Source organism: Paeniglutamicibacter sp. ORCA_105, from assembly GCF_045798545.1.
Classification (GTDB): domain Bacteria; phylum Actinomycetota; class Actinomycetes; order Actinomycetales; family Micrococcaceae; genus Paeniglutamicibacter; species Paeniglutamicibacter sulfureus.
Genome location: NZ_JBIXLM010000004.1, coordinates 1 through 55,893 on the forward strand (window position 1 = coordinate 1; position 55,893 = coordinate 55,893).

The window sequence follows — 55,893 nt, forward strand, 5'->3', positions numbered from 1 at the left end:
CCCCCCCCCCCCACGGTGTTGAAACTATGTGAAGAATGCTACGGGTTAGGCATCGACGCGGCGCAGGCGGGACAGCGGTGCCAGCTCGCCCGGGAAGACCTTCTTGACGCCGTCGCCCATGGCCTGCTCCAGGATGCGGATGTCGCGGATCAGTGCCTCGAAGCCCTTCGGTTCCAGCGAGGAAGCCTGGTCGGATCCCCACATGGTGCGGTCAAGGGTGATGTGGCGCTCGACGGTGACGGCGCCCAGGGCGACGGCTGCCAGCGAGATCTGCAGGCCGCGCTCGTGGCCCGAGTAGCCGACCGGAACCTGGTAGCGCTCCTGCAGCGTGGTGATCATGCGCAGGTTGGCCTCTTCGGGAGGCAGCGGGTAGGTGGAGGTTGCGTGCATCATGACCAGCTTGTCGGTGCCCAGGGTCTCCACGGCCTTGTCGATCTGCTCGATGGTGGACATGCCGGTGGAGAGGATGATCGGCTTTCCGGTCTCGGCCAGGGCCTTGAGCAGCTCGATGTCGGTGACCGAGGCGGAGGCGACCTTGTGGGTCACCGCGCCCTGCTCTTCCATGAACTCCACCGAGGGAACGTCCCACGGGGAGGCGAAGGCGTGCAGGCCCTGTGCTGCGGCGTAGCGGATCAGTTCCTTGTACTGCGCTGCATCGAACTCGACGCGGTAGCGGTAGTCCAGGTAGGTCATGTCGCCCCACGGGGTGGAACGGATCTTGTCGCGCATGTCCATCGGGGTGGAGATGTCGGGGGTGCGCTTCTGGAACTTCACGGCGTTGGCGCCGGCCTTGGCGGAGACGTCGATGAGCTGCTTGGCGATCTCCATGTCACCGTTGTGGTTGATGCCGATCTCGCCGATGACATAAACCTGCTGGCCGGTGCCCAGGGTCTGCTCGCCGATGGCGACGGGTGCGGTTTCGGTGGTGGTGATAGTCATGGGGGACTTTCCTTTCGTTGATTACCGGACCGTTCGGGTTGGTTATGTGAAGGTCACGGCGAGAATTGGTGGAAAACTGTGGGGGGCCTAGCGAACCAGGGAGGGTTCAATTGGCCCGGATGCCGGGACGGCGGCCGTCACGGTGTTTTGGCTTGTGGTGCCGGCCAGGATGAGGTCGGCGGCTTCCCGCACCGCGCCGCGGCCGCCGGGCCGCGAAAGGCGGTGCCGGGCCGCGAGGTGTACGGAGTCTTGGGCGTCGGCCACCGTCAGTGGCCAGCCGACCTGGTTCATGGCGTCCAGGTCGTTCACGTCGTTGCCAAGGTAGGCGACGCGTTCCGGATCCAGGCCGCGGTCGGCGATCCATTGGTTCAGGACGGTGGCCTTGTCGCTCACGGCTTGGGCGACTTCCACGCCGAGCTTGGTGGCCCGGGCGGTGACTACGGGGTTGGTTTCCGTGGACAGGATCAGCAGGTGGATTCCTGCCTTCTTCAGCAGCGAGATACCCATTCCGTCGGAGCGGGAGACCCGTACCGATTCGCTTCCGTCCTGGCCGAGGTAGGCGGTGTCCGGGGTGTGCACGCCGTCGAAGTCGGTGACCAGCGCGTCAACGTCGATCCCGGCCACGGGCGTGTTGTGGGTCAGTCGCCATTGGGCCAAGGCCAGGTCGGCCTCGGTGTCGATGTCGATTCCGTGGTCCTCCGGCACCTGGGCCAGGGCCAGGGAGCCGAAGAAGCGATGTTCCGCCTCAAGGAATCCCGCGGTGTCCATGACATAGAACGCCCCGGTTTCGCGGAACCGCGGTTCGCGGTCCTGCCGTCGCGGACGCCGTGCGGCATCGTGTCCGCTGGCCTGGGCGGCCCCGGTTTCGTCGCAGCTCCAGTGGAACCCGTGGTCGGGAACCACGGCAAAGCTGACGTCCGCCGCCCCGCTGGCAACCGTGGTGATGGCCGCCTGCAGGTCTGCCGGGTCGATGACCGGCGAGGTGCATTGGATGAAAACGGTGATTTGGGGGAGAACGTCCAGCGTGCCCAGGGCGTGCAACAACACCGATTCGCTGCTTGCTGTGTCACCGGCGATCTCTGCCGGGCGGTCGATGACTGTTGCGCCGTTTGCCAACGCCTCCGCCTTGATGTCCGGGTGATCCGTGCTGACCACGACGTCGAGAACTGACGGCGTGGCAAACGCGGATTCAATGGCCCGGGCCAGCAAGGTTTGGCCGCCGATCCTGCGCAGGTTCTTTAGCGGGATTCCCTTTGATCCCCCGCGGGCCGGGATGATGACCAGGGTCTTCGCTTCGCTGTTCGTACTCACAACCAAAGACGCTATCGGCGCAAGTCAACGAGCCGGCCGCATTTAGGTTAACGGGAGGCGACAACTGGGAGACCATTGGGAAATGCCGATAATAACCCCTTGTCAGGATGCTTTTCTCATGGTTGAAATTAAGGATTGGGTATCGCCCGGGCAGCCGGGTCGCCCCAAAGGGAAGGTAAATGCAGGCCGGGCATGGGGGCAGGGTTTCGTCGTGCGGCGGGTGCTGGACCGGGACCGGAGTGCGAATCCGGTCGGTGACGGGGCCACCGTGGCCGGCACGGCGTATCCGGGGATGTGTACCGCGTCCGGCCCCAGGGCACGCGGGCTGCCGTCGGCCGGGTCTCTCGCGACGGGAACTGTTTTCCGTACCTATGATGGATGGACGGAACCATCCACCAAAGCAGGGAACAAAGTGAGCGAAAAACCGCCGGTAGATCCGCTGGCGTTGGAGAACCAGGTTTGTTTTGCGCTGTCCTTGGCGTCGCGCAGCGTGGTCGCGGCCTATCGGCCGGTACTTGAGCCGCTGGGGCTAACCCATCCCCAATACCTTGTCATGCTGACGCTCTGGGAGCATGAACCTCTGTCAATCAAGGGCCTTAGTGAACTGCTCCAATTGGACCCCGGAACGCTGTCGCCGCTGGTGAAGCGAATTGAAGCTCTCGGCTATGTGCGGCGCAGCCGCAGTGCGGCCGATGAGCGGACCCTGGAGATAGTGCTGACCGAAAAAGGCAGGGACGCCCGGGAGCTTGCCCTTGAGGTGCCCAAGGAGATGATGCGGCGACTGGATATGGACGGCGAAGAACTCGTTGCCCTCCACGCGACCATGAAGAAGGTCATTGCGGCCGCCTCCAAGGCGACCCACTAGGACCCTCCGAATTCATCGGAGGATGTCCCAGGGCAATTAGTTGGTGTACCAATCATTGGCTTACACTTGAACCGAGGCAGCCCACCGGACGATCCGCTCGCAATCGGGTTGTTGTCCCACAGAAAGTGACTGGAAACCCATGAGTGACAAGAAATTGCCCATCGTCGAGGACACCACGGGATTGAGCCTCACCTACCGCGTTCTGTGGCGCCTGCAGTTCCTGGGATTCACCGTCCTTGGCCCCGCGGACCAATTGCCGCACCGCGATCCGCGCGAACGGTTGAAGCGCGACCGTGCCCGCAAGGTGTTGCGCGCCCACGAAGCGGCCGGAACCCAGGCGCCCGATGAGGTAATTGCGGCAGCAAACCGCTGATCCAGTGGCGCCCGGCCCTTCCATCGTTGTGAAAAGGCAATGTCTCCCTAGGGGGCATGGCCTTTTGACGAAGAGATGGGTTGTACCCTCTGCAGGCGCGTGATGCATTGAGGGAAACTGCCGTGCGAACAAGCATGGCCAGGTGTATCCCCTGGTTTGGCGCAAGGACTTGTGGCTGGCGTTGAGGAAACACGCCAACGATCAAGGTTCCCGCAAGAACGGCCAAAGCAAGCCTTGAGTCGATTGCGGAAAGCTTGGCGGAAGCCTGCCGAAAAATCCATCTCCATCTTGTGGTTCGACCTGCACAGTAGGTGTTGCACCGGTCGCTGGGTCCGGCGCAGGACTTGTGGAGGACCAACACGATGAACAAGATGACGAAGGGCGCTCTTGCGACCGGCCTCGGCGTGGCACTGCTGCTGGGAGGCGGTGGAACGCTCGCAGTGTGGAACAAATCAGTGGCCGAGCCGGCAGGAACCATTGTCTCCGGCGATCTTGACCTGACTGCGGGCGTCGGAACCTGGACCAATGACGCCGGCACCGCGATCGAACTGGATTCCTACAAGGTCGTCCCGGGCGACGAGCTGCACTTCTCGCAGCCTGTCACCGTGGCGCTTGATGGCGACTTGATGAGCGCGTCGCTCACGCTGACGAACAATCTGGCCGGATCCGAGTTCGCCTCCTACCTCGAGGTCGGCAGCGCGACCCTGAAAAATTCAAGCGGAACCCCCGTCACCGCGCCCCTTGACGCCAACTCGGACGGTGAATACACCGCAACTGTCAGCGTGACATTCCTGGAAGCAACCACCGGCACCGAGGGCGCCAAGGCCAGCAATGCACTGGGAACCATCGGTTTCAAGCTGGAACAGATCGTGCCGGTCAGCACGCCATAGCGCCACCGCTGAAATCTTGACCCACGAGGAGCACAGCATGGGCACGAAAACAACGCTGAGGATGGTTGCGATCTTGGGGGCCGCAACCATCCTGGCGCTGTTCACGGTGCAGGGAACGCTGGCCGCGTGGAGCCAAACCGCCGCATCGAAACCCCAAATCGTATCCGGTGCCGACTTCTCGTTGACCGTTAAGACATCCGGGGGCACGGCACAACAGCTCTCGGTTTCGGGGCAAACCGTGACGATTCCCGGGGTCACCGGGCTACTGCCCGGAACCACCCGCACCACCGCCGTCACGCTCACCAATTCGAGCAACGCCGGCAGCGGGACGTTCCGCATCAGGGTGGATCCTGGTCTGCCAACGGCAACAGGTGCGCTCGCGCCCTATCTCACCACCGACCTCTACAGGGTCCAGGGCACCGATTGCTCGGTGAACCGCATCGCAATAGCAGTGGAGCTGGGACAGGGCCAAAGTGGCACGCTCTGCCTGACAGTCGCACTGGCGACCAATGCCCCGGCAACCCTTGGGGGAGCGGTAGCAGGCGTTGGCTTCAACCTCAACGCCACCCAACTCCAGTAAACCCACCACGCAGATAGGTATGGTCCCCCATGTCCCGGCATACGGCAGCACATTCATCCGTCGCCCGCCACGCACTTGGCCGGGTCGGGACCGCCGTCAGTTTCGTCGCCCTGGTTGTTGCCTCGTTGGCAGCATTGGTGCTCATCGTGGTCCCCGCCCTCACGGGGTCGCAGGCTTATTCGGTGCTGACCAGCTCCATGCTGCCGAACTATGGACCGGGAACGTTGCTGGTCGTCAAGCCCGCCCCGTTTGAATCATTGAACGTCGGCGACGTGGTGACCTACCAGCTTGAATCGGGCCGCCCGGAAGTCATCACCCACCGCATCGAATCGCTCGCTGCGGACCAGTCGGGCATGCGCACGCTGGTCACCCGGGGAGACAACAACGATGTTGCCGATGAAACCCCTGTCACCGAGGTGCAGATGCGCGGGAAGCTGTTCTACGCGGTGCCGTACGCAGGATTCGCGGCCAATTGGTTGGGCAACCACGACCGCGGACTGGTGGGCAACCTCGTTGCAGCCGGGCTGATTGGCTACGGTGCCATCACCATGATCCGCGGACTTGTCGCACGGCGGCGTGCCGCGGCGACCCCCGACCAGGACGAAGAGGCCTCCTGGCAGGTATCGGCGTGAGCGCGCGCGGCACCCGCGAGCGGTCGGGTTCGTGGCGCATCGCGGCGATTGTCTACGGCGTCATCGTGGTCCTTGGGCTCGGCGCCACCGGAGCACACGCGCTGTGGACGCTGAACGGGTCGGTGGCCTCCACTGTGGTCGCCGGCCCGTGGGCACCGCAGGGCGTGAACCCCGCAACCGTGACCTGTACCCGCAAGGACGGGCCGCTGTTGGGCGATTCATACTCCGACCTGACCCTGAAACGGGGCGCAGTCGACGCCACCGGATACACGGTGCAGGCCGTGCGGAACTCGGTCACGACCACAAAAACCACATCGAACACAACGGCAACCTTGCGCCTGGACGGCGCGGCCCTGCTGGGCACCTACGTGTATGCCGTGACAATCACGCCCACGGCCTCGGGGCTTAGCGGCGCGCCGGCGCGCGTCACGGCGGAGCTGTCCAAGGTCCTGCTCGTGACCAGCGTGAAGTGCACCCCGGCCTCGTAGCGGGCCGGGACGGCTACGCTCCGACGTAGGCTCCCAGGTGCTTGCCGGTCAGCGTGGAACCATCGGCCACCAGCTCCGCAGGGGTCCCCTCGAAAACGATGGTGCCCCCGTCGTGGCCCGCGCCCGGACCGATGTCGATGATCCGGTCCGCGTGTGCCATGACGGCCTGGTGGTGCTCGATCACGATGACCGACTTGCCCGACTCCACCAAGCGGTCCAGCAGGCCCAGCAGCTGCTGGACGTCCGCGAGGTGCAGGCCGGTGGTCGGCTCGTCCAGGATCAGGATGCCGCCGGTTTCTCCCATGTGGGTGGCCAGCTTCAGGCGTTGGCGTTCGCCGCCCGAGAGTGTGGTCAGCGGCTGGCCGATGCCCAGGTAGCCCAGGCCCACGTCGGAAAGCCGGGTGAGGATCTTGTGTGCTGCCGGCAGCTTCGCCTCGCCGGCGGCGAAGAATTCCTCGGCTTGCGCCACCGACATCGCCAGCACCTCGGAGATGTCCTTGCCGCCCAGGTGGTAGTCGAGCACCATCGAGTCAAAGCGCTTGCCCTCGCACTCCTCGCAGGTGCTGGAGACCCCGGCCATCATGCCCAGGTCGGTGAAGATGACCCCGGCGCCATTGCAGGTGGGGCAGGCGCCCTCGGAGTTCGCGCTGAACAGCGCCGGCTTCACGCCGTTGGCCTTCGCGAAAGCCTTGCGGATGGGCTCCAGCAGCCCGGTGTAGGTGGCGGGGTTGGAGCGCCGCGATCCCTTGATGGAACCCTGGTCGATGCTGATGACGCCCTCGCGCCCGGCGACCGATCCGGTGATGAGCGAACTCTTGCCCGACCCGGCGACGCCGGTGAGGACAGTGAGCACGCCAAGCGGGATGTCCACATCAACGTTCCTGAGGTTGTTGGTGTTGGCGCCGCGCACCTGAAGCGCCGAGGAGGAGGTGCGCACGGCCTCCTTCAGCTTCGCCCTGTCATCCAGGTGATGCCCGGTGATGGTGTCGGAGGCGCGCAGGCCTTCCACCGTGCCCTCGAACATGATCTGTCCGCCGCCGGAACCGGCTTTTGGGCCCAGGTCAACGACGTGGTCGGCGATGGCGATGGCCTCGGGCTTGTGCTCGACGACCAGCACGGTGTTGCCCTTGTCGCGCAGGGCCAGCAGCAGCTCGTTCATCTTGTCGATGTCGTGCGGGTGCAGCCCGATGGTCGGCTCGTCGAAGACGTAGGTGACGTCGGTGAGCGAGGAGCCCAGGTGGCGAATCATCTTGGTGCGTTGCGCCTCGCCCCCCGAAAGCGTTCCGGAGGGGCGGTCCAGCGAGAGGTAGCCCAGCCCGATGTCGACGAAGGAATCCAGCGTGTCCCCGAGCGCGTCAAGCAGCGGGGCCACCGATGGCTCGCGAAGCCCGCGGACCCAGCGCGCCAGGTCGCTGATCTGCATGGCGCAGGCATCGGCGATGGACTTGCCATCGATCTTCGAGTTGCGGGCGTGCTCGGCCAGGCGCGTGCCGCCGCATTCGGGGCAGGCGGTGAAGGTGATCGCACGCTCGACGAAGGCGCGGATGTGCGGCTGCATGGCCTCGACATCCTTGGCCAGGAACGACTTCTGCATCTTGGGGATGATGCCTTCGTAGGTGAGGTTGATGCCCTCGACCTTGATTTTGGTCGGCTCCCGGTGGAGCAGGTCATGCATTTCGGCCTTGGTGAACTTGGACAGTTTCTTGTCCATGTCGAAGTAGCCGGATCCGGAGAAAATGCGCCCGTACCAACCGTCCATCGAGTAGCCGGGAACCGTCAGCGCCCCCTCGGAAAGTGACTTGGTCTCGTCAAACAGCGCGGTGAGGTCGAAGTCGTTGACCTTGCCGCGACCCTCGCATTCCGGGCACATGCCGCCGGTGATGGAGAAGGATCGCCGTTCCTTGATCTTCTTCCCGCCCTTTTCCAGGGTCACGGCGCCTGCCCCGGAAACCGAGGGGACATTGAAGGAGTACGCCTGCGGGGAACCGATGTGGGGTTGTGCCAGCCGCGAGAAAACGATGCGCAGCATGGCGTTGGCGTCGGTGACCGTGCCGACGGTGGAGCGCGGGTTGGAGCCCAGGCGTTCCTGGTCCACCAGGATCGCGGTGGTCAGCCCCTCGAGCGTGTCGACCTCGGGGCGGGCCAGGGTGGGCATGAAACCCTGCACGAACGCGGAGTAGGTCTCGTTGATCATGCGCTGGGACTCGGCGGCGATGGTGCCGAAGACCAGCGAGGACTTGCCCGAGCCGGAGACCCCGGTGAACACCGTGAGGCGGCGCTTGGGGATCTCGACGCTGATGTCCTTGAGGTTGTTCACCCGGGCACCCCGCACGCGGATCACCTCGTGGCTGTCGGCGGCATGCCTCGTTGCGGACGTGCTGGTCGTGGTCTCGCTGGTCATTGCTTCTCCCATTCGTGCCGGCTCCGCGGCGGCGGAACTCCCCACGCCTAGACTATCGCCCGCACCGCCGCCCGGTCTTCCTGAAAACTGCCCCTTCTACCGGGCTATGGATTGCCGTCTCCGGGTCGTTGAAAATGAGCGGTACGGAAGCCCGTCCGTGACATTTTTTCTTGTATCCGTGCCAGCGGTAAGGACCAAACGGAGAATTGGGGATGAGGGGTTTCGCGGGAACTGTCCAGTGCGGTCATGGAGCGAGCGGATGACTTCGATGCCGTGGGAGGGGAGCGCTTCGACGCCCAGCGTGTGGTGGACGACGACCGGCGGTTTCCCGGCCAGGGTCTGCGTATCGAACTTCCCCTCGTCGGTGATGGCCCGGTCGGAGTCCTGAGTAGTTGGCGGCGACCGGGCCGATACCCGATAGGGCCGGAAGGCCGGAGGTGTCGTCGGCTAGCCCAATTCCGGCAGCCTGGACAGCAGCGCCCGCGCAGCAGCAGTCGGGTCGTCCGCGTCCGTGATGGCGCGGACCACCACGATGCGCGAGGCACCCGCCTCGACGACCTGCTCCACGTTGCCCAGGTCGATACCGCCGATAGCGAACCACGGCTTGGTCGTCTTCAAGGAGGCGGCGTGCTCCACCATCTCCAGTCCGACGGCCGCGCGCCCGGGCTTGGTCGGGGTGGCCCACAGCGGGCCGACGCAGAAGTAGTCGGTATTGGGGTCAGCAGCCGCCGCGGTGATCTGCGCCGGGTCGTGGCTGGAAAGCCCCACGGTGACGGAGGGCCCGAGCAGCGATCTGACCCCGGGCAGCGGCAGGTCTTTCTGGCCCACGTGGAACACCGGTGCTCCGGAGAGCATCGCCAGGTCGGCACGGTCGTTCACCGACCACAACTTGCCGAATTCCCCGGCCACTTCGCGCAATACCTGGAGCAGTTCGAGCTCCTGCCCGGCGTCCAGGTTCTTGTCGCGCAGCTGGATGATGTCCACCCCTCCGGAATAGGCGGCGCGCAGGAAATCCGCGAAATCACCGCGCTCGGCCCGGGCATCGGTGCACAAGTAAAGGCGCGCGGAAGCGAGGTCCGGGGCGCTTAAGACGGGGGTCGCTTCATCTTGGGTGGTGATCTGGCTCATGTCTCCTAGACTAGTTCAGTACCGCGGGAGCCAGGAAAGCTGGCTGAGAGGGCGCCGATTGCGCCGACCGACAGACGCCGCCTTCGAAAACAGGGTGGCGTGGAACCTGATCCGGCTCATACCGGCGTAGGGAAGGAGACCTCGATGTCGCGCACCGTGCCCGACCCCCTGTCCACCGACGTTGCCGTCATCGGCGGCGGAATCATCGGCCTGGGCATCGCCCTCGAAGCACAGCGCGCAGGGCACCGCATCATGCTCATCGACCCGGACCCCGCCTCCGGTGCGACGTTCGCCGCTGCCGGCATGCTGGCCCCTGTCAGCGAGCTGCACTACCAGGAAGAGGACCTGCTTTCCCTCACCCTGGCCTCGGCCGCCCGCTGGCCCGATTTCGCCCGGACCCTGGCCGCCGAGACGGGCCTGGACCCGGGATTCCGCACCACCCCCACGCTGGCCCTCGGCGCGGATGCCGCCGACCGTGCCGCGCTGGGCGACCTGCGCGAGGCACAAACCCGGCAGGGGCTTGAGGTCACCCGGATAACCACCCGCGAAGCGCGGGCGCTCGAACCGTTGCTTTCCCCGCATATTTCCGCCGCCCACCTCATTGCCCAGGACCACCAGGTCGATCCGCGTGCCCTGGCCAAGGCCATCATGGAATGCCTTGCGGCAACCGGCACCAAACGCGACGGGGTGGAATCGGGGCAGACGCTGGTCCGCACCCGGGCAACGGCCCTGCTGCACGAGGATGCCGCCGATTCGGGCTCCCGGGTCACCGGGGTGCTGCTTGCCGACGGCACCGAGGTCCGCGCCAGCGAGACGATTCTCGCCAACGGCCTGGGCGCCGCCGATTTCGCTGGACTGCCCGATGCGCTGGTGCTGCCGTTGCGCCCGGTGCACGGGGACATCCTGCGGCTGCGCGTGCCCGAGCACCTGCGCCCGCTGACCACCGCCACGCTGCGCGGGATGGTGCGCGGGGTGCCGGTCTACGTGGTCCCGCGCGAGGATGACACCGTGGTCATCGGGGCGACCGCCCGCGAGGACGGCAACCCGGGGGTCAGCGCCGGGGGAGTACACCAGCTGCTGCGCGATGCCCAGGTGCTGCTGCCCGCGGTCGCCGAGCTCGAACTCATCGAAACCACCGCCCGCGCCCGCCCCGGCACACCCGACAATGCGCCGTTGCTGGGACGCATGGCCTCGGCGACCGGGCCGGATGTGCCGGGTCTACTGATCGCCACCGGGTTCTTCCGGCACGGCGTGCTGCTGACCCCCATCGCCGCCCACATCGCCGTCGAGCTGATCGCCGGCCGCAGCGACCCCGCCTGGGACCGCTTCCGACCCGACCGCTTCTCACCGGCCCTGAAACCCAAGGAGTATTCATGAGCACCATCCAACTCAACGGCGCACCCAGTCCGCTGGCCGCCGGGACCACCCTGGCCGAGCTGGTCACCGCAGTCACGGGGCGCGAGCTGCTGCCCACCGGCAAGCCCGCGGACGGCGGACGCCTGGGCGTGGCCGTTGCCCGCAACTCCGGCATCGTCCCGCGCAGCCAGTGGTCGGTGACCGAGCTTGAGCAGCACGACGACATCGAAATCGTCACCGCCGTCCAGGGCGGCTAGGTCCCTCCCTGCACATCCGCTCCGCCCCCCTCTTGGAAGAAAGCGAAGGACCATGACACAAACACTCACCGAGACCGAACCGCTGGTCATCGACGGCATCGCCCTGGGTTCCCGGCTCATCATGGGCACCGGAGGCGCACCGAGCCTGGACGGACTGGGTGCCGCGCTGGTTGCTTCCGGCACCGAGCTGACCACGGTGGCCATGCGCCGCTACAGCGCGCCCGGACCGGGGTCCACCGGCGGCACCAACCTCTTTGACCTGCTTCTCGAGAACAACATCCGCGTTCTGCCCAACACCGCCGGCTGCTTCACCGCCCGCGAGGCGCTGATGACCGCCGAGCTCGGACGCGAGGCCCTGGAAACCGACTGGGTCAAGCTCGAGGTGATCGCCGACGAGCACACGCTGCTGCCCGACGCCGTCGAACTCGTCGAGGCCACCGAGGCCCTGGTGGAGCGCGGCTTCAAGGTCTTCGCCTACACCAACGACGACCCGGTGCTGGCCCTGCGTCTCGAACAGCTCGGGGCCGCGGCCGTCATGCCGCTGGGTGCCCCGATCGGGACCGGGCTGGGGATCCTGAACCCGCACAACATCGAATTGATCGTCTCCCGGGCCTCGATCCCCGTCATCCTCGATGCCGGAATCGGCACCGCCTCCGACGCGGCGCTGGCCATGGAACTGGGCTGCGACGCGGTGTTGCTGGCCTCGGCGGTGACCCGGGCACAGGATCCGGTGCGCATGGCACAGGCCTTTAGACATGCTGTCATTGGTGGCAGACTGGCGGCACAAGCAGGGCGCATCCCCAGGCGCACCCATGCCCTGGCCTCCTCCGCCATGGAGGGACGCCCGGATCTCTAGAACCGGAACCGAAGGAGAGAACCATGCCCGCAAAAGATGTTCTGAGTCTCGAACAAGTCCAGGCGAATCTGTTGCAGCTGCCGCAGTGGCGCTACGGAATGGGTGCACTGCGCACAGCGTTGAAGTGCGAGTCCTCGGCCTCCGCCCTGGCGCTGTTCTCCACCATCGGCGCCCTGGCGCAGGAGGCCAACCACCACCCGGACGTTGATTGGCGTTACGACACGTTGTTCATCACCCTGACCTCGCACGATGCGGGGAGCAGGGTGAGTGCGCGCGATGCGGCGCTGGCCCGGTCGATCTCCGCCCAGGCACAGAACTCCGGCGCCGTGGCCAGGCCGGAACTGCTGCGCGTGGTGGAGATCGCCATCGACACCGACGACGAGGACGCCATCTCGGAAACCTGGCGCACGGCGCTGGGCTACAAGCGGCAGAAGGACGGCAGCCTGGCCGACCCCTTCGGCCGGGGACCGGCCCTGTGGTTCCAAAAGACCGCCACGCCCAACGCCAACCGTTTCCACCTGGACATCACGGTGCCGCACAGTGAAAGCTCGCCCATCCTCAGCGAGCTGGAAGCCACCGGCGCTGCCCTGGATCCCGAGGCAGCCCCCAGGTTTGTGGTGGCCACCGATGCGCAGGGCAACAGGCTATGCCTGTGCACCGAGGAAGGCCGCGAAATCGATGGCTCTCCCGTGGATGGCCAGTAGCCCCACTCATTGAGGATCATCCCCCCGAAAGCATTTCGCGGGGATGATCAATTTTGTTCTGGTTGCAAACGGCAGATCATTTTTTGTTGTCCCTTTCGTCCCCCTAAGGCAGGTTTCATTGAGTCAGACGCTCGTCGAAAACAACATGGCAACGTTGCCACCCCTTGTGGAGCCGGGTCCTCCCCTTCCCCCGGAAGAGCTCGAACGCTACTCCCGCCATGCCCTCATGCCGGAGATCGGGCTCGAGGGACAACGCCGGCTGCGCAACGCCAAGGTGCTGGTCATCGGCGCCGGTGGCCTGGGATCGCCGGCATTGCTGTACCTGGCCGCTGCCGGCGTGGGAACGCTGGGAATCGTCGATGACGACACGGTGGAGCTGAGCAACTTGCAGCGCCAGGTGATCCACGGGGTCCACGACATCGGCCGCACCAAGCTGGAGTCCGCCCGCGACTCGGTAGCCGCCATCAACCCGGGGGTGGAAGTCGTGCTGCACCCGGTGCGGTTGGATTCCTCCAACGTGCTGGAGATCTTCGCGGACTACGACGTGATCCTGGACGGGGCAGACAACTTTGCCACGCGCTACCTGGTCAACGACGCGGCCGCACTGCTGGGCAAGCCCTACGTGTGGGGTTCCATCCTGCGCTTCGACGGCCAGGTGAGCGTCTTCTGGGCGAAGCACGGCCCGAACTACCGAGACCTCTACCCGGAACCGCCGGCGGCCGGAACGGTCCCCTCCTGCGCGGAGGGAGGAGTCTTCGGGATGCTGTGTGCCTCGATCGGGGCGATCATGGTCACCGAAGCCGTCAAGCTCATCACCGGGGTCGGTGAAACCTTGCTGGGCAGGCTGTCGGTCTTCGACGCGCTGACCTCGCGCTGGCGCGAACTGGGCGTCGCCAAGGACCCGGAGGCGGAGCCAATCACCGAACTGGTCGACTACGAGATTTTCTGCGGGCTCACCGCAAGCGAAGGTGAAGCGGCCACGGACAATGCCGTGGTCTCCGTTGACGGGTTGGCCGAACGGCTGGGAAGACGGGAATCGGGGGAGGAAGACTTCATCCTCCTCGATGTACGCGAGCCGGTGGAATTCGAGATCTCGCGCATCCCAGGATCCGTGTTGGTTCCACTCGCCGGCATCAGGGACGGGTCGGCACTGGCCGGGATCCCACGCGGTGTGCCGCTGGTGCTGCACTGTAAGTCCGGCGTGCGTTCGCGGCAGGCACTGGAAGCCCTGGCCGCAGCGGGCTACACCGACGTCCTCCACCTGGATGGCGGGATCGATGCCTGGTTGAATGCGGAAAACCGGGTGCGGACTTAGTCTGATTCCAGCTCGCCGCGAAGCACCGCAATGTGGTCGGTGATCTTGCGCCGTTCGCCCTGCGTCCACCGCCGGGCCTGCATATCAAGCACGGCACGGGCCTCCATCTCACCGATGCCCAGGAGCTTGGCCACCGCGGTGCGGGCCTCGTCTTGGGTTTCCGCTGCTTCGATGGCGACGAACACTTGTTCGCGCCGCTCGATGGCTTGGACCACGGCTTCAAGGATCTGCAGCTCTGCGTGGGTGCTGTTGCGTGGGTCCTGTTTCATGTTGCCATCATGGCATGGCGCGTCGTCCCAACGCCCCCTATGCCGCGCTGCGGGCGACACAAGGGGGGCGTGGGGAAGACTGGCTACGCGTGCGGCGTGGTCTAGGCCAGCGTGGCAGCGTCGATCACGAAGCGGTAGTGCACATCCGAGGCGAGCACGCGTTCGTAGGCCTTGTTGATGTCTTCGGCCGCGATGACCTCGACCTCGGCGGCGATTTGGTGCTCGGCGCAGAAGTCCAGCATTTCCTGGGTCTCGCGGATGCCGCCGATCATCGAGCCGGCAAACGAACGGCGGCCGGTGATCAGCGAGAAGACGTTGACCGGCAGCGGCTCGGCCGGGGCGCCGACGTTGACCAGGGTGCCGTCAAGGGCCAGCAGCTGCAGGAAGGCGCTGATGTCGATGCCGGCACTGACGGTGTTGATGATCAGGTCGAAGGCGCCGGCCAGCACCTCGAACGTTTCGGGGTTTTCCGTGGCGAAGTAGTTCTCGGCGCCGAGCTTCACGCCGTCTTCCTGCTTCTTGAGCGTCCGCGACAGCACGGTGACCTCCGCGCCCATGGCATGGGCGATCTTGACTGCCATGTGCCCGAGCCCGCCGAGCCCGATGACCGCGACCTTCTTGCCCGGGCCCGCACCCCAGTGGCGCAGTGGCGAATACGTGGTGATTCCGGCGCAGAGCAGGGGAGCGGCGACGTCAAGTTCGATTGCCGCGGGGATGTTCACCACGAAGTCCTCGTTGACCACCACGGCGGTGGCGTAGCCGCCCTGGGTGATGGTCCCGTCCACGTCCGTGGCGCCATAAGTGCCGATGTTGCCCAACAGGCAGTACTGCTCCTCGCCGGCGAGGCAGTGGACGCATTCGCGGCAGGAGTTGACCATGCAGCCAACACCCACGCGGTCGCCCACTGCATGCCGGGTCACCGAGGCGCCGACCTCGGTGACGACTCCGGCGATCTCATGCCCCGGAACCAGCGGGTATTGCTGTGGGCCCCACTCCCCGCGCACGGTATGGATGTCCGAGTGGCAGATCCCGGAGTACTTGATACTGATCAGCACATCGTGCTCTCCGACTTCACGGCGGTCGATGCGGGTGGGGACGAGGTCTTCCGTTGCGGACGGTGCGGCGTAGGCGTTGATTTCAAACATGGTTCTCCGTATGGCGATAGGAAGTTTTTCACTGCGGGACGGGGGGGCACAGGCGCGCCTTCCGCGTGGCGGCCAGGGCGGCACAGCCCCGGTCAGCACCGTTAGGTGCGCCGATCCGTCCACGTCAATCAAATCATCACGTGTGCGGCATGAGGGAGGCCCTGTCGATACATGTACCGACAGGGCACCCCTGACCGTTCCGGTGATCCGCGAATTCCCGGTACTGCGGCCGTCCGGAACCACCGCTTAAGAGGCATGCCTCACGGTACGGCGTTCGAGGGCCGGTGAACCTGCCGGGGGAACCGGTCAGCCCCTGCGATGTGCGCTTCCGACCCAGGTGAACGGCACGGAATGTCGATCCGGATACCCGAAGCAAAGTGATTGGACGCGCCCGGTCCCATGGTCTAGCGTCAATTTCATGTCCAAGGCCGAAGCACCATCGAAAAACCAGAACCCGCTGCTCGTGCTGGGCAAGATCAGCGCCATCCTCGATTCGTTCTCGCTTCGCCAGCCGGTGCTCACCCTGGCGGACATCCGGGTGGCCACTTCGATGCCGACCTCCACGGTGCAACGCCTCGTCGCCAACCTGGTTGGCCAGGGATTCCTGGACCGGGACGGCGATGCCTTCCGCATCGGCATGAAGATGGCCTACTGGGCGGCCCCCGCCACGCGCGGCAAGGAAATCCTGAATGTGATCAGCCCGCTGCTGGCGGAACTGCGGGACACCACGGGCGAGACCGCCTGCCTGTTCCGCGCCGAGGAGCAGTACCGGGTCTGCGTCGGGATGGCCGAAACCAAGCACGCGCTGCGCCGTGAAATGCACCTCGGGAAGCTTGCGCCGCTTCACGCGGGGTCGGCCGGCCGGGTGTTGCTGGCCTGGAACCCGGACCTCCTGGCCATGGTGTTGGACGCCCCCTTGGAGCATTTCACCGACGCAACCATCACGAGCGCGGCGGATCTTCGTGACGTGATTTCCCGGACGCGCGCGGACGGCTTTGCGATCACCACCGGGGAGCGGGAGAGCGGCGCCTCCGGTCTCTCCGCCCCGGTGTTCGACGCGGCCGCCGGCCTGGTCGCGGCGGTGACCATCAGCGGCCCGACCATGCGCATGCCCCGCTCGGTGTGCGAAGGGTGGATCGAGCCGTTGCTGGAGACCGCGGAGCGCATGACACGCCTGATCGGCGGCCGCTTCCCCGGGGAGGCCGCGGCCCCGCGCAGCTAGTCGGCCGGCTGCCGCAGTACGGCCTGGATCTCCAGGCCGGCACGGACCATGGCTTCCGGCGCGGAGGCGACCATGACGTCGGCGAAGGAGTCGCGCGCCTGCCCCAGGTCCTCGCCGACGGATCCCACCACCGCAAAGATCGGCACGTGCGGTGCCAGGGCCGCCACCCGCCCCAGGATCACCGAGATGATCTTCCCGCCCATGGACTGCCCGTCGAGCCGTCCCTCGCCCACGACCACGGCGGTGGCCCGGGCCAGGTGCCGGTCGAAGTCGAGCGCATCGAGCACGAAGTCGGCACCGGAGACCAGCTCCGCCCCGAAGTGCGCCCACATGCCGCCGGCAAAGCCGCCCGCGGCCCCGGTTCCCGGAACCCCGGATGGGTCGCGGGGGAAGGTGCGCGCCTGCGCCCGCAGCCTTGCCGCCAGCAATGCGACGGTGGCCGGGTCCGCGCCCTTTTGCGGGCCGAAAATCCTTGCGGCATCCAGGAATTTCGTCGTGACGTCCGAGAGCACGATGATTTCGGCACCGCGTAGGCCCCCGGCCTCCTCGATGGCGCGCACCGCTCCGGTTCCGCCGTCGCTTGTGGCCGAACCGCCGGCCGCAACCAGGATCCGCCGGGCACCGTGGGCGACGGCCTCAACGACCAGCGGGCCGGTGCCGTAGGTGTCGGCGGTGAGGGGGTCGCGGTCCCCGTCGTGGGGCACGTGCAGTCCGGAGGCCTGCGCCAGCTCGACGACGGCGGTGCTCCCGGCCAGACCCAGGGTCGCGGTGACCGGTGCGCCCCAGGGATTGAGGACAACCACCTCCACCGGCACGGCACCCAGCCCGGCGCAGAGCGCGTCGAAGGTGCCTTCGCCGCCGTCGGCCACCGGGATGCCCATGGCCGTGCCGCCGGCACGCCTGACACCGGTGGCAATATGACCGACGACCTCGGCAGCGCTGTAGGTGCCCTTGAAGCTGTCCGGGACGATCAGAACGCTCATGCGTAGACCTCCGGATTCACCGGGTGCGCGGGCACCTGGCCGCCGGCCATGGCGATGGCGTTCAGGGCGCTCAGCCGCGCCATTTCGGCGCGGACCGGCACCGTGGCGCTGCCCACGTGCGGCAGCAGGACGGTGTTGGGCAGCAGCGCCAGCCCTTCTGCCAACAGCGGCTCGTTCTCGAACACATCCAGTCCGGCACCGGCGATCCGGCCCGTGGACAGGGCATGGACCAGCGCGTCCTCGTCGACGATGGGACCGCGGGCCGTGTTGATGAGGATGGCCGAGGGCTTCATCCGCTCCAGCACCGCGGCGTCCACCAGATGCCGGGTGTCCTGGTTCAACGGCACGTGCAGGGACAGGTAGTCGCTGGAGGCCACGAGCTCGTCCCAGGGAACCTGGCGCACCTTGCCGGCGAACTCGCCCAGCTCCTCCGGTCCCACCACCCGGTCGCCGGGCGGGCGTGGGGCAAAGAGCACTTCCATCCCGAATCCGAGTGCCCGGCGGGCCGTGGCCCGGGCGATGCGCCCGAACCCGGCAAGACCAAGGGTGCGCCCCGAGACGTCGAAGCCGAGCAGGAGCTCGGGTTCCCAGCCGGTGAAGCGTCCCTCCCGGACCAGCCGGTCCGCCTCGATGACGCGCCGCGCGGTGCCCAGGATGAGCAGCATCGCGATGTCCGCCGTGGCATCGGTGAGCACCCCGGGGGTGTTGGCCACCGCGATGCCGTGCTCGGTGGCGGCCGCAACGTCGATGTTGTTGTGGCCGACGGCGTAGTTGGAGATTCCCTTGATCCGAGCCCGGGCGAGCAGCGGCGCATCGACCAGATCGCGCAGCTGGGTGAGCACCACGTCGAATTCCCCGCTGGCGCACAGCGCATCAAGTTCGGCGTAGGTGGGCGGTGCATCCAGGACGGTCAGCTCGCCGGCCGCGGCAAGCAATGAAGGCGCGGGCTCCGGCACCGGCGTGGTTAGCAGGATCCGTGCCCCCACTACAGGGAACCCTCGCACGAAGGGACGCGGTCCGAGGCGATGACCCAGTCGAAGGCCGCGGCATTGGACCGCGCACCCTGGGCCGACTTCGAGCGGTTGGGTTCGCCCAGTTCCTCCAGCAAGTCCTCGGAGAGTTCGACCAAGCCGGCGAAGCTGCGCGGATCGAGCCATTCGGGGCGGGTGGCGAAGAGGATGTCCTCGCTGGAGGTGTTGCCGCTGGCCCCTGGGGCAAACGGGCAGCCGCCCAGCCCGCCGAGGGCCCCGTCCACCACACCGGCTCCGGCGCCGATGGCGGCAAGGGTGTTTGCAACGCCCAGGCCCCAGGTGTCGTGGCCGTGGTAGACGATGCGCCGTGCCGGGGTCTCGTCGCGCACCCGGGAAATCAGGCTTGCCACCTGGGCGGGGACCGCCTGGCCCAGGGTGTCGCAGATGACGATGTCGCAGGTGCCTTCCGCGCGTGGGTCGTTGGCGATGTCCAGGACCCGCTGCTCGGGGACCTGCCCGTCGAAGGGGCAGGTGAAGGACGTGGCGATGCACAGCTGGATGCTGCCGTCCACGGCGCGGGCGTACTCGATGGCCTGCGGCAGGGCGGCGAGGCTGGCCTCGGTGCTCCGTCCGATGTTCGCCTGGTTGTGGGCGTCGGAGGCGGAGAGGCAGTACTGGAAGTTGCGGATGCCGGCCGCCGCTGCCTTGGCGACGTGCCCGGGGGTGGCGACCCAGATCCAGCACTTCTCCAGTTCCTCGGCGGTCAATGCAGCGGCGACCTCCAGGGTGTCGGCCATGGGCGGGACCAGGTCCGCCCGTGCCATGGAGCCCAGCTCGATTTCCGGCACGCCCAGGCGGAGCATTTCGCGCACGGTTTCCACCTTGCGTTCGGTGGACAGCAGCTTGCCGGTCAGCTGCAGGCCGTCGCGCAGGGTCACGTCGCGCAGCACGGCGCGGGGTTCAAGGGTGTGGTTCATGCCAGGGTCCTCTCGGGGTTTGATGCTGCGGTGATCTCGTCGGCGTCCATGCCCAGCAGGCCGCCGAGCACCTCCTGCGTATGTTCGCCGAGGTCCGGGCCGAGCGTGCGGATTGGCAGCGAGGTGCCGCCGATGACCGGAACGATGCCGGGGAACCCGACGCCCTCGAGGATTTCCTCGCCCGTGGAGACGTCGAATGACTGGATCATGTTGCGGGCGGCGTATTGCGGTTCGTTGACGATGTCTTCGGCGGTGTAGATGGGTCCGGCGGGGACGCCGGCGGCGTCGAGCATCCGAAGCGCCTCAACCGAGGGCAGCGTTGCCGTCCACACGCCGATGGCCGCGTCGAGCTCGATGCGCCGTTCCCAACGCTCGGCGTTGGACTGCAGGGACGGGTCGTTGCCCAGGTCCGGGCGCCCGATGGTCTCCATGTAGCGGCGGAAGATCGCATCGCCGTTGCCGGCCACCACGATGCTGGCACCGTCCTTGCAGACGTAGGCGTTGGACGGGGCGATCCCCTCCATGCGTCCGCCCACCCGGCTGCGCCTGTCTCCGTAGGCGCCGAGGTCGGGGATGAGCGACTCCATCATGGAGAACATGGCCTCGTGCAGGGCCACGTCGATGACGCGTTCGGCCAGCGGCACCTTCACTGCGGTGCCGCGGCGGGTTTCGCGTTGGAACAGCGACATGACCGAACCGAAGGCCGCGTACAGGCCGGCGATGGAGTCGCCGATCGAGACGCCGACGCGCACCGGGGCGCGGTCCGGGTCCCCGACGAGGTTGCGGAATCCGCTGAAGGCCTCGGCGACGGCCGCGAATCCAGGGCGTTCGGAAAGCGGGCCGGTCTGGCCGAAAGCCGAGATCCGGGTGATTACCAGGTCGGGATTGGCCGCATTGAGGACCTCGGGGCCCAAGCCCCACTTCTCCAGGGTTCCCGGACGGAAGTTCTCCAGCAGGATGTCGCACTGCTTGACCAGGTCCAGGACGGCCGTTCGTCCGGCGTCGCTGCGCAAGTCCAGCACCACGGACTTCTTGTTGCGGTTGATTGTCCGGTAGAGCATGGACACGCTGCCCTTTTTCAGCCGCCAGTTGCGCAGCTCGTCGCCGGTTCCGGGGCGCTCGACCTTGATGACCTCGGCGCCGAAATCGGCCAGCAGGCGTCCGGCGGTCGGGGCGGCAATGTAGTTTCCGAGTTCCAGGACCCGGACTCCGGCCAGTGGGGCAATATCTTTTTCAGGCAATTGGGGGACTTCCTTGGGTGTGACGGTGGCTAGATGAAGATGGACAGGACCAGGACCACGAGCATGGCCACGACCGAGGCGACGGAGACCCCGAAGGTGACGGTCTTCAGCGCTCCCCTGACGGATTGGCCCAGAAGCGACTGCAGCAGCCAGAAGGTGTTGGAGGTGACGTGAACCATGAACAGGGAGCCGGCACCGGCAGCCAGGGCAATGAGCACGGGGTCGATTCCCAGGGCCGGTGCGATCGGTGCGAGCAGGCCCGCCGCGGTGATGGCGGAGAGGGTCACGGATCCGACGGCGATGTGCAGGATGGCGGCGATTCCCCAGACCACCAGCAGCGGGGCCACCGCGCTCGCCGTGAAGAAGCCACCGAGGATGTCGCCGAGCCCCGCGGCCGCGACGGTTGCAGCGAGGGAACCGCCGACACCGGTGAGCAGCAGGATCTGGCCGCTTTCCTTGAAGCCCGAGGCAATGGCGTTCTCGACGCTCTTTTGGCCGACGGTGTAGCGGCCGACCAGAGTGGTGCCGATCAGGCCAATCAGCAGCGCGACCACTGGGTTTCCCACCAGTTGCAGAGGGGCGAATTCCGCACCGAGGATATCCACCAGTGCGCCGCCGGCAATGAGTGCCAACGAGACCAATAGCGGGGTGAAGAGCAGGAGCAGGGGTGCTTCGCGGGGCGTGTGTTCGGCCACGACCACGGAGCCCGGGTTCGCCTGGGGCCGGGTGCCCTCGGGCGCGGATCCTGCGGTGGTGGAGGAAATTCCGTAGGCGTCGGGGCCGTGGGACTGGCTTGGCTGGGCCTGCGGGAAGTCCTCTTCTTCGAAGATGTGCTGCTCGTCGCGGTCCGACTTCCAGAATCCGCGCTTGAACAGGAACGTCATGATGGCAATGGAGACAACGATGGTAGGTACGACGACCAGGAATCCGAAGATCAGCATCTTTCCCAGGGGCACCCCGAGCAGGCCGGCCAGGGCCAGCGAAGCAACGCCGGGAACCATGAAGACGATGCCGCACTCCAGCGCGATGGCCATGGCCGCGGCCATGCGAGCCGTGCCGAGTTTGCCGATTTTCGGTGCCATGCGTCGGGCCAGCGGCGCGGAGATCACCAGCAGCACGTCAAGGAAGATCGACTGCAGTGCTGTGCCGATGGCCAGAGCCATGGTGTAGGGAAGGGCCTTGGGGCCGAACACGCGCAGCAGGTGTTCCACTAGGCGCCGGATGGCCCCCGTCTCATTCAGGATCGAACCCATCAGTACGCCGAACGCGATCAGCAACCCGACTTCGACCATGATCTCGCCAAAGCCGCCGGTGATGGTTTCGATCGTCTTGGTGATACCCAGTCCCGTCGACAGGCCCAGGTACAAGGAACCCAAGACCAGGGCGATAACGGGATTGACCTTGAATCTCACGATCAACAGCACGGTGGCCAAGACGGCCACCGCGGTGTTGATCAGAATCGCAGTTTCTGACATGAGTTGATCCGATCGTGAAGGAGGGGAAAGCCTACGTAAAGGGTGACCTGCGCCACGCCACTCAACCCATAGTATGGGTTGAAGCTCACTATGTAAACAATGCGTTGTGGATTGATCGCCGTACCGAACACCATGAAATTCGTCCTCGAGTGCAAATCGACGTCGAACCTGCATCTCCGGCAATCCACGGACTGAGGCGGCTGTATTCGCAGGAGCCGCGGGATATGGGCAGCACTTCAAGGTTCTGGGCCGCACGGGGCATCCGAAGTAAGTCACAGACAACCGGAAGCCGGCGCGTCTACAATGTCTTAGGCGCCGGAACACTCACTGCACCAAGCCGGCGGCCCGGGGCGGGCATCCAAGGTTGAATGCCGACCCCTGCACAACCCCCTCCAGGAGATCCCCCCTATGCAGCGAACCATGTTCAAGTCCAAGATCCACCGCGCCACCGTCACCCATGCGGACCTGCACTACGTCGGGTCCATCACCATAGACGCCGACCTGCTGGACGCCGCGGACATCCTGCCCGGCGAGCTGGTCTCGATCGTCGATGTCACCAACGGTGCCCGGCTGGAGACCTACACGATTGCCGGGGAGCGCGGATCCGGGGTGATCGGCATCAACGGTGCAGCTGCGCACCTGGTCAACATCGGGGACCTGGTCATCATCATCACCTATGCCTCCATGACCAATGCCGAGGCCCGCGCCTTCAAGCCCTCGGTGGTGCACGTCGATGAGAACAACGCCATCCTCGCGCTGGGATCCAACCCGGCCGAGGCGCTTGCGGACGGCCTGGAAACCCCGCCGTTCGCCATCTTCGTCGACGCCTGAGAATCCGCCGAGTCGTTCCCGGTCAACCAATAGCGGCATGATGGGAGCATGGAGAATACTGCCGCGCACCCCTGGACCAAGAACTACCAGCCGGGCGTCCCGGCCGAGATCGAGCTCCCCACCGAATCACTGACCGCGATGTTCGAGCGCTCCGTCGCCGAGGCGGGGGACAGCCCGGCCACCGAGTTCTTCGGGAAGCGCACCAGCTACCGCGAGCTCGGAGAGCAGGTGGAGCGCGCCGCCGAGGGGCTGCGCCTACTCGGAGTCCGTGCCGGAGACAGGGTCGCGCTGATCCTGCCCAACTGCCCGCAGCACGTCGTGGCGTTCTACGCGGTGCTGCGCCTGGGCGCGGTGGTCGTGGAGCACAACCCGCTCTACACCTCGCGCGAACTGCGCCACCAATTCGAGGACCACCAGGCCCGCGTGGTGATCGCCTGGGACAAGGCGGCCGAATCGGTGCACCAGTTCCCCAAGGACGTGCGCATCGACACCGTCGTCTCGGTGAACCTGCTCGAGGCGTTCCCCGCCGTGAAGCGTCTGGCACTGAACCTGCCGCTCAAGAAGCTCCGCGCATCCAAGGCGGCGCTGACCGCCCCCGCCCCGGGGACCATGACCTGGAAGGACCTGCTCAAGGCCGAGCGGATCGATGCCGCCCATCCGCGCCCGGCGGTCGGGGACCTTGCGGTCATCCAATACACCTCCGGGACCACGGGCCACCCCAAGGGCGCCATGCTCACCCACTACAACCTGTATTCCAACGCGTTGCAGGGCGAGGCCTGGATGGCCGGGGCGCAGGAACGCAAGGAAATCCTTTACGCGATCCTGCCGATGTTCCACGCCTTCGGCATGACCCTGTACCTGACCTTCGGCGTGAAGAAGCAGGGTCTGCTGGTGCTCTTCCCGAAGTTCGACCCGGACCTGGTCCTGGCGGCGATGAAGAAGTCCCCAGCAACCGTCTACTGCGCGGTCCCGCCGATCTACGAGCGCACGGCCATGGCTGCGAAGGAAAAGGGCATCTCGCTGCGCTCGGCCAAGTACTGCATTTCCGGGGCCATGAACCTGCCCGATGCCGTGGTCGAACTCTGGGAATCGGTCTCCGGCGGCCTGCTGGTGGAGGGCTACGGGATGACCGAGTCCTCACCGGTGGCCCTGGGCAACCCCTTCCACCCGACCCGGCGCACCGGGACCATCGGGGTGCCGTTCCCCTCGACGGACATGAAGGTCGTGGACTTGGATGACCCGTCGATCGAGGTGGCCCAGGGAAATCCCGGCGAGTTGCTGCTAAAAGGCCCACAGGTGTTCGCCGGTTATTGGAACAACCCGGAGGAGACTGCCAAGACGCTCACCGCCGACGGCTGGTTGCGCACCGGGGACGTGGTGACGGTTGATGCCGAGGGCTTCACCACGATCGTGGACCGGGCCAAGGAACTGATCATCACCGGCGGCTTCAACGTCTCACCCACCGAGGTCGAGTCCGTGCTGCGCGCCCACCCGGACGTGCGCGACGCAGCCGCCTTCGGCAAGGCGTTGGAACGCGGCGGGGAAATGGTGGTTGCCGCCGTGGAACTCGAGCCCGGGACAGAACTGGACGAGGAAGGCCTGCGCGAGCACTGCCGCGGACAGCTGGCGGGCTACAAGGTGCCCAAGCGGATCGTGGCCATCGAGGCGATGCCGCGCTCGATGCTCGGCAAGATCTTGCGCAAGCAGGTCCGTGAGCAGGTCTCGCCCGGACTGTAGGCGGCCGGAAGGCACCCACAGCGAAGCCCCGGCGGGCAACACGGCGTTTTTGCCGCGTTGCCCACCGGGGCTTCATGGTTGAATCCGGCTATTTCTTGGCGGTGCCGTCGGCGCCGACGGCGAATTCCACGACGTCGTCGTAGATCCGCCGTTCGGTCTTGACCAGGTTGTAGTCCTCGTCCAGGACCGGGAAGAGGTAGACCGGGCTGAGCTTGATCTTCGCCCCGTCGCCCTGCCGGGCGATGTCGATCTGCAGGTGGCCATAGTGCAGGCCGCCGTCAAGAAGCTGCGGGGTTCCGCTCTCGTCGGTGGCCCAGGTTTCGGGCTGGTTGGCCGCGGCGGACCACTTCGAGTGGGTGTTGAAGCGCAGCGGCTCATACTCGCCCTTCTCGTTCTTCACCAGCTGCTCGCCGCGCAGCCCGTCGGAGGCGACGCCCACGTCGTAGGAGTGGAAGCCCTGCCCGTCGCCGTCACCGTCGACCCAGGAGCGCTCGAACATCTCGTCGTGGCCGGAGAGCACCGTGGCCACCCCGTACTTCTCAAAGAGCGGAGAGTAAGCGCGCATGGCGGTGCCGGACTGGTTGTCCGCGTGTTCGTGGTTCGGCGGCGTTCCGTGCACGCCCGAGGAGTATGCGGCGTGGTGGAACTGGACGATGACGATCTGTCCCTGTTCGCGGGCCTCGGCCAGTTGCTGCTCGGTCCACTTCCACTGCTCGCCGCCGACCGACATGTTGGGCAGGTCTGAATCCTCCGTGGTGGTGCCCGCGAATAGTTCGGTGTAGGCCTTGTCGTAGTCCGCGTCGGTGAACTCGCCCGGGGTGTCGGTGGAGAGGTTCTCCGCGGTGAGGTTGGAATCGTCGCCGGAGAAGGGTTCGCCGGAGAGGGTGCCAGTCTTGGTGTTCTCGTCAGGTTCGCCGTTGGTCGAGTCCAGGGTGAGCACCGTGACCGGCCCGTGGTCGGTGCGGTAGTAGGAGCCCTTGGCCGCCGGGTTGGCGGCGTCCCCGTCGTTGTCGAAGTAGGAGAGGTACTTGTTGCGCGAGATCACTGCCGGGGACTGGTCTTCCGGGGTTCCATAGCCGCCGTTGATGCCCGCATAGGTCTCCCAGTTGCCTAGCGCCGTCACCAGCGGGACGTTGGAGGCAAGGTCGCCGTGGTCGCCGGCGAAGTAGCCAAAGAATTCGTCCCAGGCAGGCTGGTAGCCCGCGCCCTGGACCAGGTCGCCGGCGATCAGCATCAAATCCGGGTCGGCCGCCTCGATCGCCGCCATGTTTTCGCGCATCGCGGTGTCCTGGTTGAGCGGGTAGCGAAGCGTGAAGTCGCCGTAGCGGGTGGTGGAGCCGAACTTCTGCGCCCAGGCGGAGTCGGTTCCGGGACGCTGTTCGGATTCGGGCGTGTACCCGTTGACCGGGTTCAGTTCCCACTCGCGGTGCTCGACGCGGCCCATGGGTTCGGTCTCGGAGTCGGAGAACGCGATCAGCCGCAGGTCTTCCCACGCCTCGGCGTCGGGTGCGGTGGTGAAGGTGCCCTCATGGCGCTTGCCGCCCTGGTCGACGGTGTAGTTATAGTCCTTGCCGGCCTTCAGTCCCTCGACGGTGAGCGTGTGCTTGTAGTTGGTGTTGGCCTTGAGCCAGGAACCCTTCACCAGGCCGCTGATGCTTTGGTCCAGTTCTTTCTGGGTGTATTCCATCAGCGGCATGTACTTCGGGGCCGAGGTGATCACCCGCTGGTTGCCCGCGCCCTGGCCTTTGCCGTTGCCGATGCCCGGTCCGGCGACGGCCAAGGTTCCCGGGTCGGCCGTTTCGCTGATCCAGCTGATGGTCATGGCGTCGGACTTCGAGTTCTGCAGGTAGGGCAGCACGCGGAAGCCCGGCTGGGCGTCGCGGGTGCCGACGGTGCTGTTGGCCGGTGCGGTGGTGGCGCCGGCCGGTGTGGCCAACAGGGGAGTGGCCAGAACGGCGAGTGCCAGGGCAGCGGACAGGGACTTCTTCATGTTTTGCCTCACGGTGCGGTGTTGGATTGGCGCGGCCGGGGGAGCGGCGCGCGACCCCATCCTCCCCGACCCTCACCAACCGAAGATGGCGCACCGGTGAACATGCGGTGACCGCGGGGAGCCCTGTTTATGCGGGCGTTCCGGCTCCACGTCCGCCTTGCCCCGGAGCTGCGATGTGTGCGAATCTGGGAAGAACCCTCATGACACGGGTTCCGGACGATGGGTGCCGTACCCGGTGTGCGACAAGACGGCCCGCGAGGAGTCAGTCATGTCTTGGTTTATTCTCATTGTTTCCGGCGTTCTAGAAGCCGTTTGGGCCACCGCGTTGGGCAAATCCGAAGGGTTGAGCCGGTTGGCGCCCACCGTTGTATTCGCCGTGGGACTAGTGTTGAGCATGGCCGGCCTGGCCTATGCGATGAAGGAACTGCCACTCGGTACCGCCTATGCGGTATGGGTCGGAATCGGTGCGACGCTGACGGTCGTTTACGCGATGGCCACCGGCACCGAGACGATCTCGATCCTGAAAGTGCTCTTTCTGCTGATGATCATCGGCGGCGTTGTTGGCCTCAAGTCCCTTCACGCCTGAGCTCGGTTCATCGCAACCTCGATGGGCCGTAAAGGGTCCGGCGGTTCCCGGATGCTCGCCTGTTGTGCGAAGTTTTCACGCATCCCTTGCCTGGTTCGCCAGGAGGAGCATAGGTTTGGGGGACTGTCGGGCGTTTCCTTGGGGGAGAAGCTATGGATCACTATGAATGCTTGGGGGTGGGACGTGCTGCATCGCCCCACCAAATCAATGTCGCTGCCAGGTTTGCCTTATGGCGCAATGGCACCAACGCTCTTGAGTGCCGGCGAATCATGGCTGCATGGTTCGTCGTGGGGGACCCGAACCGACGGTTCGACTACGATTTCTGGCTAATGTGCAACCCTGGACCCACGGAAACCTTCGTGCCTGTGGAACGAAACACCGCCACGGAACAGGTGCCATGAATCGAACAACCCCCAGGCAGTGCCGGGCGTGGTGATTGTTGGTCGAGGGGCAGACAGCGTCTTGGATCGCGGCTAGGCTGGGCCGCAAACACCGGCAACCCGACGCGCGCGGCGCTGGGGGAGCGAGAGGACCACTGACATGGGCTACACGCACAGCATCACGGTTTCGCTGGACTGGGAGGAAGCAGTGGCCCGCACCAAGGATGCACTGGGGCGCCAGGGCTTCGGGGTGCTGACCGAAATCGATGTGCGCGCCGTCCTGACGGCAAAGATCAGCGCCGAATCGGCCGATCGGATCGGCGATTACCTGATACTTGGGGCGTGCAATCCGCATCTGGCCAATCGGGGATTGCTCACCGAGCCCGAACTTGGGGCCTTGTTGCCGTGCAACGTGGTGGTCCGCAGGGCACTGGACGCGACCGAAACCACGATAGAGGCCATTGACGCGCAGGTCCTGTCCCGCATTAGTGGCAATCCTGCCATTCGCGAGGTAGCCGCCGATGCCGATACCCGCCTGAAGGCGGCGCTGGACCAGTTGCGCGGCACCTGAACGATCCAACTCCTGGTGTCGATTTAGAGTTGCGGAACGCAGGCGCCGGCGCCCAGTAGGGCAAGGCCCTCCCGGTCTCCTTCTGCCAGTGTTGTCCGGTCATTCCGGCCGCCGTACATCAGCTGGTCCGGTTCATCGACATGGTCGAGTCCCAGGACGTGCCCGAGTTCGTGGATGACGACCGCACGGACCAGTTCGGCACCTCCCGGATATCCCAGGATCGGGACCAGCCCCGGGGCATCCAGCATCACTTGTCCGGCCACGTAGACGAAGGGGTGCCCGGGCGTGTGGGCGTATTCGCTTCCGCCCAGGCCGCCCACATCCCCCGTCAATCCGGGTGTTTCCTCAGGGTCGGACCAGGTGAGCAGAACTGGCGCCCAGCGCTCCCCGTAGCGCCCGGGCTGGTACCTGTCCCGTTCCCTGCTTGGCCCCTCCGCCGTGGGGCCGTCATAAACGAAGCGCAGGCCGCTGGCTGCCGAAACCTCGGCGACCGCCTCGTGGATCAGGACCTCGCCGCCGGCCGGGGAGTTCTCCGGACGAATCACGTAATGGACGGGGCGGCACGGATCGTAGGCGACGAAGTCCTGCCGGGGGTCCGGGGATTCCTGCAGCCGGAACGCGCCGGAACCGGTACCGGCCGGCGGCTTGCCCAGTGGTTCGGCGGCTGCCTCGACGCCCGGTGGCGGCACCTTTGACCAGGGAAGCAGGGGAACGAGCGCCGGCATGATGTGGCGGTCCAGGATCGCGGGGCTGTAGTAGAGCCCAACCAGCAGCGTGATGACCAGTCCGAGGTTCCATGTGCGGCGAACAGGTCTGGACCTGCGGCGTCTGGCGGGTCGTTTTCGCCCGGTGGCGCGGTTGCGGGATTGTAGCGCTGCCGCCCGGCGCGCTTCCTGGTCAAGCACCCATGGTGGAACCCTCCCGCTCCGCGGGCGCTGATCCTGGTTTGCAGGCCAGGGATTGCGGTTCCATTTTTTCTCGCGTGGCATTTAACCCCCAAGGTTTGTGCCTGTGCGGGGCTCCCCAGCCCCACACAACCCAGCATAGGCCGAAGACGCGACAAAGGGGGCGGGATTCTTCCCGCCCCCTTTGTCTTCGTTCCCGGCTACGCCGCGAGTGCAGCTTCCCGGCCGGCCGAAACGTGCAGGCCCGATTCGTCGGCTGTCACCGTCACGGTGCCTCCCGCGCCCAACTCGTCGGTGACCAACAGGTCGGCGACCCGGTCGTCGAGTTCGCGCTGGATCACCCGGCGCAGCGGGCGGGCACCGAACTCCGGCTCGTGGCCTTCGGCGGCGATCCAGCCGACAGCCGCCTCGTCCACCTCGAGGCCGATGCCGTTGGCGGCAAGCCGGGCCTCGGTGCGGCGCAACTGCAGCCGCACGATCCCGCGCAGCTGCTCCGCCTCCAGCTTGCGGAAGAGCACCGTCTCGTCGATCCGGTTCAGGAACTCCGGCCGCATGGTCTCACGCAGCCGGCCCATGACCTTGGCGCGCAGCTCGCGCTCGGAGCCGGTGCCGGAATCGCTACCGAAGCCCAGCGGGGCGCCGCGGCTGGCCAGGAACTCCGAGCCGAGGTTGGAGGTCATGATGATGACGGTGTTGCGGAAGTCGACGGTGCGGCCCTGCCCGTCGGTGAGCCGGCCGTCGTCGAGCACCTGCAGCAGCAGGTTGAACACGTCGGGGTGCGCCTTCTCCACCTCGTCCAGCAACACGACCGAGTAGGGACGACGGCGGACGCGTTCGGTCAGTTGCCCCGCCTCGTCGTAGCCGACGTATCCCGGAGGAGCGCCGACCAGCCGCGAGACCGTGTGGCGCTCGCCAAACTCGCTCATGTCGAAGCGCACCATGGCGGACTCGTCGCCGAAGAGCGAGGCCGCCAGCGCCTTGGCCAGCTCGGTCTTGCCCACGCCCGTGGGGCCCAGGAAGAGGAAGCTGCCGACCGGGCGGTTTTCGTCGCCCATCCCGGTGCGGGAACGGCGAACCGCCTTGGCAACGGCAGTCACAGCATCGTCCTGCCCGACGACCCTGTCGTGGAGCTCGTCCTCCAGACGGGCCAGGCGTTCCTTGTCGTCCTCCGTCAGCCGCGCGGCGGGGATGCCGGTGGCGCGGGCGATGACCTCGGCGATCTGGGCTTCGTCGACCACCGCGTCGGCGGTGCCGGTACCCGACTCCTCGGTCTCGGCCAGCCGGGCAGAGATTTCCTCGGCCTCGTCGCGCAAACGCGAAGCGTCCTCGTAGCGTTCCTCTGCCACCGCGCGGTCCTTGGCGGCTGCGAGCTCGGCTATCCGCGACCTCAGGGCCACGGTGTCGATGCCCGGTCCGCGCTTGAGGCCCAGCCGGGCACCAGCGGTATCGATCAGGTCGATGGCCTTGTCTGGCAGGTACCTGTCGGTCACGTAGCGGGCCGACATTTCCACCGCGGCGCGGATCGCCTCGTCGGTGTAGGTGACACGGTGGTGCTGCGCGTACCTTTCCTTCAATCCGTGCAGGATCGCTACGGCGTCCTCAATGGAGGGCTCGCCGATGGTCACAGGCTGGAAGCGGCGTTCCAAGGCTGGATCCTTCTCGACCTTGCGGTATTCGGCCAGCGTGGTGGCGCCGATGAGGTGAAGCTCGCCGCGGGCCAGCCGGGGCTTGAGGATGTTGCCGGCATCCATGGATCCCTCGCCGCCTCCGCCGGCGCCGACCACGGTGTGCAGCTCGTCGATAAAGACGATCACCCCCCCGTCCTGCGCGGCGATCTCGTCCATGGTCTGGGTCAGGCGCTCCTCGAAGTCGCCGCGGTAGCGGGTGCCGGCGACCATGGCCGGCAAGTCGAGCGCGATCACGCGCTTGCCCGCCAACTGATCCGGCACCTCGCCGGCGACGATGGCGCGGGCGAGGCCCTCGACAACGGCGGTTTTCCCGACGCCGGCCTCGCCGATCAGGACCGGGTTGTTCTTCGTGCGCCGGGCCAGGATCTCGATGGTCTGCTCGATCTCCTGCGTGCGGCCGATCACCGGGTCCAGCCCGTCCGCGGCGGCCCGGGCGGTCAGGTCCATGCCGAATTTCTCCAGCAATGGCGTCTCACCCTTGGCGGGCTGCTTGGCCTCGGCGGATTTCCGCTGGGTCGGAGCGGCACCGGAAGGTTGTTGTTCGGCACCCTCGGCCGCGGCCTGCAGGGACTGTGGAGTGACCCCGGCGGCGCCGAGCACCTGCCCGGCGGGGGATTCGGTGTTGAGCACGAATGCCAGGAACAGGTGTTCGGGATCGATATAGGTTGAGCCGAAGGCCCGGGCGACCTGGTAGGCGTCCAGCAGGGCGCGCTGGGCCGATGGGGTCAGCGCGGGAGCGGATTCGGAGTGTCGCGGCCCGGTTTCGGGCAAGCGCTGTTCGGCGTCGCGGGCAATCGCCCCGGCATCGGCCCCGGAGCGGCGCAGGGCCTCGTCGACGGGCTCGACCTCGAGCATCACGCGCAGCAAGTGCAGCGCGTCGATGTCGGTGTGGCCGTGTTCAACGGCGAATTGCGCGGCACGGGTCAGTACCTCGTGCGTGTGGCGGCTGAGCAGCCGGGTGATGTCGACGGGGCGCCCGAAGCGGCTGGTGCGCTGGCCTTGCAGGTAGCGCGCCAGGAAATCCTCGAAAGAGCCGTTGCCGGCGCCGGATGGGCCAAAGAATGCTGGCATGTTTCCTCCTATTGGATACTTGAGTGCCGTTGACTCAAGTTAACGCGGATGCCAACAGGATATTCCCGGGCGTGATTCCGGCGGTGCAATGTTCGCCGACGGCGAGATGCCGGGGGGCGACGGCCGGGAGATGCTTTCAGTGCGGCAGCACGGAATATGCGCCTGCATCGCGGTGCCACCCACCCGCTTGCCCTTCAGGCCGGCGGGTGGGGACGGTCGTCCTTCTTGCCCGAAGCGTGGATGTGCCAGTGTTCCTATTTCCCCACGCCGAGAGCCGCCCGGTGATAGTCCTGAACAACAACAAGGACTGCGCCGCGGCCACAGCGGTCCCGTTAAGGAAGAAGGTCCAACCCAGGATGGTGTTGCGGGTCTTCACCTGCTGAACCTGGCGCCTTATCCGCAACTGGTTGAAGGCGTGGTGAGCCACGGTGGAGGGAATTGGCCCGACGACCGGCTTGGACGGGAGCATCCGCACCGCCGCAGAGCCCGGGCCCATCGTCTACTTGATCACATTTAAGCTACCGTCCCGGGGGAGCTCCTGGCTATTGCCATCCAGATGGAACCGGAGCTGCTGGTGCAGCCGTGGGAGGACGGCGTCCGCCCGGGGTCCTAGTCACCATGGAAAGGGCCGGAAGTCCGTACTTGTGCGGGTGTACGGGATAGAGGCAGCGGGAGCCATCGACCGGTGTCGGCACCCACGTATTTGTCCGCCGCATGGATTGATAACGGAATTGTAACTTTTGTATTTACCCTCGTAGGGTTTTACATCGGGTCGCATCTAGGCAACCCAGTCCCGATCCGGTTCGCCCAACCCTACCGGCGGATCGCGGAGCAAAAATTCCCGGTAGGGGCGGAGGACCCAATCAACCGATCCTGGTCTTGCACCATGGATCTCGGGGTGAAGTTGAGTCCGCCTTTGCGGGCTCGGCCGAGTTGATCTCATGACTCGAATCCGACAGCTAACTTCGCAGGCGATACATGAGAGGTAAACATTTGACCCAGCACCATAATTCCGCGCGCCGCCGCGCGTCCGGCCCCGTTGACGCCAAGCCTGCCAACGCTTCCACGGAGCAAATCGCGAGCACCGCACAGAGCGGCGAAAACACTTCCCGGCAGTCGGGCCGCCGCGCACTCGGCGCGGTCCCGGATTCCACGCAATCCCCGAATGCCACGGAGTATGCCGGCCGCCGCTTTGTGGCAGGCCTGCGCTATGGAGCGGCCCCGGATGCTTCAACCATGGCCGACGCCGAAATCCCTCCCGCATCTGGTGCACAGTCGGTGCCTGCGGAAGCCGGCAAGCTGGACAACGTTCGGAAGTTCGCGCCCCGGAACCGGCACCCCCGCCTCGGGTTGGCGCACAAGCTCGCAGCAGTCGCCGCCGTGTCCGCCCTGGCATTCGCCGCCGCCCCCGCGCAGGAAGCCGAGGAGGTTGCCCCGGAGCCCCAGCGCGTCGCCCAGACCGCCGTCGCAGATGTCAAAGCCCCGGCCGGTGACAAACTCACGGTCGATCGCGCCTCGGTGACCAGCAAGTTCATCAAGGTGGAAAAGAAGGAAGAGAAGCCGGCCCCTGTCACGACCGTTGCCGCGGGAAAGGTCGCCAAGGACGTCAAGCCGGCGCCCGCCGCCACCGCTGACACCGGAAAAGTCACCAAGCTCGCCCAGCCAGTGGACAGCATCCGGTTGACGTCGCGCTTTGGTTTCCGCAAGAACCCGACCGGTCCGGGGTACATGAACCACAACGGCCTGGACTACGCAGTTCCCATGGGTACGCCGATCAAGGCAAGCGCCGCCGGCACCGTCGTGCAGGCCGAATGGGCCGGCCACTCCGGCAACCGCGTCAAAATCGACCACGGCAACGGGCTGGAAACCAGCTACAACCACAACTCGGCCCTCAAGGTGTCCGTGGGACAAAAGATCGGACGCGGCGAGGTCGTCGCCCTGGCTGGCAGCACGGGCAACTCAACCGGCCCGCACCTGCACCTCGAGGTCATCGTTAACGGCAAGTGGGTCAATCCCGAGGGCTGGCTATAACGGCCAGGCATCGCCGATCTGTGGCGGACTTCATCTCGTGTACCTCGAGAACTTGTCCTGCAAAGCTGAAACGATCCAGATCACCACGGCAATGACCGCAAGAACGCCCACGAGTCTCCCTATGCGGCCGCTTCCGAGCATCCGCCAATGTGTTGCTCGTCACGGCAGTGCGGGGAATCGAGAGGCCCATTGCGTGGTTGACATTGATTGACGCATCAAGCACCACCCCCCCCAAAAAAACAGGAGACTCCCTCTTATGGCAACCACCGTCCTGACCCTCGTCGGTTCCCTCCGCAACGGTTCCACCAACCAGCAGCTGGCTGAGGCCACCGTCGCGAACGCCCCCGAGGGCGTTGAGGTGAACCTTTACGCCGGCATCGAGGACATTCCGTTCTACAACGAGGACATCGACGTCGAGGGACAGGTTCCGGCTGCTGCCGTCGCCCTGCGCGAAGCCGCCGGTGCGGCCGACGCCCTGCTGCTGGTTTCCCCCGAGTACAACGGCACCATGCCTGCAGTGCTGAAGAACGCCATCGACTGGCTTTCCCGCCCGATGGGCGCCGGCGCCGTCTTCGGCAAGCCCGCCGCCGTCATCGGCACCGCCTACGGCCAGTTCGGTGGCGTGTGGGCCCAGGACGAGGCCCGCAAGGCCGTCGGCATCGCCGGTGCCACCGTGCTGGAAGACGTCAAGCTCTCCATCCCGGGTTCGCTGGTCCGCTTCGCCGAGACCCACCCGAAGGACGACGCAGAGGTTGTCGGCCAGGTTTCGGCAGTGCTCGAGGGCATCCGCGCCGCCGCCGAAAGCAACTAGTCCAGAAATGGCATTGACCCTTCGGGGTCGATGAGCGCACATGTGGCCGGTACCTGTTTCGGGTGCCGGCCACAAGCGTCTGCTGCGGCGGCACATGGCTAGTATTGGCACATGAACGACGTCATGACGCTGCGCTTCCTCGCCGCACCCACCGATGTTTCCGAAGACGGGCTCACGGTCCAGGCCGGGCGGGTGCTCGAATGGATCGACAAGGCCGGCTACGCCTGCGCCGTCGGCTACTCCGGCGGGTACTGCGTCACCGCCTACGTCGGGAACGTCCACTTCACCCGGCCCATCGAAAACGGCGACCTGATCGAGGTCACCGCCCGGATCGTGCACACCGGGCGCAGCAGCATGCAGGTGGTCGTCACGGTCGACGCCGCCGATGTGCGCGAACGCGTCTTCAAGCCCGCCATGGACTGCATCCTGGTCTTCGTGGCGATGGACGAGCAACGCCGCGCCAAATCAGTCCCGCCCTGGGAGCCGGCCGATGCCGCATCCGCCCAGCTGGCGCAAGGCGCGGCCGACCGCGTTGCCGCGCGCGCCGAGATCCGGGACGCCATGCGCGCCCAGCAATACACGGATGCCGGAACCGCGCCGCGGGAGCGGTTCCGGTTCCTGGCCTCGCCGACGGATGTGAACTGGGGCGGGAACGCGCACGGCGGGATCGTCATGCGCTGGATCGACGAGGTCGCGCGGGCCTGCGCCATGGGCTGGTGCGGCAAGGATGCGGTGGCCGTCTATTCCGGGGGCATCCACTTCACGAACCCGATCCACATCGGCGACATCGTGGAGCTCGAGGCCCGGTTGATCCACACCGGGCCGCATTCCATGCACATCGCGGTGCATGTCCGGGCGCGGGACCCGCGCGAAACAGCGTGGCGCGACACGACGCGGTGCATGACCATCTTCGTCACCCGCGACGAGTCGGGACGCGCCTCCGATGTGCGGCAGCTGGCGCTCACCAGCGACGAGGACAGGAGGCTGGACGCCCACGCCGTGGACCTGGTCCGGAGGCGCGCGGAACTGAGCCCCATGCGATTCGCCACGGAGCGGGTGTACTGAGCCGGCGGCAAAAACCGTACGGGGCAGGTGCGGTCTCGCATCGGACGGTGCCCGCGATTGCCTGCCGGTGCCTTGACGACCCCCGCCGCGTTTACGATTCCGGCGAATGCGTGTGGTCCCCGCGCGCCCGAAGCGAGGCAACCTCGACGGTGTCCAACCTCGGGTGCAAATGGTCCCCATCCCGGACCACCCCGGTGATCCAGCTGATTTCCAGTCCGTCGCCGGTGGCCTCGATGATGGCCAGGCAGTTGTCGAACCACGGCCCCTTGATGCCGCTCCAGGCAAACGGGGGGTTGGGCACGTGCGCCCGGCTCGCCATCCAGGCCCCGAACGGGACCGCGGGACCCAGCGCCAAGGCTGCGGCAAAGTACCGCAGGAACCGGGGAAGCGGGTTGCGGATCGGGGAACACACGGCCTGCAGGATCCTGCTGCCGCCCTGGCGTTCGACTTCGGAAACGTAGGAAAAGTGCACATCCCCGGAGAGGAACGTAATGGTCTGCGGGGCCGGTCCGCGCTTGCCGTCGGCGACCTCCGTGGCAAACCGGGCGACCTCCTGGAAGCTGCGTTGGAAGGCCGCCCAATGTTCAAGGTCGAATGTCCTACGCAACCGCTCGCCCAGCCAGCCCCGCAGGCTTCTGCGGCTTCCGGTGGAGATGGCCTCATCCCAGGATTCCACGTGGTGCAGGCCCATGGGCAGCAGGAAGGGCAACGAGGTTCCGATCAGCAAGTGGCGGAAGCCGCCGCGCATCCGCTCATCGAGCCACGCGAGTTCAGTCGGGTCGAGCAGGGCACGCCGCCCGGGGTCCAAGGTGCGGGCGGCCCGGGAGTCAACCACAATCAGGCGCACCGCATCCCAGTCCCGGCAGTAGCTCCAACTGTGGCTTTCGGGTTCCGCGTCGACTCGCTCGGCGAATTCGTCCAGCTCGGCGGTCAGGTCCAGCTCGCCGGTTCCCGTGTGGGCAGCGATGCGCCGCCACAGCGGATCGGCCGCCCGCTGTTCGGGGGAGAGGTTTCCGAGGTGCTGATAGATCCAGTACGAACCGATCCCGGAAACCATGCGTTCGTGCCACCAGCCGGTCTTCTGCATCTCACGTTTCCACTCCAGGGATGAGTTCCAGTCGTCGCGGATGTCGTGGTCGTCGAAGATCATGGCGCTGGGCAGCGTGGAGAGAAGCCAGCGGTTGGCCGGGTCCGACCAGGCCAGGCGATAGAGGTGGGCGTATTCCTCGTAGTCCTTCAGCTCTTCCCCGGGGGCTTCCTTGATGTTGCGGCGCCTGCGGATGAACTCCTGCATTTCCAGGCTCGTGGAGTCCGCGTAGACCTGGTCGCCAAGGAACAATGCCAGGTCCGGCCAGCGGCCGTGCTCGAGCCCGGCCATGGAGAGGGCGTAGGCGCGCATTGCGTCGACCCCGTGCGTGCGATTGCCGGCTTCGTCATGCGGGACACTGGTGCGACAGGATCCAAAGGCCAGCCGGGGCTCCTTGGCCGGATCCAAGGTGGCGATCATGGAGTCGGGGAAACCGTCCTTGATGGGCCAGACACGTTTTCCGTTCAGGTGCACGGTGTAGGGACGGACGGTTCCCGCCCTTAGCCCGGATACCTCGACCAGCGCGTAGTGGTGGCCGTGGGCACCGAACGTCGCTGCCTGCCAGGAGTCCGCGCCGCAGCGGACCTCGACGGTGCAGGCCATGGCGGTTTCGACCCAGATGCTGGCGGAGGTGTTGTCCACGTGGCGGAGCATGGGGCCAAGCAAAAGGCCCTGGGCGGTCTCCGGGCCGGGGCCGGCCGGTGTGGTTCCAGTGCTCATCGGAATTCTCCCTGGTGGTGCCGGTCAACCCAGAATGGCACACCGGAATCGTCCGGCATAGACCGGCATTCCAACAAAACCCGGTCCCCGCCCTCTCGTCCTGGCCCGATGTGCCGCTGCCCGGTGCGGGCAGTGCATAGGATGGGCTGATGAGTCACTCCCGCTACCTGCAGACCCGCCGGCGCTTCGTCCCCGCTGCTGCCCCGCACGAGGTCTTCGAGCTGCTCACGAATCCCGAAATGCACCCTGTCATCGACGGCTCCGGAACGGTGCGGGCCTCCAGCGGCCGGTCACAGCGATTGACCCTGGGCAGCGAATTCGGCATGCAGATGCGGATGGGCATTCCCTATCGCATCAGCAACACCGTGGTCGAATTCGAGCAGGACCGGACGATCGCGTGGAGGCATTTCAGCGGACACCGCTGGCGCTATGAACTTGAACCCCAGGATTCCGGGACACTGGTCAGCGAAACCTGGGACGCCAGCCGGCTGCGGCACCAGTGGATGCTTCGGCTCCTGGGCTTCACCCGGAGAACCGGGCCGAACATGGAACGGACGCTCGAGCGGCTCGCCGCGCAATTCCCCGGCCGCGCCGAGTAGGGCACTCCGGAAGGGCAAAACACCGTGCGCCACCGCGCATCACGCACCTCCCGGCGCCGGGCACTAGGCTAAATGCCATGAGCCAACCACCCGCCCCGGGACCGTCGAAGCCACGGCTCGCACCGATGCGCATCACCGTGCCGAGCCGCAGCGACGCCTTCCTGCGCAAGTTCACCGAGGTCATTGGCGGGCCATTGGGCAGGCACTCCAGCCCGGGGCGCATCGCCCCCGGGTTCTTCACCGTCGAACGCGTGCTGGTCATTCTCACGGTGATCGGTGCGTTACTGGCGGTTCTGGCGAAGAATGCCTGCAGGCTCAATGGCTGGGGCGGCACCAACCCCTATGCGTGGGCCTGCTATTCGGACTGGACGGCACTCTTCCACGCCCGCGGCTTTGCCGAGAACGCGTTCGCCCCCTTCGCCGCCGGCGCCGAGTTCGAATATCCGGTGTTGATGTCAGTCATCGCCTCACTCACCGCTGCCCTGGTGCCGGCCGGTGAATTCGACAGGTCGCTGGCCTTCTTCGACCTGAACCTCTTCCTGGTGGCGGGCCTGTGGCTCGTCGTCGTCGTGGCCACGGCACGGACCGCCGGGCGCCGCCCCTGGGACGCCGCCATGGTGGCACTGGCCCCGGGAATGATCCTCGCCGCCTCGATCAACTGGGACATGTGGGCCGTGGCGTGCCTGGCACTGGCGATGTTGGCCTTCTCGCGGCAAAAAACTTTCCTGGCAGGGGTGCTCATCGGCGTGGGGACCGCGATCAAGGTCTTCCCGCTGCTCTTCTTCGGCGCCGTGATCGTGCTGGCCATCCGCACGGGCAGGTACAAGCCGCTCATCGTCTCGCTGGCCGGGGCGGCCCTGGCCTGGCTGGCGGTGAACCTGCCCATGGCCCTCGTGAACTTCGACGCGTGGAAGCACTTCTTCACGTTCACCGAGGACCGCGGGGCCGGGCTCTCGTCCTTCTGGCACATTTTCAACGTCACCGCCGGCGTCGTGCCGCAGATGTCGGAGCTGGATGCCGCCACCATCAATGCCCTGGCCCTGGGGCTCTTCGTGGCCAGCTGTGCATTCATTGCCTATCTGGGCCTCAACGCCCCGGTGGCCCCGCGGCTGAGCCAGCTGGTGTTCCTCATCGTCGCCTCCTTCATCATGTTCAACAAGGTCTACTCGCCGCAATTCGTGGTGTGGCTGATCCCGCTGGCGGCACTGGCCTGGCCGAAGTGGAAGGACTTCCTCATTTGGCAACTCTTCGAGGTGCTGCACTTCTGGGCGATCTGGATGTACCTCTACGCCACCACCGCCGACATCCAGGCCTCCAACACGTTCCCCACCTCCTTCTACGTCTTTGCCGTGCTGGGGCACATGATCGCCACCGGGTACCTGATGTACCGGGTGGTCCAGTCGATGTACGACCCCGAGCTGGACCCGGTGCGCCGGGTGGGGCAGTCCGATCCGCAGGCAGGTGCCTTTGCCGGGGCGAAAGACCGGTTCGTTTTGGGAGCAAAGCATGGCGCATGACGTTGCGGTGATCGGGGCCGGGCCCAACGGGCTGGCCGCAGCCCTGACGATGGCCCGGGCGGGGCTTTCGGTGCGGCTCCTTGAGCGCAACGACACCGTGGGAGGTGCCGCGCGCACCAGGGAGCTGGGGTACCTCGGGGCAATCCACGACCTGGGCTCGGCGGTGCACCCGATGGCGCTGCTCTCGCCGTTCTTTGCGGAGATCGGCCTGCGGGACCGCGTCGACTTCGTGGTTCCGGAGATCTCCTTCGCCCACCCGTTTCCCGACGGCCGGGCTGGCATCGCCTGGCGGGACCTGGAACGGACCGTTCAGGCGCTGGGCGCGGACGGCAACGGCTACCGCAGAATCCTTGGGCCCGTCGTTGAGCGCATGGCAGCAACCTCCGACCTGTTGCTGCATCCGCTGCTGCGCCTCCCGCGGCAACTCGGTGCACTCACGGTCTTCGGGCTACGCGCGGCCCAACTCATGGTCCCGGGCCTGGGCACCGGCGAACTCGCCGCGGCGATGATTGCCGGGTGCGGCGCCCACACCCCCGGCGGCGGGAGGGGCCCCGCCGCAACGGGTGCCGGTCTCTTCCTCGCTGCCGCTGCGCACTCCGGGGGGTGGCCGATCCCCATCGGCGGCTCGCAGGCGATCTCGGATGCGTTGGCTGGCATGTTCGTTGAGGCCGGGGGGAGCATCGAGCTGGACACCGAGGTCACCGACCTGGCCCAGATCCCCGAAAAGACCGTCCTCTTCGACACCTCCCCGGAGGCACTGGCCTCCATCGCTGAGCGGGTGCTGCCGCAGAAATATAAGAACATCCTCACCGGCACGCGCCGGGCCCCGGGATCCTGCCTCATCCACTATGTTCTCCACGCACCCGTGCCGTGGCGCAACCCCGAGCTTGCCGATGCCGGCACTATCCATCTGGGTGGCACCGCCGCGCAGATTGGGAGGGAAGAGCGCCGGGTGCGCACCGATGTTTCGAGCGCGCCCTACGCGATCGTTTCCCAGCCCAGCCGCTTCGATGCAAGGCGGGCCCCGGAGGGCAAGCACGTGCTCTGGGCCTATTGCCACGTGCCCAACGGAAACCCCGCGGACCTCACCGCCGTGATGGACCGCCAACTGGAGGCCGTGGCCCCGGGCTTCACCGACACCATCGAATACAGCCAGGCGGTTACCGCGCCGGGACTGGCGTCTCAGAACCCCAACCTGGTCGGCGGGGACCTCTCGGGCGGGGCGACCGACATGCGCGGCATGCTGGTCCGCCCCACGCTGTCCACCGATCCGTGGCGGACCCCGGCCAAGGGGATCTATCTGGCTTCCAGTTCAACCCCGCCGGGTCCGTCGGTGCACGGAATGAGCGGCCACCTTGCGGCGCTGAGCGCCCTTGACCACGAGTTCGGGATCCACCGGTAGGCAGCGAGAATCCGCGGATAAAAAGTATAGGAAAAAACCTATACTCCCCTATACATCCTTAGACTTCACCAGATTCCGCTATGAACCGGGGGAGCTCGGGCCATTTCCTGAGGAAGACGAAGCGTGGGATCAACCATTTGGTGGAGCCGGTCCGTGAAGGTGCGCGGCTACGCTGGGTGTTGTGACAGATCCTGCCCCGCAACCCAGCCTCGGAGCGGAGCCGAGCCTCGCAGATGCCCCTACCGCCTCGGCCGGCGAGATGGTGCTGCGCGTTCTGCGCGTGGGGCTGCACGTCGGCTTCGCCGTGTTGCTGGGCGTCGGGCTGGTGCGCGCGCTGCTTTCCGAAACGACGATGCTCCGGCTGATCACGGCCATCGCCCTCACCGGTCTGTTGGCAGCGCTGTATCTGGCCGGAACCATCGCGGAAAAGCGCCATTCCGCCGGACGGGCGCCAAACACCGTGCGCTGGGCCAATTGGTGGCTTGCAGGGGTGGTGGTGCTGTGGCTCGTGCTGCTCTACCTGCACGCCGACTATTCCTGGCTGGCGTTCCCACTCTTCTTCCTGCACCTGCACATCCTGGGCCAACGCCATTCCCTGATCGCCGTGGCGTTGCTGACCGCCTCGGTCGTTGCCGCCGGCTGGTTCCACTCCGGGTCCCTCGCCCTTCCGCAGATCCTGGGCCCGGTGGTCGGGGCGATCTTCGCGGTCATCATGGGCATGGCCTATCGGGCGTTGTACACAGAGGGGGTTAACCAGCGCCTGGCCCTGGACGAATTGCGCGCCACCCGGGCTGCGCTCGCCGAGGAACAGCACCGCGCCGGGACCCTGGCCGAACGCACCCGGTTGGCCCGCGAAATCCACGACACCCTGGCACAGGGGCTCTCCAGCATCGTGCTGGTCTCCCGATCCGCCACGGCCGCCCTGGCGGCGGGGGACACCCGGGCCGCGTCCGAACGGCTCGAAACCATCGGCGCCACCGCCGCCGAAAACCTCGCCGAGGCCCGCGACTTCGTGGCCGACCTATCCACGGCCGGCGACGGAGCCCATTCCCTGGCCGGAAAGTTGCGCCGACTCTGTGTCGCCACCGAACGCACCGCCGCGGCAGCCGGCCACGGCTTCGAGATCACCTTCCGGCAGGACGGCCCGGCCACCCCGCTTCCCACCGAGGTTTCTGCGGCACTTATCCGCGCCGCCCAGTCCGGGCTGGCCAACGTCGCCGCCCACGCGCACGCCAAACGCGCGGTCCTCAGCCTGGGCTACCTGCCCGACGCCGTGACCCTGGATCTCTTCGACGACGGGGACGGCATGCGAACCGGGGACCTTCCGGCCAAGCCGCGTGCCGACGGCACCGGCTACGGCCTGGCCGGGCTGCGCGAGCGCCTGGGATTGCTGGGCGGAAGCCTGGAGATCGAATCAACCCCCGGGGAGGGGACGGTGCTGGGCGTTCGCATCCCCTTCACCACGGAAGAGAGCAGGCACGATGCCTAACCTGAAGATCATGCTGGTCGACGACCACCCGGTGGTGCGGGCGGGCCTTCGCGCCGTGCTCACCGAACAGGGCGGGCTCTCGGTGCTGGCCGAGGCCTCCGACGGGGCTGCCGCCTTGGCGCAGCTCGAACGGCTGAAAACACTGGGCCAGCGCGTGGACGTGGTGCTCATGGACCTGCAGATGGACGGCATGGACGGGGTCACCGCCACCGCGCGCATCCGTGCAGCGGACGGACCTCCGGTACTCATCCTGACCACCTATGACTCTGATGCCGACATCCGGGCGGCGCTGGATGCCGGGGCGGCAGGCTACCTGCTGAAGGACGCCCCGCTGCCCGAGGTGCTGGCGGCGGTCGAGGCCGCGGCGGCGGGGGAGCAGGTGCTTTCGGCGGGCATCGCCGCGCGCATCACTCCCGAGGCGCGTGCCAACTCCACGGACCTGAGCCCGCGCGAACTCGAGCTGCTGCAACTGCTGGCCCGCGGGCAGAGCAACAAGGAGATTGCCGCCGAACTGTTCATCTCCCAGTCCACCGTCAAGACGCACCTGATCCACATCTACGACAAGCTCGGGGTGGACAACCGCACCGCGGCCATCGATAGGGCCCGGGGCATCAGACTGATCCGCTGAACCCTTGGTTGGCTACGGCCCGGTGACGTCGGACTCTCGCCTGAGCGTCTCGAAAATGAGGGGTTCGATCTTTTCTCGCAGATAGTGTTGTCCCGCCACCGAGGGATGCAGGCCGTCAGGTCCCACTAATCGGTCGACATCGTCGACGAACCAGCCCTGCGCAATGGGGTCGACGTGGATGGCACCGGCGGCCTGCGCCTGACGCTTGACCACGTCCCTGACCGCCAGGTACCTTGCCTCCGGCAGGGTGCTGTAGGCCGGCGGTCCAACCACCAGGAGGGTGGCGCGCGGTGCCCTTTCCTTGGCCGATGCGTAAATCCCGTCGATGACGGCCGCCAGCTGGGTGGGGTCGTGGTGCAGGTCGTTGACGGAGCCGAAGAACACCACGAGGTCGGCGTCCGATGTCACCCCCTGCTCCACTTGCCATGCGAAGGTGGATCCGGTGATGCCGACGTTGAGGTAGCCGCTTCCGTTCTGTGCAGTGTTGAGGATCTTGAGCGGAATCGAGTCGTCTCGGGGTGACGTGGCGATGAGATTCGGCCAGGCGCTCCCGGCGCTGGTGCCAAAGCCGGTGCTCATTGAATCACCGATGACCACCACGTTGCGCAAAGTTCCCGACGCCGGCGACGAGGAATCCGGTGCGGTGGTCGTGGGCCCGGTGCCATGGCAGCCGCCCAGCACCAGGGCCGCCGAGAATGTCAGCAGCAAGGGAACGACGGATTGCCGCCAATGCCTTGGAGCATGCTCCATCTTGGTTCCCTTTCTGGGTGAACCGGGCACGCCACCCTCCTGGCGCCCTCCCTCAAAACGACTGTCGCTCCCCAGCGTACGCGCAGCGTCTTGGCGCCGGCAGGGGCGTCGGCGCGCGGGCCTGGGATCAGCTTTCGGGGCAGTATTTATCCCGGGCCATGGGAATGGGGGAATCGACGATCTCGCCCTCGTTCTCCGAGCAATCGAAGACTCCCCGCTCCTTGTCTTTCCAGCTGTTGACCCTTCCCTGGTCGGAGAGGTTTCCGCACTCCAGGGTGATCGGCACGGAGACTTGTCTTACGGCCTGGTAGCCCAGTGTCTTGGTTGGTTCCTCGATGGACTCAAGCAACTCCACAACGCCGTCCAGCCCTTCAATGCCGCCCAGCGTGGGGTAGCCGATGGTGTCGCCGATATCCTCGGTGAACCTACCGGTGGAAGGGCCGGCCCCGTCCCAACTGATCGTCGCTTCATAGCTCTCGCTGAGGTATTGCGTGGTTTTCTTCCCACCCGAGGTCGTGTCCAGTTCCATGGCTCCGATGATTCTCCAGTCCTCCTCGCGAGGTGGACCCGAGGTAATGACCGGATTCTCGCAGCTCGCCCAATTGTTCGGGTCGCCCCCGGCTCTCTTGGCCGGTGCCGAGGGTGATTCGGACGCCGAGGGGGTTGGCACCGGTCCGTCCAACGGAACGCATCCGGCCAGCAGCAGCATCGTTGCTGCCAGCGGCAGGATCGCCATCGAGGTCCTGCGGGCGCTGCGGCCGGTTGCCTTCACGGTGAACCCTTTCAACGATGTTTGCCCAAACCTACACCGGGATGCGCCGCCGAACCCGGCAACCCGGCTCAGGGCTGGCGCGGTGCGTCCCCGGGCTGCACCCAATAACCCGGTGCGGCGATCGCCGGTGCCGGCGCGGGCGGGACGCTGAGACGCTGGATCTTGCGCCTGTTCGCCAGCCAGACGACGACCAAGACGAAGACCGTCGTGGTGGCCATCGATGCGATGAGGCTGGGCAGGTTGCTTTCGGTGACGCTGACGTCGACCAGGCCGATGGCGCCCAGGGAGAAGATGGCGGAGTTGTTGACCACGTGCAGGGCAATGGCCGCCTCCAGCCCGCCGGTGCGCCACGTGAGCCAACCTGCGGCCAGGGCGAAGAAACCCACATCCAGCTGGCCGTAGATGTCGTAGGCATGTCCCATCATGAAGAGGGGAATGGGCAACAGGATTGCGAAGGCGGGATGGCGCAGCCAGCCGCCCACCAGCTGCATCAGGTACCCGCGGAACACATACTCCTCGGCCGTGGCCTGGAACGGCACGAGCAGGATGGTCAGCCCGAGCAAGAGCCACATGTCCGGGGCGTTGAAATCCGGGCTGAAGCCGAGCCCGGACAAGGCGTCCACGACGAAGGTGATGCCGAAGCTCAGTGTCAGCACACCGAGGGCCACCAGCGCGCACAGCCCCAGCCAGCCCCAGCGCATGCGTCCGGCCACCGAGGTCAGCGATCCGACCTTCTGGACATTCATCATCCGGGTGGCCAGCAGGATCACCGGCAGCATCAGGATCAGGGAGACCATGGAGATGACAAAAATGAACGGGTCTGACATGTCGATCGAATCGATGGAGATCATGGCCTCGTCGGCGGCGCTCTCCAGCTCCGGGTTTCCGATGGCGACGAAGACAAAGACGAGCCCAACCAGCAGTATCAGGCCCAGATACAGGCCCAGGGCGATGAGGCCCACCATGATGGTCTTCCACCAGCGGTAGGCGGAGTAGGTGCGGGCCAGCCGGTGGAACGGCAGCGGTTCGGCCGGGACCGGCGGCGCCGGGGGCACCGGAACCCATTGGGCTGGGAGCTGGCCGGGCTGAGGGTTCTGTGCCGGGGGCAGTTGCGGCGGCGGGATCGTGTTCATGTCACCATTCTGTATCACCAGGGGCCCTGGGCGCCTCGCCAATTGGGACGATCTTTCCGTGGCCGGGAAGACGGTCTCACGTGGTCCTTTCGGTCGATACCAGCCAACGGGCCCCGCCGGTAACGTTAAGCCCATGACCACCGCACCCGAACCGGCCACCCCGCGCACCCGACTGCGCCGGTTCCTGTCAGAGGCCTGGCGCGTCGGTCTGGGACTGGTGTTCGGATTCACCTTTTTTGCCTTTGCCTACATGGACTATTCGTTCGACGAGGCATCCGACGTGGACGCGGTGGGTGCCGTGATTGCCCTCGACATGCTCTGCGGCTTCATCGCCCTGGCGCTCTATCCCTTCCGGCACCGTTTCCCGGTGCCGGTCACCGTTGGTCTCGTGCTGCTCTCGACCCCGTCAACGCTCGCCGCCGGCTTTGCCATGCTGGCCGTGGTGTCACTTGCGGCCAGGCGCCGGGTGCTGGAGATCATCGGCATTTCCGTGCTCCTGGTGATTGCCGGGATTGCAGGGGAACATCTCGTGGGCACCGTGGTGCTGCGCGAAGACGACGGAACCACCTGGTGGCAGTTGGGCATCGTTGCCGTGGTGATGGTCGGGTTGTTGGTGCTCACCGGGATGTACATCGGCGGGCGGCGGCAGCTCACCGAATCCCTGCGTCAGCAGGTGAACAGCGCAGAGCGCGAGCGGCAGGCGCAGATCCACGCGGCCAAGGCCGACGAGCGCACCCGCATTGCGCGCGAGATGCATGACGTCCTGGCGCACCGGCTCTCGCTGGTCGCCCTGCACTCCGGTGCGCTGGAATACCGCAGTGACCTGACGCCGGAGGAGACCAGGCAGACGGCCGGCGTCATCCGCGAAAATTCCCATCTGGCCCTGGGCGAGCTGCGCGAGGTGCTGGGCATGCTGCGCGACCCCAACACCCTGTTCGACGGCGAACTGGCCAAGCCGCAACCGACTGCGGGGCAACTGCAGGAACTCCTGGAAGAGAGCCGGGCGGTGGGCACCGCGGTCCACCTCGACCTTGCACCGGAAATGCAGGGTCGCCTGGACGCCCTGCCCGAGGCAACCGGCCGCCATCTGTACCGGATCGTCCAGGAGGTGCTGACCAATGCCCGCCGCCACGCGCCCGGGCAGGAGGTCAGGCTGGAAATCGGAGGCAACGGGGGCGACAGGCTGTTCCTGCGCGCCTCCAACAGCTTGGACGAGGTGCCTCCCCTCGTCTCGGGAGCGGGGCCCCTGCCCAGCTCGGGCCTGGGGCTGGCGGGCCTGGCCGAGAGGGTCCGGCTGGCCGGCGGGGAACTTCAGGTCGATCCGGAGGCCAAGGGAGAATTCGTGCTGAAGGTGTGGCTGCCATGGGGACGGTAGGCGTGTCGATCCGCATCGTGCTGGTCGATGACGAGAACCTGGTCCGTGCCGGGCTGCGCATGATCCTGGAATCCGACCCTCGCATCGACGTGGTCGGCGAATGCGCCGACGGGCGTTCGGCCGTGGCCATGGTCGGTTCGCTGGCACCGGATCTGGTGCTCATGGACATCCGCATGCCGGTCTTGGACGGGCTGGCCGCCAGCGAGGCGATCCTCCAGGCCAACCCGGAGCAAAAGATCCTGGTCCTGACCACGTTCAACACCGACGACATGGTGCTGTCGGCGTTGAAGATGGGTGCCAGCGGCTTCCTGCTCAAGGACACCCCGCCGGCCGAGCTCATGGACGCCATCAACCAGGTCGCCGCCGGGAGGACGACGCTTTCGGAAGCGGTGACCAAGCAGCTCATTGCCGTTGCCGGCTCGCGGCCTGAATCCACGCGGCGCAACGCCGCACGTGAACGGCTCGCCGTGCTCACCGAGAGAGAACGTGAGATCGCCGCGGCGATGGCGCGCGGCAGCTCCAACCAGGAAATCGCCGACGAACTATTCATCTCGCTGGCAACGGTGAAAACCCACATCGGCAGGGTGCTGGAGAAGCTCGATGCGGCCAACCGCGTCCAGGTTGCGCTCTGCGTCTTTGAGTCGGAAGCCCGCTAGCGGCCGGGCTAAAGCACGGGCAGGGCGTAGTGGTCCGCAATCAGCTCCACGGTCCGGGTCTGCGCCTGGCGTGAATGGCCGCCGACTACCAGCATCACTTCGTCGACGCCCGTCTGCCGGTGCAGCAGCTCCAGGCCCTGGGCCACGTCCGCGGCGGTGCCGTGCAGCGTGCGGTCGGTCCATTCCTCGAGGATCGCGCGCTCGTGCGTGTCGGCCGGGTAGGCGGCGACCTCGTCCGGGGGCAGCAAGGCAAAGGGCTTGCGCTGGAACATGCGCATCATGGCCATCGCCGTGGACGTCGCCTGGCGGCGTGCCTCGGCCGGGTCGTCGTCGGCGATCGCGCCCACGCTGACCAGGCTGTAGGGCGCCGCCAGCAGTTCCGAGGGGCGGAAGCTTTCGCGGTAGAGCCGCATGGCCGTGACGACGTCGGCGCTGCCGAACTGCAGGGCGAAGGCGTAGGGGCGGCCCAGCTGGCCCGCCAGCTGCGCCGAATATGGGGAGGAACCCAGGATCCAGACCTCGGGATTCGTCTCGGGCCGCGGCACCCGGTTCTGTTCCGCGAGCCAGGGACCGGGCACGGCGTGGACATCTTGGTACGGGTGCCCCTGGGGGAAGTCGTCGTCGATGAAGCCGAGCAGTTCCAGCACCTGCTGGGGGAAGTCGTCGTTGGCGTTGTGGCGGCGGCGCAGGGCCGCCGCGGTCTGCCCGTCGGTTCCCGGAGCGCGTCCCAGGCCGAGGTCGATGCGTCCCGGGGCGAGCGACTCAAGCATGCCGAACTGCTCGGCGATCACCAGCGGTGCGTGGTTGGGCAGCATCACGCCGCCGGCACCGAGGCGGATGCGCTGGGTCTCGCCGGTCAAGCGCGCCACCATCAGCTGGGGCGAGGAGGTCACGGCACCGGGCATGGCGTGGTGTTCGGACATCCAGAAGCGCTCGAAGCCGCGCTTCTCGGCCAACTGCGCCAGCGCGATGATTTCCCCGAAGGTCTCCTGTGCCGTCTGCCCCACCCCGGTGATGGCATTGTCGAGCACCGAAAGGACGAAGGGCGCGTTGCCCAGGGGGCGTGACTGGATCATGGGTTCTCTCTCACTTCTCATGGATAATCTGTAACTTATGCGTGACATTCAGGCTAGCTTGTTATCACGGAAAAATACAGCTGATACCATGAGATCTATGTCAAAGATCCCACTTCCCCCTGCTCCCGGCGCCGACGACCACCCGAGCCTCGCCCTGGTCAATAGCGCCGCGAGCCTTCCCGGCGGACGCGTGGCGGACGACCTGGGGAGCCCGGCCGAAGCCACCGCGTGGCTCGTCGGACAACGCCTGGTCCCCGAGGAAACGGCCCTTCTTGCCTATTGCCAGGACCAGCTCACGACGCTGCGCGGCAATTTGCGCGCCCTCTTCACCGCCAGGGTGGAAGGCGCCGTTCCCGCGCCGGAGGCCCTGGAGAGCGTAAATCGGGCGTTGGTAAAGGTGCCCAGCGCACCGCTGCTGCAGTTCGACGCCACCAACGGACTTCGGCGGGTCGCGCGGCACCCGGTGACCCAGCTGGTCGAACACGCCATGGCACAGATCGCGGAGGACGCGGCCGCCTTGCTGACCGGTGGCCAGGCCGAGCTGATCGCACAATGCGAGGCCAGCTCCTGCGACCGGTTCCTGCTGCGGACGCACGCCCGTCGATGCTGGTGTTCCACCCGCTGCGGCGATCGCGTGAGGGCGGCCCGCGCCTACGCCCGCAAGCTGGAACGAGCCCAGGCCGGCTGACTCCGGACCCTTGGCAGGCGGCGTCGACGCCGGTGCCCCCGGATCCCTTAGGGGATTACCCGTACGCCGGAAGAGTGACTGTTTATTCCGTGAAGATCATCCGCGTGGGCGGCGACCGCGGAGGCGATCGTCCGTAACGTTGAAGACATGATCACAGCAACGGCACTGACCAAGAACTATGGCACCAAGCGTGCGGTGGACGGGATCTCCTTTACCGTCCAGCCAGGCAAGGTCACTGGATTCCTCGGCCCGAACGGCGCGGGAAAATCCACCACCATGCGCATGATCGTCGGCCTCGACCGGCCGACCTTCGGCAGCGTGAGCGTGAACGGCCGCAGGTACGCCGAACACCATGCGCCGTTGCGCGAGGTCGGTGCCCTGCTCGAAGCCAAGTCCGTCCACCGGTCGCGCAGCGCGCGCACCCACCTCCGGGCCCTTGCCGCGACCCACTCGATCCCCAATACCCGCGTCGACGAGGTCATCGAGCTCACCGGACTCGGTTCCGTCGCGACCAAGAAGGTCGGCGGCTTTTCCCTGGGGATGGGCCAGCGCCTGGGCATCGCCGTGGCACTGCTGGGCGACCCGCAGACGCTGATCCTCGATGAGCCGGTCAATGGCCTGGACCCGGAGGGCGTGCTGTGGGTCCGGAACCTCGCCCGCCACCAAGCGGCACAGGGCAAGACGGTGTTCATCTCCTCGCACCTGATGAGCGAGATGGCATTGACCGCGGACCACCTCATTGTCATCGGTCGCGGCCGCATCCTCGCCGATGCGCCGATCGAGCAGATCATTGGCGGCAGCAACGTGCCCACCTGCAGGGTCAAGACCGATTCGGCCGAGGACCTGATGAATGCGTTGGCCGCGCAGGACGTTCACCTGACCAGAGTCGATGCGCAAACCATCCAGGTCGTCGGACTCGATGGTCGGGCAATTGCAACCCGCGCCCAGGAAAAGCAGATCCTGCTCCACGAGCTGACGCCCATCCAGCAGTCCCTCGAAGCCGCCTACATGGCGCTGACGCAGGACGAGGTCGAGTACCACTCCCACCTTGGCAACGAGCTTGCCGCCGCGACCACCGGAAAGCAGGACCAGCCATGAGCACCACGACCATGAAACGACCACGTACCGCCGCACCCGGTGCCGCCGGTGGCGGAAAGCTCAGCTTCGCCGGCGTTTTGCGCAGCGAGTTCATCAAGTTCTTCTCGCTGCCCTCCACGCTTATCCTGGTCATGGCCACCTTCGTGGCCATGACGGGGATCGCCGCGCTCGGCACCTGGGGCGTCGGTGCATCCCTGGAGGCCATGGCGTCCGAACCGGAAATGGCGGCGCAGATGGGGGACATGAATGTCCTTGCCGCCTCATTGCCTGTCAGTGGGCTGATGGTTGCCCAGTTGATCATCGGCGCACTCGCCGTAATGGTGATGAGTTCCGAGTTCGCGACGGGCTCGGCCCGTTCCACCTTCGTGGCGACTCCCACGCGGCAGCCGGTGTTCTGGGCCAAGGCCCTGATGGTCACCATCGTTTCGGCACTCGTCGCGCTGGCATCGATCCTGTCCGCTTTCCTGGTCACCAAGCCGATCGCCGACAACTACAACCTTCCGCTGGACTTCGCCTCCGAGGCCTTCGGACGCAACCTCTGGTTCGGGGTGCTCTACGTCGTGATGGTCTCGCTGATCGGCCTGGCCTTGGGTGCGATGCTGAGGAATTCCGCCGGCGGCATCGTGGTGCTTGCAGCCCTCTTCTTCGTGCTTCCCATCACCGTCGACGGGCTCTCCGGCATGGTGGAATGGCTGGCCGATGCCGCTCGATTCCTCCCCGACCACGCCGGAACCGCGCTGATGCAGATCCCAGGCGCCGAAGGGGCCCTGGAGACCTGGGCCGCCGGCCTCGTGGTCGGCGCCTGGATCGCCATCCCGCTGGCCGCCGCCGCAATGTTGCTGCAGCGCCGCGATATCTAGAACCGGCCATTGGTCGATAGGCTCAGGGATATGAGTGAAAACACGGCGCCGCTCGACTCCGGGGACCCGGAGGCGAGCCTTGCCGAGATCTCGGCACAGCGCATCGGCCCGCTGCGCGGATTCATGCGCCGCCGGCCGCTACTGGTCGACACCGCCGTGGTGCTGCTGTACCTGCTGCTGACCGGTCCAAGCCTGGCCGAGGCGGCGCTGGCGTCCCACTGGCCAACCCTCGGGTTGCTCGCGCTCACCGGCGCTTCGCTGTTCTTTCGCCGTAGCCGGCCCATGTTCGTGCTGATCGTGGTGGTGCTCTTCGAGACCGTCGCGACCCTGCTCGACTCCTCGTATTTCGGTGGCAGCGCCGGCCTGTGGATCGCACTATATGCGGCATCAACCAAATATGCCGCCCGGCGCATGTTCGCGCTCACCGCCCTGATCACCGCCCTGCAGGGACTGGTTTTCGTCATGCTGGGTCTGCCGTCCATGTTCACCGATTCCCCGGAAGACCAGGCTGCCCTGGCGGAAATCGGCGGGCGCACCCTGACGATCACGCTGTCCCTGGCTTTCCTGCTGGGCACCAACGCCGCGGCAGTGGCCATCGGCGCGGCGGTGCGCAACAACCGGCTGCACGAGGCCGAGTTGGACAACTGGGCCAAGCGGGTCCAGACCCTGGCCCAGGTGCGCGAACGCACCCGCATTGCCCGCGAAATGCACGATGTGGTCGCGCATTCGCTCTCGGTCATGATCGCCCTGTCCGACGGTGCAGCGGTGGTGCTCAAGCGCGACCCGGCGCGGGCAGGGGAGGTCCTGGGCGAACTCTCCGGCACCGGGCGCCGCGCCCTGGCGGACATGCGGCGGGTCATCGGGGTGCTGCGCACCGGGGACGGTGCGTCGCTGGAACCGCAGCCCGCCGGCGGGTCCCTCGAAGAGATGCTGGCAGGCTTCCAGGTGGCCGGCCTGCCGCTGCGCTACACCCAGTCGGGCCCGGCCCTTCCGGACGACGCGACCTTCCAGCTCACCGTGCACCGGATCATCCAGGAATCGCTGACCAATGTGCTGCGCTACGGGCGCAACGTGGGCGCGGTGGAGGTCACCGTGCACCGGCTTCGCGACGATGTCACGGTGCGCATCCACGACGACGGCACGCAGCAGGAAGTGCGCCGCGAGCTCATCGGATCCGCCCAGGGCATCCGCGGCATGAAGGAGCGCGCCGCGCTCTTCGACGGCACGCTGCGCGCCGGACCCGCATCCCGCGGCGGCTGGTCGGTCGTGGCCAAGCTCAAGCTGCCTCACCAGACCCGCTGTCCCGGCGACCCTGCGCCGCCACAGGGCAAGCAACCGACCCCCAAGTCCCAACACCAAGGATCGTGAGAACAACCCCCATGTCCGAATCCACTTCCACCTCCTCCGCCCGCATCGGGGTGCTGCTGGTCGATGACCAGCCGCTGCTGCGCATGGGCTTCCGGCTCATCCTCGAGGGCGAGGACGACCTCGAGATCCTCGGGGAGGCTTCCGATGGGGCCGAAGGCGTGCGGCAGGCCCTCAAGCTGAAGCCCGACGTGGTGCTCATGGACGTGCGCATGCCCACCATGGACGGCATCGAGGCCACCGCCCGGATCGTGCGTGAGCTGCCCGAGGCCAAGGTCATCATCCTGACCACCTTCGACCTGGACGAATACGCCTTTTCCGGGCTGCAGGCAGGGGCCAGCGCCTTCCTGCTCAAGGACGTGGCGCCCGAGGAACTGGTGAACGCGGTGCGCCTGGTGGCTTCCGGCGACGCGGTGGTGGCGCCCAGGGTCACCGCCAGGCTGCTGGAGACCTACGTGCGCGACGGCGCCCCGAACCGCTCCAGCGCCCCGGCACCGGAACGCGACCCGCTGCTGGGGGACCTGACCCCGCGCGAGCTCGAGGTGCTCGGGGCCATGGCCGAGGGTCTCTCCAACGCCGAGATCGCGCACCGCTTCTTCCTTTCCGAGGCCACGGTGAAGACCCACGTGCGCAGGATCCTGACCAAGCTGCACCTGCGCGACCGCGTGCAGGCAGTGGTCTACGCCTACGAGACCGGGCTGGTCATCCCCAGCCAGGGCCTGGACTACTAAGGACAAGCGACCATGAACTCGGAATTCCTGCGCAGCCCCTGGCTGCTGCTGGCCGTGGTGCTGGGGGTCCTCGGGGCCTTCCTGCTCACGCTCTTCGCCCTGCCCGTTCCCGGTTGGGCTAGCATCGTCCTTGGGGTCGGCGCCCTCGTGGTGGCACTGCTCCGCACCCGCACCTAGGGTGCCCCGGCCGCCCACCCCGGTCCGGCCCGCGCACCACACCCGCACGCCCACGAGTCCAAGGGAACCTTGAATGTCCAGCGCAGCAATCGAGCACATCAACGACCTGTCCGCCTTCGTCGCCGCCTCGCCGTCCTCCTTCCATGCCGCCGCCGAGGCGGCGCGCCGGCTGGCCGCGGCGGGCTTCACCGAGCTCTCGGAGTCCGAGGCCTGGGAGCCGGGCCCGGGCGGGCACTACGTGCTGCGCGACGGGGCGATCATCGCCTGGGTGCAACCCGTCGACGCCACCGCAACCACCGGTTTCCACATCGTGGGCTCACACACCGATTCGCCCTCCTTCAAGCTCAAGCCCAAGCCCACCACCGGCGCCCACGGATGGCTGCAGGCGGGGGTGGAGGTCTACGGCGGCCCGCTGCTGAACTCCTGGCTGGACCGCGAGCTGCTGCTCGCCGGACGCCTGGTGCTGCTTGACGGAACCGAGGCGCTGGCGCGCACCGCCCCGATGCTGCGCTTCCCGCAGCTGGCCATCCACCTGGACCGGGCCGTGAACGACGCTCTCACCCTGGACAAGCAGGCGCACATGAACCCGGTGTGGGGGATCGGGAACCCGGCAGAGGCCGACGTGCTGGCGGTGCTGGCCGAATCGGCCGGCGTGGATGCGGCGGAAATCGGCGGCTACGACGTGGTGGTCGCCGATGCGCAGCGCGGCGAGGTCTTCGGGGGCTCCAACGAGTTCTTCGCCTCCGGGCGCCTGGACAACCTCTCCTCCGTGCACGCCTCGCTCACCGCCCTGGTGCACCACGCGGCCGCGGGCACCGGCGAACACATCGCCGTGCTGGCCGCCTTCGACCACGAGGAGATCGGCTCGGCCTCCCGCTCCGGGGCATCCGGCCCGTTCCTGGCCGACATGCTCGAGCGCATCGGGCACGGACTGGGCGCCGACACCCAGGACCGCAGCCGCGCCTACTCCGACTCGGTCTGCCTCTCGGCCGATGCCGGGCACTCGGTGCACCCGAACTACCCGGGGCGCCACGATCCGGCCAACCGCCCGCTGCTGGGGGCCGGCCCGCTGCTGAAGATCAACGCCAACCAGCGCTACGCCACCGACGCGGTGGGAGCCGCGCTCTTCGCCAGGTTGTGCGCGCAGGCAGATGTCCCGTACCAGGAGTTCGTGTCCAACAACCAGATGCCGTGCGGGTCGACCATCGGCCCGCTGACCGCCACCAGGCTGGGCATCCGCACGGTGGATGTGGGAATCCCGTTGCTGTCGATGCACTCGGCGCGCGAGATGTGCGGCGTGGCCGATCCGCTGCGCCTGGCGAAGATCTCCGAGGCGTTCTTCGCAGCCTGAGAGTTCGCCGGGAAGCGCGCGGTTAACACCGGGTGGTTACCCGCTGTTAACCGGTCCGTGCTTTGCTCGCGGACATGATTGCCGAGCCGAAGCCACCACGCCGTTTCCTGCCCGAGGTCCAGTCGCTGCGCGCCGTGGCCGTGCTGCTGGTCGTGGCCTACCACCTCGAACCACGCCTGGTCCCGGGCGGTTTCATCGGCGTCGACGTGTTCTTTGCGATCTCCGGTTTCCTGATCACCGGGCACCTGCTGCGCGAGGTCCGCAAGACCGGCCGCATTGACCTGCCGGGCTTCTGGGCGGCCCGGGTCCGGCGGATCCTGCCCGCCGCGTTCGCGGTGATCCTCGCGGTGGTGGCTGCCACCATGGCCTTCCTGC

The 55,893-nt window shown here is 66.7% G+C and carries 53 protein-coding genes and 3 riboswitches (1 of these 56 only partly in view); of the genes, 34 read left to right on the forward strand and 19 right to left on the reverse strand.

Features of this window, described 5'->3' with window-relative positions; translation table 11 throughout:
• Window positions 1-45 precede the first annotated feature (45 nt).
• A complete protein-coding gene (locus tag ACIPUB_RS02765) occupies window positions 46-939 on the reverse strand; it encodes an N-acetylneuraminate synthase family protein (protein ID WP_264271078.1) in 894 nt (297 codons plus the stop codon).
• Between the two features lie 87 nt (window positions 940-1,026).
• Window positions 1,027-2,250, reverse strand: coding sequence for a cytidylyltransferase domain-containing protein (locus ACIPUB_RS02770; RefSeq protein WP_407605959.1), 1,224 nt, complete (start codon window positions 2,248-2,250; stop codon window positions 1,027-1,029).
• A gap of 412 nt (window positions 2,251-2,662) precedes the next feature.
• Here ACIPUB_RS02770 and ACIPUB_RS02775 point away from each other — a divergent pair, with 412 nt between their 5' ends.
• The 6 genes from ACIPUB_RS02775 to ACIPUB_RS02800 all read left to right on the forward strand — a co-directional run bounded on the left by ACIPUB_RS02775 (window position 2,663) and on the right by ACIPUB_RS02800 (window position 6,078).
• Complete coding sequence (locus ACIPUB_RS02775; protein ID WP_407605960.1) at window positions 2,663-3,115, forward strand: MarR family winged helix-turn-helix transcriptional regulator; 453 nt, start codon at window positions 2,663-2,665, stop codon at window positions 3,113-3,115.
• A gap of 139 nt (window positions 3,116-3,254) precedes the next feature.
• Window positions 3,255-3,488 carry a hypothetical protein gene (locus tag ACIPUB_RS02780; RefSeq protein WP_264271081.1) on the forward strand — a complete coding sequence of 78 codons (234 nt, stop codon included), beginning with the start codon at window positions 3,255-3,257 and terminating at the stop codon, window positions 3,486-3,488.
• A 362-nt stretch (window positions 3,489-3,850) separates the two neighbouring features.
• Entirely contained in the window at window positions 3,851-4,378 is a 528-nt protein-coding gene (locus ACIPUB_RS02785) for an alternate-type signal peptide domain-containing protein (RefSeq protein WP_407605961.1), read from the forward strand.
• Between the two features lie 37 nt (window positions 4,379-4,415).
• A complete protein-coding gene (locus ACIPUB_RS02790; protein WP_407605962.1) occupies window positions 4,416-4,958 on the forward strand; it encodes a SipW-dependent-type signal peptide-containing protein in 543 nt (180 codons plus the stop codon).
• A 29-nt stretch (window positions 4,959-4,987) separates the two neighbouring features.
• Window positions 4,988-5,590, forward strand: coding sequence for a signal peptidase I (locus tag ACIPUB_RS02795; RefSeq protein WP_407605963.1), 603 nt, complete (start codon window positions 4,988-4,990; stop codon window positions 5,588-5,590).
• Window positions 5,587-6,078 (forward strand): hypothetical protein, encoded by a 492-nt coding sequence (locus tag ACIPUB_RS02800; RefSeq protein ID WP_407605964.1) that lies wholly within the window; start codon window positions 5,587-5,589, stop codon window positions 6,076-6,078. The genes ACIPUB_RS02795 and ACIPUB_RS02800 overlap by 4 nt, the downstream gene beginning before the upstream one ends.
• Window positions 6,079-6,091: 13 nt before the next feature.
• On the opposite strand, the gene ACIPUB_RS02805 is transcribed toward ACIPUB_RS02800, so the two are convergent.
• Complete coding sequence (locus ACIPUB_RS02805) at window positions 6,092-8,479, reverse strand: ATP-binding cassette domain-containing protein (RefSeq protein ID WP_407605965.1); 2,388 nt, start codon at window positions 8,477-8,479, stop codon at window positions 6,092-6,094.
• A 447-nt stretch (window positions 8,480-8,926) separates the two neighbouring features.
• Window positions 8,927-9,607, reverse strand: a complete 681-nt coding sequence (thiE, locus tag ACIPUB_RS02810; protein ID WP_407605966.1) for a thiamine phosphate synthase — start codon at window positions 9,605-9,607, stop codon at window positions 8,927-8,929.
• Window positions 9,608-9,621: 14 nt separating this feature from the next.
• Window positions 9,622-9,757, forward strand: a riboswitch (TPP riboswitch).
• Between thiE and thiO the strand changes: the two genes are divergently transcribed.
• The 5 genes from thiO to moeB all read left to right on the forward strand — a co-directional run bounded on the left by thiO (window position 9,752) and on the right by moeB (window position 14,095).
• Window positions 9,752-10,984, forward strand: coding sequence for a glycine oxidase ThiO (gene thiO, locus ACIPUB_RS02815; protein WP_407605967.1), 1,233 nt, complete (start codon window positions 9,752-9,754; stop codon window positions 10,982-10,984). Its footprint overlaps the riboswitch before it by 6 nt.
• Window positions 10,981-11,220, forward strand: a complete 240-nt coding sequence (thiS, locus tag ACIPUB_RS02820; protein WP_407605968.1) for a sulfur carrier protein ThiS — start codon at window positions 10,981-10,983, stop codon at window positions 11,218-11,220. The genes thiO and thiS overlap by 4 nt, the downstream gene beginning before the upstream one ends.
• Window positions 11,221-11,272: 52 nt before the next feature.
• Window positions 11,273-12,076 (forward strand): thiazole synthase, encoded by an 804-nt coding sequence (locus tag ACIPUB_RS02825; RefSeq protein WP_407605969.1) that lies wholly within the window; start codon window positions 11,273-11,275, stop codon window positions 12,074-12,076.
• A 23-nt stretch (window positions 12,077-12,099) separates the two neighbouring features.
• The gene (locus tag ACIPUB_RS02830) at window positions 12,100-12,780 is read left to right on the forward strand and encodes a 4a-hydroxytetrahydrobiopterin dehydratase (protein WP_407605970.1); all 681 of its coding nucleotides are present in this window, start codon (window positions 12,100-12,102) and stop codon (window positions 12,778-12,780) included.
• A gap of 145 nt (window positions 12,781-12,925) precedes the next feature.
• Complete coding sequence (gene moeB, locus ACIPUB_RS02835) at window positions 12,926-14,095, forward strand: molybdopterin-synthase adenylyltransferase MoeB (protein WP_407606099.1); 1,170 nt, start codon at window positions 12,926-12,928, stop codon at window positions 14,093-14,095.
• On the opposite strand, the gene ACIPUB_RS02840 is transcribed toward moeB, so the two are convergent.
• Both ACIPUB_RS02840 and ACIPUB_RS02845 read right to left on the reverse strand, forming a co-directional pair.
• Window positions 14,092-14,364, reverse strand: a complete 273-nt coding sequence (locus tag ACIPUB_RS02840) for a DNA gyrase subunit A (RefSeq protein WP_407605971.1) — start codon at window positions 14,362-14,364, stop codon at window positions 14,092-14,094. The genes moeB and ACIPUB_RS02840 overlap by 4 nt on opposite strands.
• Before the next feature lie 101 nt (window positions 14,365-14,465).
• The gene (locus tag ACIPUB_RS02845; RefSeq protein ID WP_407605972.1) at window positions 14,466-15,509 is read right to left on the reverse strand and encodes an NAD(P)-dependent alcohol dehydrogenase; all 1,044 of its coding nucleotides are present in this window, start codon (window positions 15,507-15,509) and stop codon (window positions 14,466-14,468) included.
• A gap of 418 nt (window positions 15,510-15,927) precedes the next feature.
• Here ACIPUB_RS02845 and ACIPUB_RS02850 point away from each other — a divergent pair, with 418 nt between their 5' ends.
• Window positions 15,928-16,731: an IclR family transcriptional regulator gene (locus ACIPUB_RS02850; protein WP_407605973.1), complete on the forward strand. Its 804-nt coding sequence runs from the start codon at window positions 15,928-15,930 to the stop codon at window positions 16,729-16,731.
• Here the strand turns inward: ACIPUB_RS02850 and ACIPUB_RS02855 are convergent.
• From ACIPUB_RS02855 to ACIPUB_RS02875, 5 genes are read right to left on the reverse strand one after another with little or no spacing between them, the layout of a single operon-like run.
• Complete coding sequence (locus ACIPUB_RS02855) at window positions 16,728-17,714, reverse strand: glycerate kinase (protein ID WP_407605974.1); 987 nt, start codon at window positions 17,712-17,714, stop codon at window positions 16,728-16,730. The two genes, ACIPUB_RS02850 and ACIPUB_RS02855, sit on opposite strands and share 4 nt — an antisense overlap.
• Complete coding sequence (locus ACIPUB_RS02860; protein ID WP_407605975.1) at window positions 17,711-18,700, reverse strand: 2-hydroxyacid dehydrogenase; 990 nt, start codon at window positions 18,698-18,700, stop codon at window positions 17,711-17,713. Before ACIPUB_RS02860 ends, ACIPUB_RS02855 begins: the two co-directional genes overlap by 4 nt.
• On the reverse strand, window positions 18,700-19,662 hold the full coding sequence (locus tag ACIPUB_RS02865; protein ID WP_407605976.1) for a hydroxymethylglutaryl-CoA lyase: 963 nt from the start codon (window positions 19,660-19,662) through the stop codon (window positions 18,700-18,702). Before ACIPUB_RS02865 ends, ACIPUB_RS02860 begins: the two co-directional genes overlap by 1 nt.
• Entirely contained in the window at window positions 19,659-20,903 is a 1,245-nt protein-coding gene (locus ACIPUB_RS02870; RefSeq protein WP_407605977.1) for a CaiB/BaiF CoA transferase family protein, read from the reverse strand. The genes ACIPUB_RS02865 and ACIPUB_RS02870 overlap by 4 nt, the downstream gene beginning before the upstream one ends.
• A 29-nt stretch (window positions 20,904-20,932) precedes the next feature.
• Window positions 20,933-22,378, reverse strand: coding sequence for a GntP family permease (locus tag ACIPUB_RS02875; protein WP_407605978.1), 1,446 nt, complete (start codon window positions 22,376-22,378; stop codon window positions 20,933-20,935).
• Between the two features lie 408 nt (window positions 22,379-22,786).
• Between ACIPUB_RS02875 and panD the strand changes: the two genes are divergently transcribed.
• Together panD and ACIPUB_RS02885 are read left to right on the forward strand one after the other, a co-directional pair.
• Complete coding sequence (panD, locus tag ACIPUB_RS02880) at window positions 22,787-23,209, forward strand: aspartate 1-decarboxylase (protein WP_407605979.1); 423 nt, start codon at window positions 22,787-22,789, stop codon at window positions 23,207-23,209.
• Window positions 23,210-23,257: 48 nt separating this feature from the next.
• Window positions 23,258-24,946, forward strand: coding sequence for a long-chain-fatty-acid--CoA ligase (locus ACIPUB_RS02885; RefSeq protein WP_407605980.1), 1,689 nt, complete (start codon window positions 23,258-23,260; stop codon window positions 24,944-24,946).
• A gap of 88 nt (window positions 24,947-25,034) precedes the next feature.
• Here the strand turns inward: ACIPUB_RS02885 and ACIPUB_RS02890 are convergent, their stop codons facing one another.
• Window positions 25,035-26,936, reverse strand: a complete 1,902-nt coding sequence (locus ACIPUB_RS02890) for a metallophosphoesterase family protein (RefSeq protein WP_407605981.1) — start codon at window positions 26,934-26,936, stop codon at window positions 25,035-25,037.
• 189 nt (window positions 26,937-27,125) lie between these two features.
• Window positions 27,126-27,193, forward strand: a riboswitch (guanidine-III (ykkC-III) riboswitch).
• An 11-nt stretch (window positions 27,194-27,204) separates the two neighbouring features.
• Between ACIPUB_RS02890 and ACIPUB_RS02895 the strand changes: the two genes are divergently transcribed.
• Both ACIPUB_RS02895 and ACIPUB_RS02900 read left to right on the forward strand, forming a co-directional pair.
• Entirely contained in the window at window positions 27,205-27,522 is a 318-nt protein-coding gene (locus ACIPUB_RS02895; protein ID WP_264271098.1) for a multidrug efflux SMR transporter, read from the forward strand.
• A 540-nt stretch (window positions 27,523-28,062) separates the two neighbouring features.
• Window positions 28,063-28,473 carry a DUF302 domain-containing protein gene (locus ACIPUB_RS02900; protein ID WP_407605982.1) on the forward strand — a complete coding sequence of 137 codons (411 nt, stop codon included), beginning with the start codon at window positions 28,063-28,065 and terminating at the stop codon, window positions 28,471-28,473.
• A gap of 23 nt (window positions 28,474-28,496) precedes the next feature.
• Here ACIPUB_RS02900 and ACIPUB_RS02905 read toward each other — a convergent pair whose 3' ends face one another.
• Both ACIPUB_RS02905 and ACIPUB_RS02910 read right to left on the reverse strand, forming a co-directional pair.
• Window positions 28,497-29,378, reverse strand: coding sequence for a matrixin family metalloprotease (locus ACIPUB_RS02905; protein ID WP_407605983.1), 882 nt, complete (start codon window positions 29,376-29,378; stop codon window positions 28,497-28,499).
• A 200-nt stretch (window positions 29,379-29,578) separates the two neighbouring features.
• Entirely contained in the window at window positions 29,579-32,137 is a 2,559-nt protein-coding gene (locus tag ACIPUB_RS02910; RefSeq protein ID WP_407605984.1) for an ATP-dependent Clp protease ATP-binding subunit, read from the reverse strand.
• A 796-nt stretch (window positions 32,138-32,933) separates the two neighbouring features.
• A riboswitch (cyclic di-AMP (ydaO/yuaA leader) is annotated at window positions 32,934-33,127 on the forward strand.
• Window positions 33,128-33,130: 3 nt separating this feature from the next.
• Between ACIPUB_RS02910 and ACIPUB_RS02915 the strand changes: the two genes are divergently transcribed.
• From ACIPUB_RS02915 to ACIPUB_RS02925, 3 genes are all read left to right on the forward strand, one after another.
• A complete protein-coding gene (locus ACIPUB_RS02915; RefSeq protein ID WP_407605985.1) occupies window positions 33,131-34,168 on the forward strand; it encodes a M23 family metallopeptidase in 1,038 nt (345 codons plus the stop codon).
• 256 nt (window positions 34,169-34,424) lie between these two features.
• Window positions 34,425-34,979, forward strand: coding sequence for an NAD(P)H-dependent oxidoreductase (locus ACIPUB_RS02920; RefSeq protein WP_302263641.1), 555 nt, complete (start codon window positions 34,425-34,427; stop codon window positions 34,977-34,979).
• Window positions 34,980-35,090: 111 nt separating this feature from the next.
• The gene (locus ACIPUB_RS02925) at window positions 35,091-36,044 is read left to right on the forward strand and encodes an acyl-CoA thioesterase (protein ID WP_407605986.1); all 954 of its coding nucleotides are present in this window, start codon (window positions 35,091-35,093) and stop codon (window positions 36,042-36,044) included.
• Window positions 36,045-36,135: 91 nt separating this feature from the next.
• Here ACIPUB_RS02925 and ACIPUB_RS02930 read toward each other — a convergent pair whose 3' ends face one another.
• Complete coding sequence (locus ACIPUB_RS02930) at window positions 36,136-37,851, reverse strand: alkaline phosphatase D family protein (protein WP_407605987.1); 1,716 nt, start codon at window positions 37,849-37,851, stop codon at window positions 36,136-36,138.
• 149 nt (window positions 37,852-38,000) lie between these two features.
• On the opposite strand from ACIPUB_RS02930, the gene ACIPUB_RS02935 reads away from it, so the two are divergent.
• The 5 genes from ACIPUB_RS02935 to ACIPUB_RS02955 all read left to right on the forward strand — a co-directional run bounded on the left by ACIPUB_RS02935 (window position 38,001) and on the right by ACIPUB_RS02955 (window position 43,486).
• Window positions 38,001-38,450, forward strand: coding sequence for an SRPBCC family protein (locus ACIPUB_RS02935; RefSeq protein ID WP_407605988.1), 450 nt, complete (start codon window positions 38,001-38,003; stop codon window positions 38,448-38,450).
• 77 nt (window positions 38,451-38,527) lie between these two features.
• Complete coding sequence (locus ACIPUB_RS02940) at window positions 38,528-39,967, forward strand: glycosyltransferase family 87 protein (RefSeq protein ID WP_407605989.1); 1,440 nt, start codon at window positions 38,528-38,530, stop codon at window positions 39,965-39,967.
• The gene (locus ACIPUB_RS02945) at window positions 39,957-41,369 is read left to right on the forward strand and encodes a phytoene desaturase family protein (RefSeq protein ID WP_407605990.1); all 1,413 of its coding nucleotides are present in this window, start codon (window positions 39,957-39,959) and stop codon (window positions 41,367-41,369) included. Before ACIPUB_RS02940 ends, ACIPUB_RS02945 begins: the two co-directional genes overlap by 11 nt.
• A gap of 259 nt (window positions 41,370-41,628) precedes the next feature.
• Window positions 41,629-42,858 carry a sensor histidine kinase gene (locus tag ACIPUB_RS02950; protein WP_407606100.1) on the forward strand — a complete coding sequence of 410 codons (1,230 nt, stop codon included), beginning with the start codon at window positions 41,629-41,631 and terminating at the stop codon, window positions 42,856-42,858.
• Window positions 42,851-43,486 (forward strand): response regulator transcription factor, encoded by a 636-nt coding sequence (locus ACIPUB_RS02955; protein ID WP_407605991.1) that lies wholly within the window; start codon window positions 42,851-42,853, stop codon window positions 43,484-43,486. Before ACIPUB_RS02950 ends, ACIPUB_RS02955 begins: the two co-directional genes overlap by 8 nt.
• A gap of 12 nt (window positions 43,487-43,498) precedes the next feature.
• On the opposite strand, the gene ACIPUB_RS02960 is transcribed toward ACIPUB_RS02955, so the two are convergent.
• From ACIPUB_RS02960 to ACIPUB_RS02970, 3 genes are all read right to left on the reverse strand, one after another.
• Window positions 43,499-44,236: an SGNH/GDSL hydrolase family protein gene (locus ACIPUB_RS02960; protein WP_407605992.1), complete on the reverse strand. Its 738-nt coding sequence runs from the start codon at window positions 44,234-44,236 to the stop codon at window positions 43,499-43,501.
• A gap of 127 nt (window positions 44,237-44,363) precedes the next feature.
• Window positions 44,364-45,008, reverse strand: a complete 645-nt coding sequence (locus ACIPUB_RS02965) for a hypothetical protein (protein WP_407605993.1) — start codon at window positions 45,006-45,008, stop codon at window positions 44,364-44,366.
• 68 nt (window positions 45,009-45,076) lie between these two features.
• Window positions 45,077-46,141 (reverse strand): CPBP family intramembrane glutamic endopeptidase, encoded by a 1,065-nt coding sequence (locus ACIPUB_RS02970; RefSeq protein ID WP_407605994.1) that lies wholly within the window; start codon window positions 46,139-46,141, stop codon window positions 45,077-45,079.
• 133 nt (window positions 46,142-46,274) lie between these two features.
• On the opposite strand from ACIPUB_RS02970, the gene ACIPUB_RS02975 reads away from it, so the two are divergent.
• On the forward strand, window positions 46,275-47,516 hold the full coding sequence (locus ACIPUB_RS02975; protein WP_407605995.1) for a sensor histidine kinase: 1,242 nt from the start codon (window positions 46,275-46,277) through the stop codon (window positions 47,514-47,516).
• Window positions 47,504-48,172: a response regulator gene (locus ACIPUB_RS02980; protein ID WP_407605996.1), complete on the forward strand. Its 669-nt coding sequence runs from the start codon at window positions 47,504-47,506 to the stop codon at window positions 48,170-48,172. The genes ACIPUB_RS02975 and ACIPUB_RS02980 overlap by 13 nt, the downstream gene beginning before the upstream one ends.
• 8 nt (window positions 48,173-48,180) lie before the next feature.
• Here ACIPUB_RS02980 and ACIPUB_RS02985 read toward each other — a convergent pair whose 3' ends face one another.
• Window positions 48,181-49,248, reverse strand: coding sequence for an LLM class flavin-dependent oxidoreductase (locus ACIPUB_RS02985; RefSeq protein ID WP_407605997.1), 1,068 nt, complete (start codon window positions 49,246-49,248; stop codon window positions 48,181-48,183).
• A gap of 97 nt (window positions 49,249-49,345) precedes the next feature.
• Between ACIPUB_RS02985 and ACIPUB_RS02990 the strand changes: the two genes are divergently transcribed.
• The 8 genes from ACIPUB_RS02990 to ACIPUB_RS03025 all read left to right on the forward strand — a co-directional run.
• The gene (locus tag ACIPUB_RS02990) at window positions 49,346-49,936 is read left to right on the forward strand and encodes a CGNR zinc finger domain-containing protein (RefSeq protein ID WP_407605998.1); all 591 of its coding nucleotides are present in this window, start codon (window positions 49,346-49,348) and stop codon (window positions 49,934-49,936) included.
• Window positions 49,937-50,083: 147 nt separating this feature from the next.
• Window positions 50,084-51,034, forward strand: coding sequence for an ATP-binding cassette domain-containing protein (locus ACIPUB_RS02995; protein WP_407605999.1), 951 nt, complete (start codon window positions 50,084-50,086; stop codon window positions 51,032-51,034).
• Window positions 51,031-51,894, forward strand: a complete 864-nt coding sequence (locus ACIPUB_RS03000; protein WP_407606000.1) for an ABC transporter permease — start codon at window positions 51,031-51,033, stop codon at window positions 51,892-51,894. The genes ACIPUB_RS02995 and ACIPUB_RS03000 overlap by 4 nt, the downstream gene beginning before the upstream one ends.
• A 30-nt stretch (window positions 51,895-51,924) precedes the next feature.
• Window positions 51,925-53,262: a sensor histidine kinase gene (locus ACIPUB_RS03005; protein WP_407606001.1), complete on the forward strand. Its 1,338-nt coding sequence runs from the start codon at window positions 51,925-51,927 to the stop codon at window positions 53,260-53,262.
• A gap of 11 nt (window positions 53,263-53,273) precedes the next feature.
• Window positions 53,274-53,990 carry a response regulator gene (locus ACIPUB_RS03010; RefSeq protein ID WP_407606002.1) on the forward strand — a complete coding sequence of 239 codons (717 nt, stop codon included), beginning with the start codon at window positions 53,274-53,276 and terminating at the stop codon, window positions 53,988-53,990.
• Window positions 53,991-54,002: 12 nt separating this feature from the next.
• Window positions 54,003-54,167: a hypothetical protein gene (locus tag ACIPUB_RS03015; protein ID WP_264271122.1), complete on the forward strand. Its 165-nt coding sequence runs from the start codon at window positions 54,003-54,005 to the stop codon at window positions 54,165-54,167.
• A gap of 73 nt (window positions 54,168-54,240) precedes the next feature.
• On the forward strand, window positions 54,241-55,518 hold the full coding sequence (locus ACIPUB_RS03020; protein ID WP_407606003.1) for a M18 family aminopeptidase: 1,278 nt from the start codon (window positions 54,241-54,243) through the stop codon (window positions 55,516-55,518).
• 74 nt (window positions 55,519-55,592) lie between these two features.
• A protein-coding gene (locus ACIPUB_RS03025; RefSeq protein WP_407606004.1) for an acyltransferase family protein crosses the window boundary here: on the forward strand, window positions 55,593-55,893 show its 5' end (the start). The gene runs 1,835 nt beyond the window's last position; 301 of the gene's 2,136 nt are visible here — the first part of the coding sequence; its start codon is at window positions 55,593-55,595; its stop codon lies off the right edge, out of view.

Coding starts and splice junctions, on each gene's coding strand:
- thiE (WP_407605966.1), bottom strand. CDS start 9,607: ATGAGCCAGATCACCACCCAAGATGAAGCGACCCCCGTCTTAAGCGCC.
- ACIPUB_RS03015 (WP_264271122.1), top strand. CDS start 54,003: ATGAACTCGGAATTCCTGCGCAGCCCCTGGCTGCTGCTGGCCGTGGTG.
- ACIPUB_RS02825 (WP_407605969.1), top strand. CDS start 11,273: ATGACACAAACACTCACCGAGACCGAACCGCTGGTCATCGACGGCATC.
- ACIPUB_RS03000 (WP_407606000.1), top strand. CDS start 51,031: ATGAGCACCACGACCATGAAACGACCACGTACCGCCGCACCCGGTGCC.
- ACIPUB_RS02790 (WP_407605962.1), top strand. CDS start 4,416: ATGGGCACGAAAACAACGCTGAGGATGGTTGCGATCTTGGGGGCCGCA.
- ACIPUB_RS02895 (WP_264271098.1), top strand. CDS start 27,205: ATGTCTTGGTTTATTCTCATTGTTTCCGGCGTTCTAGAAGCCGTTTGG.
- ACIPUB_RS02985 (WP_407605997.1), bottom strand. CDS start 49,248: ATGATCCAGTCACGCCCCCTGGGCAACGCGCCCTTCGTCCTTTCGGTG.
- ACIPUB_RS02940 (WP_407605989.1), top strand. CDS start 38,528: ATGAGCCAACCACCCGCCCCGGGACCGTCGAAGCCACGGCTCGCACCG.
- ACIPUB_RS02975 (WP_407605995.1), top strand. CDS start 46,275: ATGACCACCGCACCCGAACCGGCCACCCCGCGCACCCGACTGCGCCGG.
- ACIPUB_RS03020 (WP_407606003.1), top strand. CDS start 54,241: ATGTCCAGCGCAGCAATCGAGCACATCAACGACCTGTCCGCCTTCGTC.
- thiO (WP_407605967.1), top strand. CDS start 9,752: ATGTCGCGCACCGTGCCCGACCCCCTGTCCACCGACGTTGCCGTCATC.
- moeB (WP_407606099.1), top strand. CDS start 12,926: ATGGCAACGTTGCCACCCCTTGTGGAGCCGGGTCCTCCCCTTCCCCCG.
- ACIPUB_RS02865 (WP_407605976.1), bottom strand. CDS start 19,662: ATGAACCACACCCTTGAACCCCGCGCCGTGCTGCGCGACGTGACCCTG.
- ACIPUB_RS02885 (WP_407605980.1), top strand. CDS start 23,258: ATGGAGAATACTGCCGCGCACCCCTGGACCAAGAACTACCAGCCGGGC.
- ACIPUB_RS02785 (WP_407605961.1), top strand. CDS start 3,851: ATGAACAAGATGACGAAGGGCGCTCTTGCGACCGGCCTCGGCGTGGCA.
- ACIPUB_RS03010 (WP_407606002.1), top strand. CDS start 53,274: ATGTCCGAATCCACTTCCACCTCCTCCGCCCGCATCGGGGTGCTGCTG.
- ACIPUB_RS02890 (WP_407605981.1), bottom strand. CDS start 26,936: ATGAAGAAGTCCCTGTCCGCTGCCCTGGCACTCGCCGTTCTGGCCACT.
- ACIPUB_RS02845 (WP_407605972.1), bottom strand. CDS start 15,509: ATGTTTGAAATCAACGCCTACGCCGCACCGTCCGCAACGGAAGACCTC.
- ACIPUB_RS02910 (WP_407605984.1), bottom strand. CDS start 32,137: ATGCCAGCATTCTTTGGCCCATCCGGCGCCGGCAACGGCTCTTTCGAG.
- ACIPUB_RS02875 (WP_407605978.1), bottom strand. CDS start 22,378: ATGTCAGAAACTGCGATTCTGATCAACACCGCGGTGGCCGTCTTGGCC.
- ACIPUB_RS02900 (WP_407605982.1), top strand. CDS start 28,063: ATGGGCTACACGCACAGCATCACGGTTTCGCTGGACTGGGAGGAAGCA.
- ACIPUB_RS02765 (WP_264271078.1), bottom strand. CDS start 939: ATGACTATCACCACCACCGAAACCGCACCCGTCGCCATCGGCGAGCAG.
- ACIPUB_RS02850 (WP_407605973.1), top strand. CDS start 15,928: ATGTCCAAGGCCGAAGCACCATCGAAAAACCAGAACCCGCTGCTCGTG.
- thiS (WP_407605968.1), top strand. CDS start 10,981: ATGAGCACCATCCAACTCAACGGCGCACCCAGTCCGCTGGCCGCCGGG.
- ACIPUB_RS02795 (WP_407605963.1), top strand. CDS start 4,988: ATGTCCCGGCATACGGCAGCACATTCATCCGTCGCCCGCCACGCACTT.
- ACIPUB_RS02830 (WP_407605970.1), top strand. CDS start 12,100: ATGCCCGCAAAAGATGTTCTGAGTCTCGAACAAGTCCAGGCGAATCTG.
- ACIPUB_RS02925 (WP_407605986.1), top strand. CDS start 35,091: ATGAACGACGTCATGACGCTGCGCTTCCTCGCCGCACCCACCGATGTT.
- panD (WP_407605979.1), top strand. CDS start 22,787: ATGCAGCGAACCATGTTCAAGTCCAAGATCCACCGCGCCACCGTCACC.
- ACIPUB_RS03005 (WP_407606001.1), top strand. CDS start 51,925: ATGAGTGAAAACACGGCGCCGCTCGACTCCGGGGACCCGGAGGCGAGC.
- ACIPUB_RS02990 (WP_407605998.1), top strand. CDS start 49,346: ATGTCAAAGATCCCACTTCCCCCTGCTCCCGGCGCCGACGACCACCCG.
- ACIPUB_RS02980 (WP_407605996.1), top strand. CDS start 47,504: ATGGGGACGGTAGGCGTGTCGATCCGCATCGTGCTGGTCGATGACGAG.
- ACIPUB_RS02840 (WP_407605971.1), bottom strand. CDS start 14,364: ATGAAACAGGACCCACGCAACAGCACCCACGCAGAGCTGCAGATCCTT.
- ACIPUB_RS02805 (WP_407605965.1), bottom strand. CDS start 8,479: ATGACCAGCGAGACCACGACCAGCACGTCCGCAACGAGGCATGCCGCC.
- ACIPUB_RS02780 (WP_264271081.1), top strand. CDS start 3,255: ATGAGTGACAAGAAATTGCCCATCGTCGAGGACACCACGGGATTGAGC.
- ACIPUB_RS02950 (WP_407606100.1), top strand. CDS start 41,629: ATGGTGCTGCGCGTTCTGCGCGTGGGGCTGCACGTCGGCTTCGCCGTG.
- ACIPUB_RS02955 (WP_407605991.1), top strand. CDS start 42,851: ATGCCTAACCTGAAGATCATGCTGGTCGACGACCACCCGGTGGTGCGG.
- ACIPUB_RS02970 (WP_407605994.1), bottom strand. CDS start 46,141: ATGAACACGATCCCGCCGCCGCAACTGCCCCCGGCACAGAACCCTCAG.
- ACIPUB_RS02920 (WP_302263641.1), top strand. CDS start 34,425: ATGGCAACCACCGTCCTGACCCTCGTCGGTTCCCTCCGCAACGGTTCC.
- ACIPUB_RS02935 (WP_407605988.1), top strand. CDS start 38,001: ATGAGTCACTCCCGCTACCTGCAGACCCGCCGGCGCTTCGTCCCCGCT.
- ACIPUB_RS02945 (WP_407605990.1), top strand. CDS start 39,957: ATGGCGCATGACGTTGCGGTGATCGGGGCCGGGCCCAACGGGCTGGCC.
- ACIPUB_RS02995 (WP_407605999.1), top strand. CDS start 50,084: ATGATCACAGCAACGGCACTGACCAAGAACTATGGCACCAAGCGTGCG.
- ACIPUB_RS02930 (WP_407605987.1), bottom strand. CDS start 37,851: ATGAGCACTGGAACCACACCGGCCGGCCCCGGCCCGGAGACCGCCCAG.
- ACIPUB_RS02960 (WP_407605992.1), bottom strand. CDS start 44,236: ATGGAGCATGCTCCAAGGCATTGGCGGCAATCCGTCGTTCCCTTGCTG.
- ACIPUB_RS02855 (WP_407605974.1), bottom strand. CDS start 17,714: ATGAGCGTTCTGATCGTCCCGGACAGCTTCAAGGGCACCTACAGCGCT.